The organism is Clostridium sp. YIM B02569, from assembly GCF_022320765.1.
Taxonomy (GTDB): Bacteria; Bacillota; Clostridia; order Clostridiales; family Clostridiaceae; genus Clostridium; species Clostridium beijerinckii.
In genome coordinates this window covers 115343-159665 of the sequence record NZ_JAKJJX010000015.1, presented here as the reverse complement: position 1 = coordinate 159665, position 44323 = coordinate 115343, and the positions used below count along the sequence as shown (strand labels likewise).

The window sequence follows — 44323 nt, the reverse complement described above, 5'->3', positions numbered from 1 at the left end:
CGATGCCTCTAAATATAAATATTTATTTTAAAAAACCTACTAAAAAAGTGTTGATTTTTCTTAGCAGGTTTTTACGCAAAAAAATAAAGATGAATCAGATATCTTTTTTCTAATCAATCTTTATTTTTATGTAAAACTGACTTTATGTTGTTATATTGCAAATAGGTATTTTTTGCATTACACATAAAAAATACTAAATTAAATTTCTTTAATAAGAGAATTTTACAACTTACTATTGTTTTCTAGTAATTTATAACTATACACATATTGTTTATTAAATTTAACTCAAATCATTATTGTCTCCAACGTTTAAGAGTTGGTAATAATGTTGTCATTTCTTTTCTTGCTTCTTCTTCCCCTATTACTTTTCCCAAAACCGGTACAATTACCTCCACCATTTCTTTCATAGACATATTGGAATCAATAAATTTTCCGTCTTTATAGCAATTTGTACAATAAATACTCGCACATCCGTCTTGCTCTTTTGCTATAAAATATGCATGTTCTTCATTAAACGGTAACCCACAACTCTGACACATCGGTACTTCTGTCATTCTTATCATTCCTTTCATATAATACACATCATTATTCAACCAACGACTCTCCTACATTTATTATAACATAACTAATAAATGTGTTGCTTTTTAGTAATCACAAAATGATTATTATAATGACATTATCATCGCTCATTTAAATATTTTTACTAATGTAATAATTATCTTATGTAATATTACATTAAATCTTTTTATTTTTATTGCTATCTTAAGTAACTATTTTCTCGTAATTTTATATAGTATATAATATAGAGAATATTTCTCATATTTAATTTGCAATCTGATCATGGTACCTTCACTACTTTCTGCAGTTAGTTTAAATATAATATAGCAGTAGTTTTTTATCTACTGCTTTTCTCCAATTATTAAAAACAAAAAATAGATTAAGTATTCCTACCCAATCTACCTTTAATAATTTTTAATATGTTTAATTTATCCACGATTATTATAACTGATTTACCTGAAAATCATACATGTTTTGCATAATACGTATCATTATTACTTACCCAAATATTCCTGATAAGGAAGACGGACTGAGATTCCTGTTTCATCAAATTCGTAATTTGTACCATATAATGGATTTCTATTATAAACATAGTTCATTCCAACATTGTAAAGAACTTTAGCAACCTCTGATGGGTCTTGAAATACGGAACCAGTCATCATGCCAGCATCAATTAATTCTCTGGCTTCTGGTATTGCCTCAATTCCAACTACCGGTATTGTTGGCGTATTTTCTCCTTTATTATAACCATATTCTTGTAATGCTTTAATAGCGCCTATAGCCATAGGATCATTATTTGCAAATATTGCTTCAACCCTATTTCCATATTGTAGAAATAATGCTTTAATAACTTCTTTGGCCTCATCTTCATTCCAATTACAAGCTCTTACTGCGAGCTCTTGAGTTTTTATTTTAGAATTATTAACTTTTAGAATAGGATACTCTGTTTCCTTAACTGACTCTAAATTATTTTCCTGTCCCATTAACATAATATATTGTAGTACATTATCTTTATTTTTATCTATAAATGATTTTTTCTCATTCCATAAATTAGTAACAATTTCTCCCTGTAATAACCCTGCTTCTTCTACCCTAGTTCCAACATAACAACACTTGTTATAGGATTTTATAGACTCAATAGCAGCAGGCTCTCTACTAAATAAAATTATCGGAATATTTACTCTTTTAACTTTCTCAACAACTTCTTGTGTGCTATGTGTTGTAACTAAATTCACTAAGAATAGATCAACACCTCTTTTTTTAATTAATTCATCTATGCTTGAATTTTGCACTGATTGATCATTTTTGCCATCATAAAAAGTAAATTTTATTTTTCCTTCATTCTCCTTTTGAATTTCTTCTAAGTTTTGACGTATTAATGATATATAAATATCGTCAAAGCTATATAATAATACTGCAACATTGATTGGTCTGTCTTTACTGAAAATTTGGCTCGCATTAGCTATTTCTCTAGTACAAGATAACATAATAATTGTTATCATAAATGTAATAATTATATTATGTAATATAACATTGAATCTTTTCATTTTTATCCTCCGTATAATTCTTTATCTGAATAACATATAAATTTAATATATTTATTTGAAGATTTAAATCGCATAATCAAATATATCTTATTTTATATTTCATTAAAAAGATTTATACTAGGCATTTAGTGGGAAGTTTACTTATCTTAATTAAGATTATGGTACTTATACCGCAACAATAATACATTAAATTTATAATATACACTGCCAAAATAATCCTTCATAATGATTCTAAAAATATTGCAAGAATTTCAGCCTTAATTGTGAAATGTGCATCGTGAATTGCAACGTATATATAATCTCAACTTTAAATATAGTTTAATTTTTATTAAGCATTTAATTATTAATGATAGAAATAAACTTCTCAGTTAAATTAGATATCTTTTCATTCTTACGTGTACAAATAACAATTTCATTTTTTAGATCAACATTATCTACATAAATTCTAGCCAATTTCCCCATGTCAATGAATTCTTTAGCAGCAATTGATGAACAAAAACTCACACCATATCCAGACGTAGATGCCATAAGAGTTTCATGTAGCCCATTAAATTCAAGAGCTATGTCAGGAACTTTAATGCTGCTAATATGGCAAAGTGATTCCAAAAGTACTCTAGCATAACTTCCTTTTTCCCGCATTATAAATGGTTCTAGCATAATATCATTTATACTAACCTTTTTGTTTGCATATTTGTGATTTAGTGAAGCTACAAACCATAAATCATCATCCCTTATTTTAATGGTATCAATTCTGTCTGTATATTTCATTGCTCCACCCCCTAAAACTGCAACATCTACTTTATATGAGATGAGATGATCAATGGCTTCTTCAGTATTTAATGTATTAATCTCAACATTTATATCTTTATTCTCTTTTTTTAATTTAGCCGCCCACATTGGTATTAGAAAATTTGTTGAAAGATAATTTCCGGCTATTTTTAATGTACCATTTTTACCTTTTTTATAATTATCTATTAATGCTTCCATTCTATTTTCTATTTTAAAAACTGCATCTGCTTCTTTTACCAATTGTTCACCTATTTCACTTAAACAAATGCCTCTGCCCTGTGGTAAAAATAATGTAATACCATTTTCTCTTTCAAACTTTTTAATTTGTGATGTAATTGCTGGTTGACTAATTTTTAATTTCTCTGATGCAACTGTTACACTTCCTGCTTTAGCTACTATATAAAACAATCTTAATCCATGTAAATTCATATTTTCTCCATTCATATATTTTATTTATGAATATAATAATAACATATATTATACATATAGATTTTGTTTTGATATACTCTCTTTATAAATTATTGCCGGCATTTTTTATAATAAAATATTTAGGAGCGAACTATGGGACAAACTGTTTTATATTTAATTAGACATGGACAAACAAAGTGGAATCTAGAAAAACGAATGCAAGGCCATAAAGATTCCCCTTTAACAAAGGTTGGCATATCTCAGGCTCAAAAACTGAGTGATAGACTTATGAATGAAAAAGTTGATTTGATATACTCTAGTGAAAGTAAACGCGCTTATGATACTGCTAAAATCATCCAGCATAATCGAAACATTCCTATAAACACAATGAAAGAATTGAAAGAAATCCATATGGGAAAATGGGAGGGCATGAATCAAACAGATATTATTAATAAGTATCCTGAAACTTGGGAAAATTTTTGGAATAACCCTTCTGTATATGTTCCAACTGATGAAGGAGAATCTTATGAGGAATTGAAAGCTAGGGTCATCCCATCAATTGAAGAAATCATTAATTTAAATCAAGGCAAAAGTATTATTATCGTTACACATAGAATTACCTCAAAAGTTATTATGTCACATTTCATGAATCAAAATATATGTGATATTTGTGAAAATCCAGACATAGAATCAGCTAGCCTTTCAAAAATACACGTAGAAAATGGAGTGCCAAAAATACTATTATACGGAGATATATCTCACTATAAATAGAAATTATTTATCCTAAAGTACTTTTATTTTAATTAATATAATGAAAGGCAGATTAAACACCTCTGTTTAACCTGCCTTCATCTCTTCTTTTAAATCAAGCTGACTTTTTTCTTAATTATCCCTTCATTTTTAGCTTGAACTAATAACTTATTATGTACCATTCTAGTTTTATTTATATCCACTAGAAAATCTTTATTATCCTCATATATAAGGTCTTTATATTCTGTAGCTTGATCATGTAGAACTTCTAATGCTTGTAATATTGTTAACATTTCAATCTCATTTAATTTTATTTCCATATAAACCACCCCATAAATTTTATTTCAAAATCCCTATATGGCTATATTCGAAAATTTTAATAACTTCTTTTACTTTTTCGTAACAAAAATTACGACAAAAAAATACAGCCAACTAGTGGCTGCACAATTAATTAAGGTATACTAATGAAAACTTTTTTACAATATTTATTATAATATAGTTTTCTGAACACTAGCTTAACAGCTAAAATAGTCTTACTAATTCTCTACTATAAACTTATCTTCATTTAAAATATGCTTGTCTATCCAATCTACAACAAATTCTAATATCTTCTTTACTGACTCATCTTGATTTAAATCTATTTCGTGTAAATCAATATTATCAATAGATTTTATAAAATCTTCATGTATTACTTTATGTGATAAGAATTTTTTATATCCTACACTCAACATATATTCCTCTTCAGATTTAAAATGAAATATAGTATACTCTTTTAACTCCCCAAGTATTTCAGTAATTCTATCATACTTATCAAGTATAAAATCATTTGTTAATAGTTTATAAGCACGATCTGCTATTTCAAATAATTTTTCATGCTGCTCATCAATGCGTTTTACCCCAACTTCATAATCCGCCTTCCATTTTACCATCAAATCACCTCAAGTAACAAAATTCTCTAATATTTTATCATATTGTGGCAATATATTATATATTTTTAATACTTAATGACTCTGGAAATATATAGTATAATTAAAAATCGCTTTTGTTCAAGCAGTAATAAACTTTATTATCATTCGCTTTAGCATACTTAAATCCAGACTTTTCAATTGCTCTCTTAGACTGATTATTGTTTACAAAGTGAGAACATACAATTTAATTCTTATAAATTCCCTTTAGAGTATATTGCTCCAAAATATGTCCATCCATTTCATGATATAATTCATTTAATAAAAATCCTTTTTTTAGATTTAGCAGTTTATCTAAAGCAAAAACATGAAACTCATAAACATGTGCTTTATCTGGTGGTGTCATACCACCATAATAACAAGAAAGTTCTTTTGATTGCTGATTACCTTGCAAGCTAGTCCAGCTATTTGTGCCTTGTATAAAATCATCTGCTGTCTGGCTCTCATTATCTTTCAATTCACTCCTTGTAATATTGGCTGCAAGCCAATGTATCCAAGCAAAACCTCCTGTTACTGGATAGGCATCTTTATCTTCTAATACTATTGCAAATGAAGCAGTATTTACTGGAGCATTTGCAATTTTTAATGGAAGAGAAAAAGTTGGAACTCCATTCTCATTAAAATGTTCTCCACGACTACCATATTGATCTTGAATAATCCCATTTATAATACCTATACTTGTTGCTATCATATATTACCCCCAAAGCTATTATTTATAGGCAAATTATAGCAAAGAGCTTTTATAACGTAAATTACTAACTTTTTTGTGGGTATTACTCTGGAATAACCTTTTTTTCAATCAATGTCTTTTCCATACCATGTTCCTTTAAGTAATCAATTCCAATGGATTGCATGATTTTTAGGGCATCTATAATCTTCATTCCCATATCTATTGTTAAAGAGTATTCCACCCGAAGAGGATAACCCTCAAATGATTTCTTTTCCACAAACCCATAATCAATTAATTCTTTTAATTGCTCTAATAGCATTTTTTGATTAATTCCATCAATATCTCTTTCTAACTTAGTTAATGATGTAGGACCTAATCGCAATCGCCATAATATAATAGATTTCCATTTTCCTTTAATCATATCGTGTACTAGTTCTAAAGGACACGTATATTCTTCTCTTATTTTCATTGTATCTCCTAAAAATAAATTCTTATTTATACTACCTTTGCAGGTAATTCACTTTTATATAATCAATCCATTTATCTTGAAGCTCCTCTTCTGTCATTCCAAAAATCTCTACAATACTATTTGGTTCCTTTATTAAGTTGCGTAACTTTTCATATCCAAATAGTTTAATTATTGACTCTACTATGGTATATGAGTATTGATATCCATTACGTGCAAAGAAAGTTTCAAAATCCGCTCCTGTATCTAGTTCTTTAAATGTAGGAATAATATTATTTTCTAATCCATTTTGAACAGTTTTTATTATCCAGTTTTCATTATTGTCTTTTGCTTCATAACATGCTATTCCTTCATTTAGCCATCTAGGTGTATTATCATTTATCTTATTTACTATCATGTGTACAAATTCGTGAACCGCTGTATTTAATACGTTATAAAAATCGGAACCTGGTGGTGGATTTAAAGGTGATGCTATTACAATTTTACCCACACCAATTCCGCCTCTCACCCAGTCAGGCGCATTTGGAAATCCTAAAGCCATATGAAGTTCATTATGGTCTGGGTGTATTTCTATCGTTAATTTTTCGTTAAGTTGCTTATTTAAGTTATTAGTAATCCTATTATAGTTATCTTCAAGGACATTAGACACTTTATCTATGCATTTTTTATCAAATTCAGTGTAACAAATTATGAAATTTTGAGTTTCTTTTTTTAAATTTAGTTTATAATCGTTCTCTATAGTAACATTTTTAATTTTTAGATTATCTAAAGATTCATCTACTTTTTTTACCATTTTAATTTTACTCCTTTAATTATATTTTTACATATAACCAAATATCTTTATTTAGCACTCATACTTATTCAATATTATTACAACTTTTCTATATACTAATTTTAAATTTTCAATAATATTATGGAATTGCATATTTGTTTCATAACTATTCTAATTATCTTGTTATACAAGGTTAAAATAATTAATTACAATAAGAATCATCAAAACTTTAACGATATTTGCGATAGTAGAAGTAACTATCACTCTCCATATTAGGTTGCTTGTGACCAATTGGAGTTCTTTTCTCGAACAATTTAAATTGCGCTTTTTCGGCCACTTTACATGACGCTATATTTTCACAATCGATAGTAAGAATCATATATGGAATCTCTGATACGCTTATGCACCATTCATACAATGCTCTTAGTGCTTCTGTTGCATATCCATTTCCAACATGATCTTCATCTATAAAGTATGCCATTTCCACTTCATTTAGTGTATCTTCTAAGCCCATTCCAACCATACCAATTAACTCGTCTGTTTCTTTTAATGCAACAGCATATCGTTTATTTTCATAAATATCCTTTGAATCCTTTTGTGTCTGAAGCCAATCAATATAACCTAAAAGCCTTCCTTTAACAGTGCTATTTTCAGACCAGTCTTTCATAAACCTTATTACATCTTTTTGCCATATGATTTTCATCAAATTTTCTTTATCTTTATGTTGAAAATCACGAATAATTAATCTCTCTGTTTCTATTAGCATATTTTTCACCTCATATTAAAATAATACTTTTTTCATTCTCTTTATTAATATAAAACTCTCTATAAAAATATAAATTATCATAATAATTAATGGCATAATTAAATTAGGTATATTAAAATGCATAAGATTTAAATATGCTGTTGAAACTTCATTTATAGGAGGAAAAATCCACATCACATATTTTGAATATGGAACCTCATTAATTACTGGTCCTTTAATTATACTCATTAATACAATAAAGATTGCACCTAGTATTGCCATTTTTCTATTTGATATTATTCTTGGTTGCAATAACATACCAATTAATGCTCCTATTATTGATAAAAACATGTGGATAATAAATGAAACAACTATATCGCTGAATGTAACAGGATATTTAAAAACATTACAAATTAAATTATAAATAATAGGAAGTCCAACAGATAATATAGAAAAAAATACTCCTACTACACCCATAAAAATAATTTTAGATATCCAATAGCGTGTATGACTCCTTAATTTTAATATTAAAACTTCTTCCGCAATTAATTCTATATTGCTGCAATAAGTAAAACCAATCCATGTCATTAAGGCAAAGAGAAATGCTGCTGAAGATACCATGCTGCCTACAATATCAAGTAATCTTATGGAATAAGCCATTACCATATATATTATAAATATAAAAAAAGGCATTATATATTTGTGAGATTTCATGTACATTTTAAAATTATATTTTAATACCGATATTAACATAAGCTACATTCCTTTTACCTTTCAAAATACTTTAAAATATAACCATTATTAATCATTTCTACTAAAACCCTATTGCTTTCGCTTACTTTTGTTTTGAATTCTATATAATTCTCATTTTCCCGATAATCGTAGATGCCCTTAATATTTTGAGTCACAAAAGATTTATCTACTTCCTTTCTATAAAAAGTCATTGAAGCATATTTCTCAGAACTAATATCTTCCCTCTTAATCTCAAATATTTTAGAATCTTTAACCTGTAATATTCTACTGGATAATTGATCTATTAAAAATAATTCGTGACATGACATTATTACTGTCACTCCATCTTTTATAAGCTCTCTTACCATTCTAATAAACGTTTTTTGTGAATCACTATCTTGTCCAGATAGTGGCTCATCTAATAAGAAAATATCTGGTTTTGACAAAAGGGCCTGAACTACCGAAATCTTTTGCAGGGTTCCTTTAGATAAGTTTTTCATAGAAGTGTTTATCATATTTTCTAAGTTAAATTCCTTATATAAGTAATTAGTTTTCTTCACAAAATCATCTTTTGATATTCCTTCTATTTCTCCTATTAACTTAATATATTCACCTGCTTTTATATTAAGAGGTGAAAAATTCTCTGGAATATAATTAAATTTAAGATTCTTGTCTCGAATAACCTCCCCAAAAGTTATACTTGTAAGACCGCAGAAAATCTTTATTAATGTGCTTTTCCCCATACCATTATGTCCTGTTAAAGCAATACTTTCGCCTTTCATTATATCTAAACTTATATCATCAAAAATCAATCTATCATCATATTTTTTCACTAAATTTTTTACTTTTATTATTGGTATATTCATAATATGCCCCCGTTATCATAATAAGCATGACCATCTTCGTATTATACCACTTTTTACATAATAATAAAAATAATTACAAACGCTACAGATTTAATATCCCCTTTAAAGCTTAATGTATAATAGTTATATCGAACCATTTATTAAATATGCCATGTTACATAAATTATAAAATAGTAGCTCCACTAATTGGCTCTACTATTTTATAACTTGTCTTATCTCTTGTAATCTGTATTTTAAACGTATTTTAATGCTAAATTATCCAGTTCCATTTTTAATTTTGAATTGTTAAGCTTAGCTGCAATTGGAGAAAATATTTCTTATGTAATAATCAAAGAATCATTTAACAATCATATATTAAGCAATAAAATAAACCCAACAGAAAACTTATATTCTCTGTTGGGTAGAGCCTTATATTGAAATAGTTATTTGATAATTCTAATATACAATTCATATTAACTAAAGAATGAACTGTATTATTCAGAATTTATATATAATATTAATAATTCTATTTTAAATTTTTACCAGTAAATGCTAAAGGAAGAATTTCTTCTAATGTATGTTCTAAATATTCTTCTGTACTTTTAGCAATAATTATTTTAAAAGTCTTTAAATCACAGAACTCTGCCATAACTTGCCTACATACTGCACATGGTGCACAAAAATCTCCTTCGCCAGGTTTTACCCCTTTTTTATTTCCTACCACTGCTATTGCAGTAAATTCTTTTTTCCCTTCAGAAATTGCTTTAAAGAAAGCTGTTCTTTCTGCACAGTTTGTTGGTGTAAATGCTGCATTTTCTATATTGCAGCCCTGATATATTGTTCCATCATTACAAAGTAAAGCCGCACCTACATTAAAATTAGAGTATGGAGTATAACAAAACTCTTGTGCCTCAAATGCTTTTTCTATCAATACTTTTGCATCTATCATATTTCATTACCAAACCTTTCTTTAAAATTCCAATATATTACTATATATTGAGGAATTAAATTGTACCACTATTATACAAGCATGTAAATATAATTTGATGTGATTTAATATAGATACTCAGCTTTTAATTTAGACTTATGCAATAATCCATTGGAATTAGAAACATTGTTATAGTGCATTTTCTTTGTATCTTTCTCCTACATCTTCTACTTCTCTCCTAAATCTTATAATCTGTTTTCCATCAGAAATAAAGAGCCCTAATAATGTTAAGATAATTCCTATAATTGAAATAAAGGTTATTTTCTCATGTAAAATAACAGCAGATGAAGCAGCGGTTATTACAGGCACCATATAAATATATATGCTTGTTTTCACCACTCCCAAAATCTTAACTGACCAATTCCAAGTTACAAAGCATAGTGCAGATGCTCCAAAACCTAGATATAAGATGTTCATTAGATTTGATACATCAGTAAATCTATATAATTGAAGCTTAAAATCACAAATAAATATGGCTGGTATCATAAAAATTAATCCATAAAAAAATACTTTACGAGTACAGATAATGGTATTGTATTGAAATTGACTAATTTTCTTCATAACAACAGAATAAACCGCCCATAAAATAGCAGCAAGTATTGCTAATATATCACCAAATGGATTTAATTTTAAAACAAATTTTCCGTTAAACTCTATAAGAAGTATCCCTATTATTGCTATTGTAAGTCCAATGAAAAAGTATGATGTTAACTTTTCATTATCTAAAAACAGATTGGCAAAAACAGCTGTAAAAAATGGAGCAATTGAAATAATTACACCTACATTAGTTGCAAGGGTATAGCTCAATGCGATATTTTCACAAAGGAAATACAAGGTTACTCCTGCTAATCCAGCTGCTGCAAAATAAAGTTCTTGTTTAAATTCAACCTTTTTAATATGATATGGGCATATGCAAAGCAATGTAAGATATCCAATTATAAATCTAAAGATTAAAATTTCAATTGGTGTAAAATCTTTTAATAATACTTTAGTTGAAATAAAGGTTGTCCCCCAAATTAATATTGTCATAACTGCTGATAAATGCCCTGCTTTAACTTTGTTATTACTCATTTTCTTTACTCCTACATCTATTAATAAAAATATTCATATATTGCTTTGGCGTTAATCCAATTAACTTTTTAAAAAAGTTTGTAAAATGACTTTGATCTGTAAATCCTGTTTTGAATGCTACGTCTATTGGAGCAACTCCTTGTTCCAGCATTTTTTTCGCCTTGCCAATACGAATTGTTTGAAGATAATTATATGGCGATATTCCCTTTTGCTTAGTAAAAGAATGTAACAAATAATATTTACTTAATCCAGTTAAATTGCTTAATTGATTCAATGTTATATTCTCCATATAATTATTTTCTAGATAATCGCACACTGTCTTAATTTCTGCACTAGCTTCCTGTATAGTCATTTCAGAAACTGGATTTGAATATTCCCTTATCAATTGCTCCATTATGAATAGAAACAATTCCTCTTTTTTTAAATTCTTCTCCTCCTCCATTATCATAAGATGTAACTCTTTTAAAGAAGATGTAAGTTCATTGCGGAATAAAACAAATTCCATAAAATTAGGTAAATACTCTTTTCCTGTTATTTCAAATGTGATTTTTTTCATAACATCTTTCTTAATATTAATGCACCGATAATCGAGCGTCCTGTCATCAATTTGTTCGCATGTATGAATATCACCAGGATTGAACACTATTAAATCCCCTGTTTCTATAATGTACTGCTTATTTTTGCACGACAAATATCTTTTTCCATTCTCAATAAACCCAATAACATAGTAGTCGTGAAAGTGATTTGGAAACTTCTGCATGATACCTTTAAAGTTATAAGCCTCTATGCTTAGCTCTGTATCAAAACAAACAGTCCTAACTTCGTTTAACATCTATTTTCCTCCTTTCCTTATGTCTGTTTTCTAAGAATATCATAGAAATTAAAATAGTTCTTGTATGATGTTGTTCAACTTTTTATTTACCATGATTTCAGAAATTAATATGTACAATAATAGATTTTTATATATTCTTGCCATCTCTCATATGGAAACCTTTTAAATATTATGATATAATTTCCATGTATAATTCAATGGTTTTGTGGGCTACTGGTATCACTTACCTCTTTTTTTGAAGGGAGGTGATACTTATCAGTAATGACGTTTTAACATTACTATTTCAAGGTGGATTATTCTTAATATCGCTGTTAACATTGATAGTGGTTCTTATAGAAAAAATCTCAAAAAAATAGTAGCCCCAGGTTCAATTGGAAGGCTACTATTTTTTAAATAAAAATCTTAGTGATACCAGTTGCCTAAGCAACTAGAATTATATACTATAGTGAAAAGCATATTGCAGTATGTTTTTCACTATTTTCATTTTTATACTATTTTCTTACACTATATGCAAGTTTTACTGAATAAATCATAGATTTAGAATCTTACTTATATTATATCAATTTTCACTAAAAAATAAACACATATTTTTATTGAAAATTACATCTGTAAAATATCCTTTATATTATTATATTTCCTAAAGTTATTAGTCTCACTCAGTTATTTCTATTCTATTCCCATCTGGATCCAAAATACAACTTTCATAATATCCATCTCCAGTATAACGAGGTTCACTCACTACCTCATAACCTGCATTCCTTAATGACTCAGTAAGATTATTAACTTTTTCAACACTGCCTACAGAAATGGCAATATGAATTAACCCAATATATTGATTAATTGTATCATTTAAATTTGAAGGAATTGTTGGCATCTGCATAACTTCAAGTCTTGCTCCTGAATCGAATTTAATAAAATATGATTCAAATTGTTTTTTATGATTGATATATTTATCTCCAGCAATTCCTTCAAAATAAGTAACATAAAAGTCTCTTAATTTTTCTATATCCTTAGTCCATATAGCTACATGTTCTATTTTCATATTTACACTTCCTTTATTATTAACTTAAAATTTCTACGCTGATCCATTAAATACAATTAAACATTGTAATCATCAACATCAAACTCATTGTTTTTATAATAATATTTACGATCTTCTTCCGTAATCTCACGTACAACCCTACATGGATTTCCTACCGCTATCACATTATCTGGAAGGTCTTTAGTAACTACACTTCCAGAACCAATTACAACATTATTCCCTATTTTAACACCTGGATTTATTACAACACTTCCACCTACCCACACATTATCACCAATTATAACGTCAATTCCATACTCGTAGCCTGAATTTCTTGACTCTGGATGAATTGGATGTCCTGCAGTATAAATTGATACATTAGGTGCAAACAAAACATTCTCACCTATTATTACCTTTCCTACATCTAATATCGTGCAGTTATAATTAGCAAAAAAGTTATTACCCACTTCGATATTTTTACCATAATCACAGTGAAATGGCTGTTCTATAAAAACTTTATCGCCAGTCTTCCCCAAAATATCTTTAATAAGTTCCTCCATTCTATTCATTTCATCTGGACGAAGTAAATTATATTCATGTATTTTTAGCTTATTTTCCATTCTTTCTTCACTAAGTCCATCTAACCAAGCTTTATATGGTAATCCTGCTAGCATTCTTTCCTTTTGATTCATCTTTCTATTCCCCTTTTCTTTATCTATATAATTATTTTATTAATATCTAACATCAGCAAAACTTTATGAATATTTTTTTATTCTTCACGTTGAGGTACTTTGTATTTAAATACAGCAATTAATATTAATGAAACACTATAAACAACTGTAAATGCCAATGAAAATGCTATTCCATTTCTCATTGTTGCTGAATATATCATTCCTGCAATAACTCCAGCACTGCCTTGCACAAAGCTAATAAATGATATTCCTTCTGCAATTAGTTTATCATCTAAATGCCTCTGTGCAAATGCAAATGGAACAACTTGATGTATTCCAACTCCAATACCAATAATTGCAGTAGATAATATAATCACAAAGTAACTTGATGTAAACAATGTTAATACATAAATAAGTGTTCCTATCAAAATAGCGCCCGACATCAATATAAAAATTGTCTTTGTACAACCTTTTTTTGAAATATATATGCCAGAGGCACTCGATAATATCATAACAAAAATATTGCAAGGAGCAAGAACAACAGCACTAATGGTAGTGTTTGCTCCTAATACTGTCTGTGCATAAAGTGGTATATAATTACCACTACATGAAATGCATGTAGCTATAAAAGTAATTAAAATAATTGTTAAATATCCCTTTTGTTTTAGTAATTTTACAATAAATAATTCTTTTTTATTGCTTCTATTTATATAAAGATTTTCTCCTTTATCATATTTCTTTATGCTACTTCTATTTTTTGTTTTACTTCTTGGCATAAAAAATCCCACAAATATCATTCCAATTATAAATAAAGGAAATAGTACAGCAAGGGATATTCTCCAACTCCATCTCTCTGTAAATATTCCACAAAGTACTGGGCCCAAAATGAGCGTCAAAGAATAAACTGTCTGCATAATTCCAATTCTAACTGGATACTCTTCTTCCGATACTATATCGTTTATCATAGTAAATACATTTGCAAAAAATAGTCCCCAAAAGAAACCTGAAGCTCCTCTCGCAATAAGAAATATAGTTCCACTTGATGCTGCTGCGCTCATTCCAACGCTTAAAGCAAACGCACCTACACTCCATATATACAATTGTTTGCGTCCAAAATATTCTCCTGCTCTACCAGAAATAAGTAATGATATACTTCTTGCTAGTGGTTCTATTACAAACATAGCATTAAACAAATCTATCCTGCCATATTCACGAAACGCTGTAGCCGCATAAATTCCTGTGCTGCCAACAAGGTAGGATGCACATATATTTATTATAACAAGCCCAATAAATACTATATTTACTTTATCTAAGTTTAGTCTTTTGGCTTTCATCCCTCTTTTTCCACCTTTTAAAATTAATATGACTACAGAAAAGATTTTAATTCTGATATAATATTCTCTTCATTCCTCTCACAATCAGTTCCCCCTATAGATATACTAGGTTTAGTTTTTCCATGAAAATCACTTTCTTCTTTAATTGCTTTCTTTCATTGTTCATATTATAATAATATTCCATGATGACTACTAAAAATATAAGAATAAATTATATTTTTATAACAATAGTATATTAATTAATATTCATATCGTTTGGAGGGGAAGCTATGTTAAAGATGACACTATTAAATGATAACTCAGAAGTTGTATCTTATAACTTCGCAGATTTTCCTGTTCGTGCGAAAAAGTCCTTGCTTTCAGATTATCCAGCTATGGCTGCTGCTAACCATTGGCATACCGATTGGGAATTCACATTGCTTTTAAAGGGTAAAATGTCGTATTCCGTAAATGGAAAAAGCTATGAATTGCAAGAAGGGCAGGCAATTTTTATAAATTCTGAGCAGATGCATTATGGATATTCTACTGATGGTTCTGATTGTAATTTTATATGTATTTTGTTTCCCCCATCCCTTATTTCTAGCATTACAAGAATTAAGGAAACTTATATACTGCCAGTATGTGAAGACACATCCAATCCATTTTTTATATTGCATCCCGAAATCACTTGGCAAAGAAACTTGATTGAACTTTTGAAAAATGTTTATGAGTTATGTAATGAAGAAAAGGATGGATTTGAATTACATGTCATGAGCCTTTTTAATACAATATGTTTCAGCCTTCATAACAATATAAAAGATAGCATTTCAATTCAAGAAACAGCTGATGATAAGAAACTTGAAGCTATGCATAATATGACGGGATATATACAGAAAAATTATCAAAAGAGAATCACTTTAAATGAGATTGCCGCTGCTGGAAATGTATGTCGTAGTAGCTGTTGTGATATTTTTAAGATTATTTTGAATAAGACTCCTGTTTCCTATTTAACAGAATATCGTCTAGAAAAGAGTATTGAACTCCTAAAGATTTCTTCCCTTTCAGTTACTGAAATAGCGCTTCAATGTGGATTTACAGGCTCAAGCTATTTTACGGAAATATTTCATAAAACACTAGGGTGTACTCCCTCTCAATACAGAAAAAAGAAATTTAATATTTTATGATAAAAAAGATTAGTAGGTGGTGAGAAAAATATTGTAGACAGAGAAATATTCTTAAAGTTGGTATTCTATTTCTCTCATCTGTAAATAAGAAATGTTCATACATATTTTTGTGTAGACATTCTATCCTCCTTAATCTTTAATATAGTAACTTATTAGGAAGATAGAATTTGTCCACTTTTTTTCATAAATCTTTTTGACTTTATTCTACCGTTTAATCCTCAATTAACAGATTTTAATCCTATATGATCTCTTTTATTTTTATAATTTCAGGCATCATTTATATCATTAGTGCTACATACAGTTTACCGATACTTTTACTACTACTTTTCTTATCTTTTCATTTTTTTCCAAATTACATGCAGGTCTATGGACATCATAAGGAAAAAATATAGCAAAAGTACCAGGATTCATTTTTAAATAAATTTCATCTTTTATATCATTTTCATAGAAGATATTATCATCATTCTCCAAAAGATTTTCATTAATTTTTTGCTCCCCTGTCTTTCTAGCAAACCCGACAATCTCCTTGCCATCAAGAGAATATTGTATATCTATAAATTTACCATGCGTTTCTGGCCTTCTTTCATCCAAAACCGCAGTTTCTGTTTCAAATATCTTTGCAAAAATTTCGTTTCCTTGAATTTCATATGTTCCATTTTCTAATGCATTAAAATCTGTATTTTTTAAAAATTCAAGTGCTTTAACTATTGCTGCTGGATATATTTTTTTTTCAATTTCTAAATGATTCAAATCTCCAAATATCATTTTATAATCACTCCTTCATCTATAAACTTAACAATTCATTCCAAACGCCATCATCTACAACAATTCCATTTTTCATTTGATCTTCTCTTTTATTCTTTGAATTTTCTCCAGGATAATATATTTCTCCTCCATCTTTTGTTGGTTGAGCCCCTTTAATATATTCTACAGTATTGTCAAGTAATTGTTCAACCTGATCTTTTCCTAGTATTTTATATGGATCTATCGCAATAAATACTTGATTGCAACTTCCACAACTTCCTTTTTGAACTTTATCTATCTCAGCAGTAGCTAACCCACCTGATATTACAGCTGATATTACATCTAATAATATTGAAAATCCTGAACCTTTCCAGTAACCCATAGGTAGTATTCTCATACTTTCTTCAATTGGTCCTGGTTCTGAAGTTAAATTACCTTCTTTGTCAAATCCTCCAGGGAAAGGAAGCAATTCGTTTTTTAATCGTGTAACTTGTAATTTTCCATAAGAATATTGAGACATAGCCATATCTAGAACTATATTTCCCTTTTCTCTTGGAACTGCCATAATAAAAGGATTATTTCCTACACAAGTACTTTTAGATCCCCATGCAGGCATACAAGATTCTGTGTTTGTCCACAAAATACCTATATAACCTTTATTAGCTGCATCCCATCCATATGTTCCGCCTCTCATCCAGTGAGTTGTATTTTTTAGAGTAACAAGTCCAATCCCCTGACTCGAAGCTATTTCCATGGCACGATTCATTGCAAACTTAGCATTAAGTATTCCTGGCCCCATATTTCCATCATAGTTTTCTACTGAAGAAAATTTATTCACCAAAGTAGGCTCCGCATTAACATCAACCCATCCCTTTTTTGCATAATCAACAAATCTGCTAACACGATTTAACCCATGTGAATAAACTCCATCTGCACTGCTTTCTGTGTGAATTTGTGCACAAATATCAGCTTTTTTCTCTTCCATTCCAACTGATAATAATACACGCTTAATTTCATTTTTCATTGTTTCAAAAGATACTCTTGTCATAAACAAATCCTCCATTTCATTTTTTTGTGTAAATTCTTGCATTATTTAAACATTTACATAGATAATATTTTTCTTTGACAATTTTATAGCTTGTGTAAGTTTTCTAACATTAGATAAGTTTTCTAACATTAGATAAGTTTTCTAACATTAGATAAGTTTTTTATGAACTTTTGTTTTTCCTTAATTTACAATATTATTATTCTATAAATTTTGTTTAATTATCAAAAGTCAGTACAATTTTTCTAATACTAGGATCCCTACTATCTACGAAATCAAATGCCTTTTGTGCATCTAAAAAATTAAATTTATGAGAAATGCTATTTGTTAAATCTAACTTTCCTTCTGCAACTAAGTTAAGAACCTCCTGGAATTTTTTATTTTGTAACCTAGAGCCCCTTACATCCAATTCTTTTGCAGTAATTTTGAATTGTGTAACAGCTGTTGGTTCTACAGAGAATCCCATTGTAATTACTCTACCTGCATTTCCTGTTAACTCTAAAAGTGTAGCAAGAGAATCTTTTGTGCAAGCTGCATCTATAGAAACTGTTGGACCGTATCCTCCAGTTAATTCTCTAGCTCTTGCTATAACATCTTCTTTTAAAAGATTAATTCCATATGTGGCACCATTTTTCTTCGCTTCTTCTATTTTTTCATCTACTACATCTACTGCTATAATAGTAGCTCCACTTAATCTTGCAATTTTTAATATGCTGCTGCCTAGAGCACCACATCCAAGAATAAGTAAAGTATCTTCTTTAGAAAGTTCTGCTCTTGAACAACTTTGTACTGCAATAGTAGCAGGTTCAATCATTACCGCATCTTCATATGATAAATTATCCGGTAGTACATATACATCTGATTCTGGTACTGCAATATACTCACGATATCCACCGTGAATATGTACCCCTCTTACATTTAGGTTAGCGCAAACATTTCCTCTTCCTTTTCTACATGCATAACACTCACCACAATTTACTACTTGATCAACAATTACTCTATCTCCAACTTTAATCTTAGTAACATTACTCCCAACCTCTACTACTTCTCCTACCATTTCATGACCAATAACTCTTGGATAGGTAGCCGCTGCATTTTGTCCATGATAGATATGCACATCAGAGCCACAAATTCCAGCTGCTTTCATTTTTATCAATACATTATCATGCTCAGTTATTGCAGGCTTATCCATTTCTATTATTTGCAAATCATTTGGTTTGTTAATCATAACTGTTTTCATAAGACTTTCCTCCTTTTTTAAGATAGCTTCTTCCAGTTCATCCTTTTTTTAAATCAACAAATTCAGACATTAATTTCTAATTTACATACATGTCTGATTTGTATAATTCCATTTAATATAATGAAATATTCACTAGAACTATTGCAATAATATAGAATGAACAATTATAATAGAAACAGCTATCCAGACTCTGTTATTAGGTTCTTTATCTTCAGGTATATTGTATATTAATTCGATTACATAAAACATGTACAATGTGCTTATATTTGTACTATATTACTATATTTTATAGAGAAATTATACGTGCTCAATTATTCAATGCTTCATCGAATGCCAGTCATATATATGTCAATAGTTCAGATTACTATCTACATAAATAACAAAATGAAATTTAGAAAGGAGCGATTCTTATTAACTTGTTCAATATCGAAGATTTCGAAAATATTTTTACACAAATTACATATGTAGCCAATCGTGAATGTACTCCTAATTGGCAATTCAAAGGTTCCCCTATCTACGATAAACATAACATTATTTTCGTTTATGATGGTGAAGCTGTGTTAACATGTAACAACAGTGAATTTAAAGTTACTAAAGGAAGTCTTGTATATTACAGACCAGGCGATTCTCGTAAGGGATATACTTTTCCAGATAACTTAATGAAGTGTTATACTATAGATTTCCTATATACATTGCCTTATTTCAATGGTGATAGTTGGGAACTACGTAATGCAGAATTACCTTTTTCCAGCATAAATAAGATTGAAGATAAATTCTTATTTTCTCATCTGTTAGACTTATTTTCTAAGTTCACAAGAACTTGGTTATTCGAAAAACATAATCGAGTTATTAAGGGTAGAGCTATATTTTCAGAAATTTTATCTCTACTTTTACAAAAAAACTTCGAAAATGATTTTAATTACGATAATATACGTAAAGTTGAAAAAGTGATTTCATATATGACAGATCATTTTACTGATAAGTTAACATTGAATGATCTATCATTGGCTATTAATATAAGCCCATCCTATTTAGAAAATATTTTTAAAAATGTCACAGGGAAATCTCCCATTTCATATCTAATTGATATACGAATTCGTAAATCAAAAGATTTACTAAAAGATGGTCATACAGTATCTGATGTTTCATCTTTAGTTGGTTTTAATGATATTTTTTACTTTAGCAAATGCTTCAAAAAATATGTAGGAGTATCTCCTTCTCAATACAAATCAATTAACATAAGTTCGATGGAATGATTTAAGAAGATTCATATACATGTCCGCCAAGCTCAGCAGTTCTACAATCTTTAACCAAATAAAGTGTTGTTAAATAACATAAATCACAAATTATATGACTGACTATTATCATAATAGCTTATTGGAGGTATGGTATCTAGCATAGCACCTCCATATCTATGCTATAATAAATTTAATATATCAATCGTAAATTATAAAAAAAGAAAGGAGTAATACTCTTGGATAATATAAAATGTGAGCGTAGAATATATAATTTTAAAAGTAATACTCATGCTCATGAATATGGACAACTTATCTTGCCACTTAAAGGTGCCCTTTCTATAGAAACTGATTATAAGAAATTAGATTTAAAAGATGATTCATTATTCTTTCTTCCTCCAGATTGCAAACATACTTTTAATGCTGATAATACTAATGAATTCCTAGTATTAGATATACCTGATAAAATGCTCAACAAATATGACATGGAAAAAATGTGTGGTGGACAGGATATTTTGTTTGATGAAAAATGGAAGGCAATAAGATATTTATTGTTAAATGAAGCTGATGTTCACAAAACATCTAGCTCTATAAATAACTTATTCCTCTACTTTTATAATTTTATTACTACTGGAAATTCACCTAATTCCATTAAATATATTAATGATAATTTTACCGAAGATATTGATTTAAAAAAGCTAGCAGATATAGAGCATTACAACGTCAGTTATTATAGTGAATGGTTTAAAAATAATATGAGCGTTTCTCCTACTGAATACATACAAAACTTAAGAGTAAAAAGAGCAAAAGAACTCCTTTTAAATACAAACTTAACAGTTTTGCAAATTTCTCAAATGGTTGGCTATGAACACAATTCATCATTTACCAAGGTATTTAAAAACTCAGAAAAAATATCACCTGCTGAGTTTAGAAGAAACATCAAAAAATAGACTAAAAAACAACTGTATTTTAGCAAAGATTTATCTAACAGAAGCGATATAATATAGATATCCAAAATAATAGTCGTACTTATTGTATGAACTTACCTAAAATTATAAATGTTAAAAGAAATAATTCATATAAAGAGAGGATATGCTTTAGTATGAAAGAAAAAATTACTAAATTGATAAAAAACTTTGTTAAAGAATATGAGAAGCAAGATAATATTTCAACAAAATGGGGTGATCCTTTAGTAGGTTTTGCTGATGCTAATGATCCTTACATTTTAAATTTTAAGGAGCTTATTACACCAACTCATAAATTACCAACAGATGTACTTTCCGATGCATCAATTGTCATAGCATACTTTGTCCCATTCACTAAAGAATTGGCTAGAACCAATGGAACTCCTGGTGATGTTTCCTCTCCCGAATGGGCATTAGCTTATGAAGAAACTAATGCAATGTTTGTTAAGCTTAATGAATATATGATATCAGAACTGCGGAGACTTGGATATCATGCAGATATTTCGCCAGAAGCTTCTACATTTGACCAGAAGATATTAAAAAGCAATTGGTCTCATCGTCATTTTGCAAGAGCTGCTGGTCTTGGAACCTTTGGTATCAATAATATGCTTATATCTAAGGTTGGATGCTGTGGAAGGTATAACACCATTGTAACAAATCTAGATGTAAAAGCAGATTCGCCTTTAAAAGAAGAGCTTTGCTTGTATAAAAAGAATGGAAGCTGTGGTGTATGTGTAAAACATTGTCCATCAGGTGCATTAACTTTAGATGGATATGATAGACACAAATGCTATGTGGTACTAATGAAAAATGCAGAATTATATACAGAGTTTGGAAGTTCTTACACCGATGAATCTGGTGATGAACCAAACAGTATAGGTAGTGAAGTATGTGGAAAGTGCGTAGTAAATACACCATGCACATTTTTTATCAAATAGCTTGCATCTACGACATTCCCTCTCTACTGTAAATAGACTATTTAATAAACTCAAAAGCTTATGTGTAAAATTCCTCCATCGCAATATAAAATGCTCTAAACTTAAGAACCTAAATATAAAACTTGGCTTCTCACTTTTAGAGCATAACTTTTAATGAATATTTTTATTACATCCTCACATAATAATTTTAGTTATATAGTATATACCTTAAAATTATGAAAGAAGGCTTATCAAATGAAAAAATTCATATATACTCTTTCTATCTTTTTACTCCTATTATTTACCTTTAATACAATAACAATTACCGCTCAGTTAAAAACGTATTCCCAGGGCTTTTATGCCATGAAAGATTTGAATTTAAGAGAAAATGTTAGCTATAAAGTCCAGAATCATGAGCCTTATGTTGAAGGGCTATTAATAGTTGTCGATGCTGATAGAAAAATACAACAACTTATTCGAATACCCGCTAACTCCACTGAAATTCCTATAGCCCCTCTTAAATATGATTATAAATTTATAATATATAATCATATTCTTTTGACTTTTTCTTAAAAGGCACTTCTGCAGTGCCTTTTTAATTTACTTTAATGCTAAATTTTCTATAATTATGCGTTATTTCAGCTATAAAATATACTGCGAATTCTCTTTGAACAATAAGATAAATATAAATTCTTACTATGATGTAATTCCATTAGTTACTTTCACTTTAAATTTACTTAATAATAAATTGGTTTTGTCCATCTTATTTTACCAATCACTAGATCCAGAATCTGAGCTAGATGATGAGTCATCTGAACTTGAGTCGCTATCTGAATCCCAACTAGATGATGATTCTTCTAATCTTGAACTTGAATCGTCATCTGATCCCCAACTAGATGATGAACCATCTGAATCCGAACTTGAATCACTATCTGAGTCCCAACTGCTTGTACTATTATCTGAATCCCAATTCCCAGATAAATATACTGAATCGCTACTTGAATCTGATGATGAATTAGACTCCTTAGAACTGTTGTTATCCAAGCTATTAGAAGTATATGATGAAGTTTCCCTATAATGTTCGTTATCATCCCTATATCCATGTTCTTCATGATAATGCTCATTATAATGTTCATGATGATTACGTGAAGATTCAGATACCATTTCACCTACGATCATACCTTCTAGAAAATCATTATTACTATTATTGTTATTTATTATAGTAGTACTATTTACAGGACCGCCTGAAGGATATGTATCATAATTGTTTGATCCATTATCTGATGTCCTTGTTGAGTTATTATTAAAAGCTGAATTATTGTTATTAAAATTAGAAGAAGACTCATTATTGTTTCTATAATCCGAGTCATTTCCATGACTCGAATAATTTTGCTTTGTTTCACTTTTACTTATATTACCTGAATGAAATGAGTTATCATCAGAATCTAAATATGATTCTAAGTTATTTTCCTCAGCGAATTTCCTTTTTCTTTCTTCATAATCTCTATTCATTTTATTTTTTATAACTTTAAATAATATTATTGCAATTACTATGATAGCTATTATAATAATAAATATCCCAAAATAATTTGTTTTATGCGATACAGTTTTTGAATAACCATCCTTTACCACTTCAGCTTTGCCAGTATTAACTGCCTTAGTTGTAACTTTTTCATCGAGTGCCTTTCCAACTTTCATAATTCCACTATCAAAATTGTTAGCTTTAAAGTCTGAATTTGGTAATGCTACAATATTAGATATATCTGATTGAGACAAAATGTCATTTGCCTTATCTCCAACTAAAATTTTATTTTTCTTATCACCTATTGATGTTACAAATAAAATGTACTGCTCTCCACTTATATTGCTCTTTGCATATTCTTTAGAGTAATCATCAATACTTTTTCCATTCAATGTTTTGACTATATCAAATTTAACTATTACATCTGTATTCTTTTCTATCTTGGCTAAGTTTTCTTCAACAGTATTAATAGTATCTTGTTTTAAAACTTTGGCATCATCTACTATATGCTTACCTGCTGCATACACCCCAATTGTCATTAGTAATAATAATATTAAACTTGATAAAATAATTTTCTTTAACTTCATCTCTTTTCCTCTCTTTTTTATAATTTATTTTTGATATAGTTAGTTTATATACTATAAATTAACTATAATTTGCCTTAATTTTAAAAAGTCTATTGAGTATTAAATTCACTTAAATTCAGATATCTTTCCACCATAATACTTTTAAATTTAAAAATTATTACTCTTGATTATATTAATTATTAAATTTAAAAATTACTATAAATTGTTATAAATTATATATTTACAATCTTCATAGATGCTAAAATCAACAGATTGTACTACTTAACCAGTCAATCTGAATCTAACTTATATATGCAATTTTATTGATTACTCTTAGATTTTAATACAGATCATTATAATTTATTGTCATTAAATACAACAAGTACTGTAGTTCTGTTAGTCAATAGAATTCATAGTAAGTATATGAAAAAGTTTTATAGGTAATTGTTTTCATTCTATATCGTAACGCCTAGACTTACTATATTCATAAAAAAGCTCTCATCTTGCATTCTCCTGTAAATTTAAACTCATTTTCTATTATAAATAAATTATAGCATAATTTGTAACAATTTTATTATTATATTTTCAAATTATATCATCTTTTGCCATTATTTATTTAATTATAATATCTACTCTTCTAATATTTATTAGTATTTTAGGCACAAAAATACTCCCTTTAATGTCAACAGATTTCTATTTTTTATCTGTTGACATTAAAAGGAGCACATCACTTCTGAAATAATTCTATGCTTATATATTGCATAAAACTACGCTTTAATTATTTCACTATATTGGATATTATCCTTATAGTTATCAAGAACTACTTTTCTAATATCCATAATATCATCTGGAAGATTATTTATGTTAAACCATTTTAATTCAGAACATTTATCTTGTTCCATTATCTTAGGAATGCCATCATACTTATTAACTTCAAAATAAATGTCATAATATGTTCTTCCTCCAGTATCGTTAACACGATGGGATAAATGAGCAAAAGATAATCCTTCTATTTTTACTTCAATTCCCAATTCCTCTGCACATTCCCTTATAACAGCCATTTTAGCTGTTTCATTTTCATCAACATGTCCACTACCTGCTAAATCCCATTCTCCATCTTTATAACCGGTATTTTTCCTTCTATGCAGTAAAATTTGCACATTGCCGTCTTCCTTTTGTAAGATAATTGGAATCACTGCTGATAATGATTTAAAATGTTCTCCCATTTCTTCACCTCTAGAAATTACTATTTATTTCATAATGATTATAACATATATAATATTATTTAATTTATTTGAATATCAATTTGATTTTATATGATAAATATTTACCATTATCTCGTTAAAATTTAGAACTTCATAATAACAAAAATTATAAAACTCATTTACTTTTTAATAATTGTATATTTAAAATAGATGTTCTCTGTTCAAAAGTCTATGGATTAAACTTCAGCTTTTTTACTCATAATTGCTTTAATATTTAATATAATACATATCAAGCTTATAATAAGGCTAATCATAGATATGTAATAAAAGAAAGAGCCACTTCCATATATCTTTATTAATCCAAAAAAGCAATACGCGGGTCCAATATCACCACCATCAAAAAGAAATACATTAAAAAGAATATATGTTAATAAACCAAGATAAAATGCTTTCCTTTGTTTAACTGCTCCTTCTTTGCGACTCGTTAAAACATAAATTATACCTGAAATCAATATTATAGTGTTATATGCTAAAAATGGAATAATAAAAATTACTCTTATCCAACCTAAGTTTAAAATATACGAAATAATGCCAACTATAACTGTTAATACTACTAGCACTAAATCAGCTGCTTGTTGTTTAGTTTTTATCAATTCTAATTGCCTCCTAATATCACAAGTTAATATATATATTTAAAAGTTAATACTTTTTACAATGTGATCTAATATGCTATAAAAATATATACTGTTTTGCTCTCTTATTAATAAGCTAATGTTCTGAATGAAATATAATATAAATTGTAGATATATTGTTATTTAATCTTTTTATTATTAAATGGCAATATAAAAACAATAAAGTAGAAAGTTGCTCCAGCCAAAAAAGATTTAAGCAAAAAGTGATATTCTCTTGAAGAAAAGTTCTCAATAATTAATGTGCCAATAATATTAAATACTGCAGCAATTAGAAATAAGCTAATTCTCATATGTCTTTTACTATTTATTAATCTTTCTATCCCTAATTTTTGGCAAAAAAAGTCCGTTATAAAATATGCTACAAAGCAAGCCACAAACCCTAAAAACAAGCTATTCATAAAGATCATTCCCCTTATAATATAAATAATGAAATCAAGTTATTCTTTCTCCATATTCCTATTATAACATATACTGTAAATTTATTTTTGTTTGTCCAAAATTCAAGAAATGTATCATTTATTTCTTCTACTAAATATTTTTACACATAGCTGTAGTAAACAGCCACTTATAATTGTTAGTATAATATAGCTAATTATATTGTGTTTCAATTTGATAATTTCAAATCCTATATAAAAAGTTAAAAAAAATAACACGAATATAGTTAGAGAATATATTATTCGAAACATTTTATCACTTTTCATGTATTATCACTCTCCAATAAAATACTATTATTAATTATGCGGTTAGCTTGTCTTAGTTGCTTACCATTGTCAGGACACTATTCATTTTAAACTAGAATTATGCTTTTAATATTCCCTGCTATTATTTTAACATTACTGGTCCAAAGCCAAGCATTCCTGTAATAAATAACAGAAAAATGTTTTCATTATTTTGAATTGTCTTTTCTATCTAAAATATAATGAAAAGAAATAATAAATGGAATTATACAAATAAATCCTACCAGCATTTGTATTGGAAAGTTAAAGTAGATTCTTTTATGGTAATAGGCATTTGTAGATAGAATCGATAATAAATATCCCAAAATTGTACACGTACAAATCTTTTTCATGTGATTGCGTTTTGTGATAAAACCTAATATAGTTCCAATTAAACTAATAATCGCTAGTGTACGCATCCATAAAATAGTACTATGCCATAGTGAAACCCTTGCAGATAATTGACTTAAATCATGCAAAAAAGACATATAGAAAAAAAACAATTATACTCATTAATAAGTTTCCTATAAATAGACTTAATTTACTTATACAATCTAGCATTAGCTTAAAAAAGTTATCTATAGTAATCACACCTTTCTTTATTCATATTATAAGTGAAAATTCACTCTTGACTAAAAATCTTGCTCAAATCCACAATCATTCACTAATTGTAATATATTTTGTAAAGGTAGTATTACTTAATTTTCAAAAAATATCACTGTAATTTACTACGTAAAATTTTAGTATGATGCATAAAAAAAATCGCAAATTCAATTTTCTTGAATAATGCGATTTTACAATTGTTGTCTAATTCCATTTATTCATGATATGAGAAGATCATGAAGGAATTATGCAGTGATGAATTAGCTATATTTTAACTCAATATACTCTTTATTGCATAAATTGTATGGTCGATATCATTAACGTTAATACCATAATGAGTTACTAACCTACAGGTGGTTGAGTCAACAACTTTAACTTTTACACCATATTCTTGTAAAGCATTATCCAAATAGAAAGCATCTTTACCAACACAATTAAGATTAATTTGAACAATATTAGTTAAAGTCTTTTCAACATCAACTAAACTCTCATTGAATTTGGTAAGCTCAACTGCTAATCGCTTGGCGTTTAAATGATCGTCTTGAATCCTATCAACCATAGTTTCAAGTGCAACAATTCCTGCAGCGGCCATATGGCCTGCTTGTGCCATAGCGCCTCCTATTCTATGCCTTATAACTTTGGCACGTTCAATAAACTTCTTGCTCCCCAAAAGCATACATCCAACCGGAGCGGATAACCCCTTACAAAGTGAGAACTGCATAACATCAACACCTTTACACAATACCGAAGGTTTCTCATTAAGTGCGGCAGCAGCATTAAATATACGCGCACCATCCAGATAGACCATCATATCATATTTATGTGCAGTATCGCTAACACTGGATATATACATTTCTGTAAGAGGTATTCCTCTGTTCAAATCATATGTATTCTCAAGACACAACACTTTTACAGAAGATGATTGAATTCCGCGAAATTCTACAGCACGCTTTATATCATTTAAGTCAAACATACCGTCATAACTTTTAAGCGGCCTTGCCTGCACACCCGACAGTGCAGCAAGCCCTCCATTCTCCAGGTTATATATATGTGATTCCTCACCTACTAAAACTTCATCTCCTAAATGAACGGTAGCCATAATTGCTATCTGGTTTGCCATTGTTCCTGAAATTACGAACATAGCAGCTTCCTTATTAAATAAACTGGCACTCATTTTTTCCAGTCGATTTACTGTTGGGTCTTCACCAGCAAAATCATCGCCCACTTCAGCATTTGCCATTGCCTGCCGCATCTCAAATGTAGCTAATGTTACTGCATCACTTCTATAATCTATTATTGAATTCATTTTAAACCTCCATAATTTAATACATTAAATTTTAATGATTTTTTCATTCGTCAACCATATAAGTATAATATATGTTGCACAATTATTTACTGTTATCAATTAATTACAACATAAATTGTAAATATCATATTATTCAATTTTCAAAGAATATTTCTATAATTTACTATGTCAATTCTACATATTGTGCATAAAGAAGTATGTAAATTTAACCTCCTTAATAAGGCGATTTTAGCATACTATCTAATATATATTTCTTCACTAACGCTACTATTTCTTATAGAAGCACATTTGCCACTTAATGTATCTTGATTACCAATCTTTAAAATAACTATTTCATACTCAAAATTTATTCCACCATATGCTAAAAACATATGTCTATCATGTTTCATACCAATTCCATGTAATTGAACTTCATTGTTTACAGACCAACTTAAGTCATATAAATCATCACTTTTCTCTTTCTTTATAATTTTCAGATCAAAAACAGGAGATTCATATTCTTTTATAAAGTACCTAACCTTATAATTACCTTCAAAACTTTCGCTTGTTTCATTCCTTAATGCAATCCCAGAACCCAATGTATCAAAGTTCTGTGTTGAAGCCCAAAGAGCTGAATTTGAGCGTAAATCTCCTATTTGTTTATACATACCGATTCCAGCCATTGGAACTTGCTTTAAATACCTTGATACAAGTAGCTTGTCATCGACCAAAATTCCAATTCCGGAATACTCATAGCTAGAATTTTCTTCATCTCTCCGCCAAGTGCATTTATATGTTTCACCTGTCTTTTCAATATTAAGGTTTCCTTTCCCATCATTAAATTTCCATTCACCTAAAACACTTTTCTCTTTATAACAGTTCATTATTTTCCCCTCACCATAATCATATTTACCATATTAATAGCAATTTAATACCATTATAGTAAATTATAGCATAATACATAGTGACTTATGGCACAACTTATAAAATTCATAGTTTATTAACTATTGTTAAATAGTTACTCTATGAAATATAAAAATCGTATTATTTAATTTTCAAAGTCTATTCTAGTTAATTAGAAAAGATAAGATTTATGGCCGCCTTATAAATTGAGATTTAGTGAATTTTTGTTGTATATCTGCTATTGTATGGGGAAATAAATTTCAATCTGTGATTCTTCATCTTCAGCTCCTAAAAATTTCTCTGTATAGCATTCTAAATCATCTCTGTCATCTAGTTGAAAACTACTATTAGGAAACCAGACACCCCAAATATAATAATATGTAGAAATCAAGTTTTTCACTGTGCCTTTGTGTATGAATTTAGCATACTTTCCACCACTAATTTCTTTTAATTCCATTCCTTCTGGAATATTATTGTCACCCGATGTTTCAATCCCTATAAATAAAGTGGTTTCACTATTTTTATTAAATGTATTTTGCAGGCATGTACCACTTGTTTCATAAATACTATATCTATTATTATTCATTGAAATATAATTTTGCTTCTCCAATTGAGCGTTCAACTTTTCCCACATTTCAATACGGTTATTTTTCTCAATACTCATGTAATATCTAAATCCAACAACACATTTAGGTTGAAATGTTACTATTTCTGGTTGAAGATTTGCATAATTGGATTCAGTGATTTTATCAATTTGCATTGGATTATGATTTCCAATCAACACATCAATACCATTTTTTCTATATTCCATCGGCGTAATTCCATATCTCTTCTTAAAGGCTCTTGTAAAACTTTCAGCAGACTCAAAATACAGTGAAATTGCTATATCTAAAATCCTTTTCTTGCTATGTACAAGATTATATGCCGCTTGAGTCAATCTTCGGCTTCTAATATAGCTGCCAATAGTTTCACCCATCACTACTTGAAAATAACGGTGGAAATGATAATAAGAATAGGAAACTGCACTCGCAACTGATTCTACAGTCAATGGCTCATACAAGTTCGTTTCAATAAATATAATTGCTCTACCAATAATTTGCTTGTCTTTCAATACAGTTTCCTCCTTAATTTAAGGCATAATATTATAAAAATCTTTTCCCGCTTTTTCACAAGGAAGATTCACAATAATTTCTTGCTCTTGTAGCTTTTCTACCATAAAAGTTTTCCATTCATTTGCTTGTGGCGAACCAAATGTAATTTCTATTTTTTTCTCGGTTGTATTAAATACCATAGAGCGTAAAGTTCCAAAAAATTCAGGATAATAGTGACAACACAATCCTTTTGGATAAGACGTAGATAAGATATCTTTTAAATCTTTCTCTGATATTTTTTCTTTTTCACAAAACATTTTTTCTATTGCTTTATAACGAATCACCGAGTTTTCAATCAGCATCTTTTCATATGGCTTTATTTCTGTTAAAACTGTATGATTTGTGGAAATAAGAAATTTCTGTTTAGATTTATTATCCAAAATACGATATGATTTATGACCATCTATACACTGTAACAAGGCAATTTTATTACTATTATCAGCGAGCATCAAATTTATATTATACCCAACAGGTGCATCCATTGCCCATGCAATAGCTTCCTCAACATTTTTGCAATTTTCCAAAATACTTCGAATAACAACCCAAAAAGAAAAACCAGTTACTCCTGCTTTCTGTCCTCCCTGAAAGTTACCAACAGGCAATCCATTACTAGCTTTACAAGCTGCCAATCCATATTCATTCATCCCATCGCATCGTCCGAATAAATTAAGTGTAGAACCAATGTAACGATATTTCCCTCTAATAGCTGTGTACGCAAAACACATCTCTTCCATCTCATCATTAAAATCGTAGTTACGTGCCATCAAAGTGTGTCCATTTTCAATCTTGTTTGGTACTGCAGACATTAAACTACATCCACGTTCTAAATATGTCATTGCATAAAAAATTGCTTGTTCTTTGGAAATTCCAACTGTATCTACGAATCCTTCGATTTCCTCATTTACACCACTGCAATATCGATCAAGTAGAGTTAATATTTCTTTTAATTTGCTTTTTGGATAGGCATTAGGTGGTAAAATTATCTTTTTCAATAAGTCAGGTTCCGATAAAATCCAATTGCCAATCTGTGTTCCAACCTCATAACTTGTTCCCACAAAATTCTTTAAGTATGTCTTTGTCTTTTTCATAATAAACACCTCATCTTTCAAAAGAATTATAAGCTAAGATAAGGTAACATACTTGATATTTTCTGCGGATTTTTTATATAATCTTTTATCCAAATCACCATTTACTACCACTTGATTGTAACATATTTTGTAAATACCATGCTGTTCAATTATAAAAAACAGTTATTAATACACTATAATAACTGTTTAGTAAAATTATATACATAGCTATAACTATACCTTATTTATTGCATTTCCATAATATCAGTGACAAGTAATAGTATTTTAAATCCACGACTTATTATTTTCGGAATAATATTTCAAAGCCTTTCCAATAAATTTAGAAGCTCCTTTCCCATATTTCTCATCAACACCTTTTATACAAGTATCATTTAATAAATAAAGATCTGCAACATACCCTAAATAATTTTCTCCTACATCTACTTTAAATACTTCATTCTGTTTTTTTATTTCATTTGCTATATCATTAGTAATTTCTTGAGCTTTTTTTGAATGTGGATCCCTACTTAGATCTGATGCAAGCTTTTTGTATAGTTCTTCTAATTTGGGCAGCTTAGTACTCGAACACTTTTTTAGAGTTTCTCCGATAAATTTAGATGCTCCATTTCCATATTTCTTGTCAACTAATTCTGCCCATTCAGGTAATACTAAATATATTTGTACCATATAGAACCAGCAATCGTCTCCCCTCTCACCATTAAAAACTTCATAATCTTTTTTAGCTGTACTTACTATTTCTTCAGCAATTTCTTGAATCTCCTTTGAAGAAGTATCTTTACTTAAATCACATGTAAGCTTTTTAAATAATTCTTTCAATTTTGGATGCCTATCTTCTATACAATCTTTTTTAAATTCATCATATTGCTCTGCTAAAGATGATGTGGCACTATTATTAAGATTATTTTTTACAGCTTTAGCATACCTTTTAACACTTCCATATTGCTTTATAGCAGCCTTAGCAATCTCATCTTCCTTCAACTTACATTTTTCAATAAATTCATTATATTTATCTATGCTTCCATATGTTTTAATCACTTTATCTTCATGCTCTGTTTTAAATTCTTCCAACACATTGTAGTATTCACTCATATCAAATTCTCTAAAATCCATAGTTCCTTCTCCTTTTAATGTTTTATTTATAAGTTCTATTAAACCATTCAATCTTTTTCGCTTTAAAATAAGCAGCTTTTTTTGGTTTTCTAGTGCCTGCATTTTATTAAAGTATGGACTTAACATTATATCTTTAATTTTCTTCAAAGGTATATCAAGCTCTTTAAAAAACAAAATCTGCTGTAAAGTTTTAAGAGCTTCATCATCATAAAGTCTGTAACCTGTTTCTGTTATTTCACTAGGCTTCAATAAGCCTAGTTCATCATAATAATGCAGTGCGCGTACACTTATTCCTGTCAAATCTGAAACTTGTTTTACTGTTCTCATTGCTACACCTCAGAATTTAATTTTAGAGCCTTAAATATTATTTAGTAATCTGCCGGCAAAAAGTTTAAGTAATATATCTAATCTCTATTTTTATATTACACTATGACGCAGTGTTAGGGTCAATACTTTAAAAAAATATCGCCTATTCATTCTTAATTTGAGTAGTGCGATATCCTAATTTACTATTTAATTTTCATATATAATAACATCTATAATCAAATCTTCTAAATTAAACTTCATCAATCAAAATAAAATAATTCTTCAAATTTTTTATCTAACGCGACGCAAAGAACAAGCGCTAATTTTGCAGTAGGATTAAATTGCCCTGTCTCAATAGAGCTAATTGTATTTCTTGATACACCGACCATTTCTGCCAATTGAGATTGAGATAATTTTTGTTCTGTTCTGACTTTCTTTAAATTATTATGCAATACCAGTTCTTCCATCTGTTCCTTTTTAAATGCTGACAACTAAAACCACCCCATGCCACTTCCAACAATTGAAGCTATACCAGTAATTGCCCCAATAATTTCTAAAATAGTACATACTAAATACACTTTCTTATCTTTATTATAATAATAAACTGTTCCGCTTTGCCCAATCATTGCGATCAACAAAGCTAACGAAAACACTCTGTAATCTGCAAAAGCTCCACCTGTTATAAGTTTTTGTACAAAAAGAATTATTGAGAAAATAGCAAATATAATAATCACTGCAAAATAAGAATTCTGATTTGCTGTTTTTTGAATGTATCGCTCACGTTCATCATTTAATACGTTTTCTTTTTTGCTTCTTGCTAAAATTTCATCTCTATTCATATATATTCCACCTTTCATTTTTTGACAAGTATACTTGGTACTTTTATTATATCATGCCAAGTTTTATTGTCAATATTTTTGCCAAGTTTTCTTTGCATTATATATCCCCTCTACATTACTCTCTATTTACAAATTTCCCATCAAAAACGCAAATTCAAATTCTTGAATAATACGATTTTAAAATTGTTTATTTACTTTTTTATTAATTCGTTATGTAGAACAGTTGTGCATCTCGAACTACAATATCTATGCCCTTATCATATATATAAATAAGCAATAAGTATTCTCACAGTAATTCTCAATTTTTTGTTTGAACTGTTATATTTATATAATTTATTGCGTAAAAAAAGACATATCAACCGTTGATACGTCTTTTAAGAAAATTTAGCCACAACATGTTACATTAATTTATCAATATCCCCTGACTGAATGTACCTAATATTTGCTTTGATCTTTTCGCATGGCCAATCCCACCACTTAATTTTCAGCAACTTTAAAATTATGTCATCTCTAAATCTTTTCTTTATAACTTTTGCAGGTATGCCTCCAACAATAGTATAAGGCGGAACATCATTAGTAACTATTGCTCTAGTACCAATAATTGCACCATCACCTATTTTCACACCTGACATAATTATAGCGTCATAACCTATCCATACATCATTTCCAATTACAATATCGCCTTTATTATCCCAAGCATTTGTTATAAGGCTGACATCTAAACCCCATTCCTCATAAAATATTGGAAATGTGTAAGTAGACAGTGATTTCATTGTGTGATTTCCACTAGTCATAAGAAACTTTGCTTTACATGCAATTGAACAAAACTTTCCAATTATTAATTTATCATTGTTTATAGGATACTGATATAGTACATTATTCTTTTCAAACTCTGTTGGATCATTATAAAAATCATTATATATTGTATAATCTCCAACTTTTATATTAGACCTTGTAATTACATTTTTAAGATATATGGTTTGGTAATCATTACTTCTTGGATATATTTTATTTGCATTTGGAATAGTCATTTTTAGTTCTCTCCTTTATATTAAGTTGCTTTTGACTATTCCATTACTACAATGCATTTCTTCATAAAATCACTCCCCGTACGATAATCTTCATTCTTATTGTTCTATATCTTATATTATTTTTTTCATATTACTAAATTTGTAAAAGGTCTTAGAAAAATGCACTTGTCCAATATTAAGATAATTTTTAAAATGCTTATAGATGTATTTTCTATTTTATTAAATTTAATCACTTGTATATTACACTCATCCTTTATATATTAAGCATGAGATAGCTCTGGAAACATAAACTGATTGTCTTTAAGTAATATTGTGTCTTTTCCAAGGGCAAATAAGGTATCTTCTCCTTCTAATGGCGTTTTTATATACGAATCTGTTTCTTTGGGCGTAAAATAAAGTTTTACTCTTTTTATATTTTCATTAGCTAAATAATTAAGTATTTCATCTATGGAAACATTTTCTTCACAAAAAACATCTAATAATTCTATTGTATCATCAATAAAATTTGCAATTACAACAGCGTCATGATCTTCTATGTAATAAACACTATCACTCATAAACAAATTACAATAAAACATAATTAATTCTGCATTACTACGCATAGAAATTTTAGAAAATGAAGATATAACATTTGCTTTATCATAGACTAAGGATCTATCACGTTCATCAGACATATTCAATTTTTCCGCCAATTTTCCTTTACCCTTTTTACTTATTAATTTTGTGTACTGGTATTGATTTAATTTAGCAAAACCAAATTTAGGATAGAAATCAAGAACAGAGTTATTGGCAAATAAATAAAGTAAATCTCCTTTATCCTTCCAGTCCATAATGACTTTTTCCATGATCGCCCGAAGCAGTCCCTGGTTTCTATAACCAACATCAGTCATAACCGTTCCTAACTGAATATATCGTCTAACCTTTCCAAAAACCTCAAAATTCATTATATTAACTGATACATTGGAAATAACCACATCTCCATCCATGAGCGAATATGGTATGTATTGGTTCTTCCAGTATCCGTCTTGATACCATTTTTCAAAATTAAATCCAAATGTTTTCTCGGTTAAAGCATTAAAACTCGTTCTATATGCACCATCATCACCAGCTCCAATAATGAATCTATAATCTTTGCCATTAACATTTATATATTCCATAATCTTATTTCCTCTCATTTTATAAACTATACTTGCCTTGCAAAATTTAATAGTGTTACTCAACACTAAACAATACACTTACTTGGTTTTATATTATAGTGTTCTAATTACTGACTTAAATCAAAATTCTGAAGTTTACTTGATGTTTTTCGAGTCATATTAAAGATAATACATAGTAAAACTATTAATTGTATTGCCCAGTAAATAACTGAATACATATTAAAGTAATTTAAAAATTCAGGAAAACATATAGATGGAATAAAATCATCAATGCAATGGTATAAAACTGGAATTAGCAAACTTCCCTTTACATGATTATAAATCCAAGTGTATATAATGCTTAAAGAAATAGTTTGTAGAAGATATACTATAAAATTATCATATCCTTCAATATGAAATAAAAACATTGGTATATGCCAGCAAGTCCAAATAACTCCAACTATTACACCTGATAGCAGTTGACTATACTTTTCTTGAAGTATTGGCAATACAAAACCTCTCCATCCAAGCTCCTCACCAAGCGGTCCTCCCAAAATTAAGATAACTAATAAACATGCTACTAATGATAATGGATTATCGAGATTAAAACTAAATATTTGATTTTTGATATGTATTTTATAGTCTGCCCCTGCTATAAGACAAATAAAGGATGGTACATAAAATGATGATATTGAATAAAAAAGTATAAAAACATAAAAAAGCGGATTGACCTTCCAGATAGTTAACTTTTTTAAGAATTTTCTTAACGCTATTCTTCCATAAAAATAATTAGTAAAAATTACAGCCATAAGACTTGGCATTAATGAACCAACTGTACGAAAAATTGCATTTAAACTCAAACTGTTCGATGTAAATGAAAGAATCCAAAATATCCACGTAAGGAAAAAAGTACTCATTAAATATACGACTTTTTTGTGTTCATTAACCCTTTCTATAATACTCATTTTCAAGTTCCCCTTCTATAATTTATGTCCATTCGTAATTTTAAAATCAATGCAAGTTGATTATAATGTTACTCCTGCCAAAAACTAATATAAATATAATATTCATTTTACATTATGCTGTTTAGGTATTCTAGATTCACAAGGTACATCTATCTGACACTTTCCACAGCCATATCTAGGCTTATGTTTTTCCATTGTTTTGTCCAAAAATTCAGAGCATATAATATGATTCTTCCCATTTTCTATGGATATTGCATTAGCTGGACAATTTTTTACGCATTTACCACAAATTGAACAGTACCCATATATATTTTCGTATTCTCTCTTATCAGGTGATAAGTATAATTCTGTGATGATGCTGCCAATTCTTCCAGATATGCCCTTCTTTGTTATAAATCCTTTAGAAAGCCCGAATGTTCCAAGTCCACATATAAATGCAGCATGTCTTTCAGACCAGTTGCTTGTAAATTTTTCTTCATGATTTGGATGATTAGCATTTGACCAGAATCTTTCATCTAAAGTAGGTACGACACTGTTATATCCTGCATTAATCAATTCAGACTTTAAATGCATACACAACTTATTTAACAAACTCTGACCTTCAATACGTCCATGAAGCCATTCTTCAGAAGGCCATGACATATTCCTTCTATTTCCTTTTTTAACTGCTTCGCTAAATGGTAAGAAAAATGATATAACAGTCTTTGATTGTGGTAACCATTCTTTTGGAAGCATGAAGTGTTTTCCAATTGCTGACGTTTGTTTCAATAATGTAAAGTACTCGTCATCCACAGAACCAAATGCCAAAATTGGAGCATCAAAAATTTTCATTCCTACAACATTTTCTGAAATAGCTAATTCTTTTGTTATATAGTTATCTTGTGAATTCTCAACAAAATTCTCTGCAGTTTTTATAAAATATTGTTTATCCATCTCTTTCCTATCCCCCTAATTTATATTACTAATACGCCATTTAGTTTTACTATAATAATCTATTCAAATAAATAACCCATCATCTTTTCAGGATTTTCTAAGAACTTTCTTGTTATCATATAGTTATCAGTCTTTTTATAAGGAGTTTTCGTAATTCCATCATCATCAATAACAAATATATCTGCACCTGGGTATGCCATTAATATTGGTGAATGAGTTGCAATAATAAACTGTGATTTTTTCTTTACTAGTTCATTAATAATAGTAAGCATAGCCATTTGTTTTATAGGTGATAATGCAGCTTCTGGTTCATCCAAAATATATACTCCATTTCCACTAAAACGATTGGTCATTAGTGTAATGAAACTTTCACCATGTGACATCTTATGTAATGATGTACCTCCATAACTCTTTATAACAGGAACTCCCCCAAAGCTTTCCAAATCGAGTTTTTCTATTTCTGTAGCTACATTATAAAAACTTTCTGCCCTTAGAAAGAAACCATCGCGAGGCCTCTGCACACCTTTAACTACAGTAATATATTTATATAAATCTGAATGTGTTTCTCTTGATGAAAAACAAAAGTTTTTAGTTCCTCCTTCTGCATTAAATCCACTATTAACAGCAATAGCTTCTAATAATGTTGATTTTCCGCTACCATTTTCACCAACAAAAAATGTTACATTTCTTGATATGTCTAAGCTGGTTAAGTTATTAACTACAGGTAACTCTTTAATATAGCTGTCATCTTTATGAATTTCTTTCTTGAGACGTATTTCCTTTATATACATGTTATCATATAGCACTCATATATCACCTCATTGTTCCTTTTTCCATTGAAACGTATTTCTTATCCCATTAATTCATAAGTTTTTTTAGAGTAATATAGTGAAGAAATTCTTCCTTTTTATTTGAATAAGGATCACTTTCATTAAACTCAAATTCAATTGAAGTCTTTTGCTCCTTATCAATATATGTGACATCATATCCATCACCGCTCCCCATAAAATCTGAATAAGTTTTTTTTGCATAATTATCACCATAAGCCTTTAATACATCTGAAAATTTAGACTCTGAGCCTATGCCTCTACTTGTTACAAATTTTGTATCATCTGACTTATTAGGATATCCAACTGATATCCAAGCAACTTCATTATCTTTATCTATTTGGAAATATGCATAATACGGATAATTATCAAATTCTAAACCTCTTAATCCATTTTTATTAATATTATCATTTGTCAATTTTCCAAATTTCTCTTCTAAAGCCTGTATATCAACTTGTTCCATTAAGCAAACTCCAGCCAAACTATCATCTTTCAAATTTGTACTTTTTACAAAAAGATATTTCTCTGGAAATAATATATATGCTATACCAGTTAGAACAGCTATTATACTTGCTATAATTAAATATTTCCTCTTAATTACATTTCCCCCTTTCGGGTTATTTCCCCCAATTAAATTTAGTTCTTTATATAATCTGATGCATTCTTATGCTCAGAATGGTTTGAATGTTTAGAGTTATATATACAACCTGTTTAATCCCATCAGCAGACATATGTGGTATGTATTTTTCAATATATCCCCAATTACCTGTTTTTTGAATTGTATCTATAGCTTTTGCATCTGCTTCATTTGCTGAAATGCCACTAATATTTCTCTTTATATTCTTTTCTAAATTGCTTTACAAAATATAAAATCATCATTGCACCTAAAATACATCCAAGTACACCCTCTCCATTTATTTTTATTATATCTCCACTTATCACCCCAGATGTGTTTGTATAAATATCACCAAGCATCAAAGGATTAACCACATTCCACACCGAGTGCAGAAATAGTACTGGTAATAAACTCCTTGAAGAATAGTAACAATAAGATGAAGGAAAACTATATGTAAAGGCAGCAAATGCTTGGATAACACATAGGAATAATGGATTACCTATTCCAGTTGCTTTTGCCAAAAGAAAAACAGCAGGAATGTGATACAATCCCCATACTATACCTACAATTATAGTTGCTTTCGTTTTACCATAATCTTTTGTTAATCTAGGGAGTAGATATCCCCTCCATCCATATTCTTCTCCCAAAGCTAAGAATAAACCAATAACTACAGACAGTATTAGAATTATAATACTTTTGAATGTGAATTCCTTGTTTATACTGATATTTCCGACACCAGTAAGTTGAACTATAAATGAGCAGACACCTATAAAAACAATAGGGTAGAAAATTCCAAACAATACTGATTTTAAAGTTGTGTCTTTAAATAAATTTGCTTGATGGTCATTTGTAATCTTATTAAAGATAATAGCTAATATTGCAGGAATGAACATGATTAAAGCAAAATCATTTTTACCTATATTAGGATTAATAAACAACATAATTGTAATAATCCATGTAATTAAAAGAACAGTAATAATATATACTTTTTCAGGATCTTTTCTTATAAAATTCTTAACAGTCATAGTTACCTCTTTTATACAAATGATAATCTTAATATTATTGCTATCAAGTTACACATAATTAGAACAAATTACTATATTACTTTCACATTTTACTTTTAAATTCAAAATATAAAATATTATATAAACATATATCATTCAACTCTTTAGAAAACATCTGCATAATTTACTACATCAAATTGGTTAAATAATGATTTAGCTCTATTTATATATTGTGTCTTACGCTGATCTTTTACGGAAAATATAAGTGACAAAAAATCCTCTATCATCTTCATTTTCTATATTTTCAATTAGCTCAAAGGATCTCTTTAAATTTTCAAAATCAGCTGGCTTAATAAGATCCTCTTTTCTAATTTTAGAATCAATCTTATACTTATGCCCAAAACCACAAACAAATAAAATCCCATTATCAGTTATATGATTTTCTAAGTCTCCAATCTGCTCTTTACTTAACCTGTAATGATTGATTAAGATATTATCAAATATTCCAATATCCTTTAAAGAATTAGATACACTTAAGTCAACTTGCTTTGTATTAACTAAATAATTATTTCTTTTAGCAAATGTCTTAAGCCTGTCAAGAGCTTTACTACTAAAATCAACGCCTGTTACTTCGAATCCATTTTCAAGTAAAAACAAAGTATTTCTACCATCTCCACATGCTATATCAAGAACAGATCCTTTTTTGAAATATGTAATTTTTTCAGTTACCGATTTTTCTGGATTTAATGGATTACCACTTCTATTAGCAAATTTATTATCCCAGTATTCTCTATTTCCCATATACTCCATCTTGTTTCCTCCAATAATACATTACGCAATTATTTGCCATCCTTTATTAATTATAGTATATTTTGTAAGTATTTAGTATTTAATTTTCAAAGAAATATTTCTACTTTCCATAAAAACTCCATTCTTTTTATATAGAACCTTCTAGCAAAATTTTCATAGTCATATGGAACAAATACGTATTCATTTCGGTGAGGTATACGCATAAGTTTAGATTGTAGTTGAGTTATCTATAGTATTTATTAAACAAAAAATATCACAAATTCATTATTAATAACGAATTTGTGATATTGTGATCTGTAGTTTATTTAATTTAACAAATATTATCTTTTCAACTGTTCAGCAAATGACTTTCCTACTGGATCAGCATCAGCTAAACATTCAGGATCTCCTGCAATCAGTCCTGCCTTCTCATGCCAGAACTCGCTAAACATTATATATAGTGATTTAAGCCTATCTATATCGCCACCATCTGCTAATGTTTTTGCAAGGAAATCAATGGCAAAATACATGGTCTTACTTTCATAATATAGATGTGGATGCGGACCTGGGGCATCTATTACCCATATAATTAAGTTTCCTATCTTTTGCAGACCATAACGAGGAGTTATACCAAGTCCTTTACAGAATGGAATGAGCTGATCATTAAAGTCTATCTTTGAGCGGCAATTTATAATAACTAAGTATTTAGAAAGGCTATTTGTAGATAAAACATGAGCAAAATCCACACGCCCTGCATCTCCATATTCCTTTTCATAGGTAAGATCAATACCGGTACATTCTTTAAAATTAGCAAGTGCACTTGGAAGAAAACGTGTAAGATCAAGTTGTGGATTAGATGCTATTGCAACGCTGCCAGAGATTTTTTCAGCCGTAAATAAACCAGATGCTCCTCCTGATGAAACTGAATAAAAAATAATATGCTCATTAGGGATGCCTAAGAATCTTGCCACTCTCATAACAAGCTTTGCCGTAGCGTCACGATAATCTCGTTCTTTTGTCCCATAAAACCATCCAACAGAAATATCGGATTCAAAGTACATCGGATCTTCAATACTTAATAAATGTCCTTTCAGAAACGTAGACCATGACCACTTATGAAAACGTGGAAGTGGACCTTTTGCAATTGTCTTGTCATCGCGCATGGTATCGAGCACAACGTAAAGATAGTCGTATTCGCTTGCTTGATAAAAGCATTCAAAATAAGCACCGTCAATCTCTGTATTGAACCTGCCTTCTGGAACTCTATCTAATCTTTCAGAATCAATACCCACACTTTCTCCTGTAAGGGCTGATGTATCAGCAGATCTGTATTTCTCACGTCTGCATGCTTCCAGCTTTTCAGCAAAATTCCTCTCGGTGCCATCACTATTGTACTCGCAGGCTATATTTTCGAGAAATTCTATTGATGGTAGGATGTCGCTATCATCCATTTTCTTATTACGCTTAGCAAAGTATTCTGGATTTTCTTCATCTTTTTTCATAACAATCAGTCCTTTATTTTCTAATCTTAGAGTTTATTAACTTTCTTAATTATAAAGTGAACTATAAACATATTTTATCAGAACATTTGTTCTAAAACAATCAATTTATAAAAAATAAAGTAGCTACATCACGTTCATTCTTAATCATGTTTTTACAAGCGAGCATCCTCGTAATCATTGATATAAATGACTTTAAAAATAGAAAGTTTTTATACTTTCCCAAATAAAAAATGAAGGTTTATTCTGAAAAATGACTTTCATACAGCTCCATATACCTTATTGAAAAGAAATAAAATTCCCGACTGATTATTCTAAACGAACTTGCATTTATATTTTTTCTTGTGATATGTGAAGTATATCATAAGTTGTTCCTTCTAATAATCTTATCTTGCTTAAATCATCTATGAAGAAAAACACATGATATTTCCATTTATCAGGATTATAAATAACTATGAATTCACTTTCTTTAATGCTTGGAATATTCTTTTCTATTTCATCTTTAAAATTATTAAGGCTTCCCTGAGGTTTTATTTCTCTTTCTATCTCAAATACATATTTACTATCTTTGATTTTATATGTTGTTGTATCAATTAATAGTATTCCTACATTTACTTTCTGCCATCCAAAAGAAGTTATTATATTGTCATAAAAGCCCTTAAACAAAAATTTATTTAATCCATTACTATCTTTCCAAACATATAAAGGACAGTAGCTATTTTGCAAATTCTCATTTTTTCCTTTTTCTGTTGTTAGATATAATTTAAACTTTAAATCTTCAAATCCATCTGTTTTATATCCGTTGTTTTTTACTCTATCCTTTATTATGCTCATATTATAATCGCTAGGTAATATAATCTTATATTGAGTTGCTATCATTTCTTTTTATCCTCCCTTTTAATTTTAGTTCTAATTTTATTTTTAATTCTTAAGCAAAATTATTGCTCAACTCACACCTTTCCTTTTACACTTACAGTTTAACTCCCACTATAAAAATTGTATAATACTTATAAATAATCTTTAATATCACTAATAGTGATGGCACATGTAAATTAATTTTAACG

Annotated in this window: 48 protein-coding genes; 7 read left to right on the top strand and 41 right to left on the bottom strand. The window is 28.9% G+C overall.

All coding sequences use genetic code 11. The annotated features are described in order from the left end of the window. Positions 1–293: 293 nt before the first annotated feature. The 3 genes from L3B96_RS15220 to L3B96_RS15210 form a co-directional block, all read right to left on the bottom strand. Complete coding sequence (locus L3B96_RS15220; RefSeq protein WP_238947985.1) at positions 294–593, bottom strand: zinc ribbon domain-containing protein; 300 nt, start codon at positions 591–593, stop codon at positions 294–296. 459 nt (positions 594–1052) lie between these two features. Further along, on the bottom strand, positions 1053–2105 hold the full coding sequence (locus tag L3B96_RS15215) for a galactose ABC transporter substrate-binding protein (protein ID WP_238947984.1): 1053 nt from the start codon (positions 2103–2105) through the stop codon (positions 1053–1055). Positions 2106–2441: 336 nt separating this feature from the next. After that, on the bottom strand, positions 2442–3323 hold the full coding sequence (locus L3B96_RS15210) for a LysR family transcriptional regulator (protein ID WP_238900498.1): 882 nt from the start codon (positions 3321–3323) through the stop codon (positions 2442–2444). Positions 3324–3455: 132 nt separating this feature from the next. On the opposite strand from L3B96_RS15210, the gene L3B96_RS15205 reads away from it, so the two are divergent. Next, complete coding sequence (locus L3B96_RS15205) at positions 3456–4073, top strand: histidine phosphatase family protein (RefSeq protein WP_238900499.1); 618 nt, start codon at positions 3456–3458, stop codon at positions 4071–4073. 89 nt (positions 4074–4162) lie between these two features. Here L3B96_RS15205 and L3B96_RS15200 read toward each other — a convergent pair whose 3' ends face one another. The 11 genes from L3B96_RS15200 to L3B96_RS15150 form a co-directional block, all read right to left on the bottom strand. Then, positions 4163–4372 carry a hypothetical protein gene (locus tag L3B96_RS15200; RefSeq protein ID WP_017210934.1) on the bottom strand — a complete coding sequence of 70 codons (210 nt, stop codon included), beginning with the start codon at positions 4370–4372 and terminating at the stop codon, positions 4163–4165. 216 nt (positions 4373–4588) lie between these two features. Further along, positions 4589–4981: a hemerythrin family protein gene (locus L3B96_RS15195; protein ID WP_238900500.1), complete on the bottom strand. Its 393-nt coding sequence runs from the start codon at positions 4979–4981 to the stop codon at positions 4589–4591. A 223-nt stretch (positions 4982–5204) separates the two neighbouring features. Then, complete coding sequence (locus tag L3B96_RS15190) at positions 5205–5708, bottom strand: YbhB/YbcL family Raf kinase inhibitor-like protein (RefSeq protein ID WP_238947983.1); 504 nt, start codon at positions 5706–5708, stop codon at positions 5205–5207. Positions 5709–5790: 82 nt separating this feature from the next. Next, complete coding sequence (locus L3B96_RS15185; RefSeq protein WP_238947982.1) at positions 5791–6156, bottom strand: helix-turn-helix domain-containing protein; 366 nt, start codon at positions 6154–6156, stop codon at positions 5791–5793. 31 nt (positions 6157–6187) lie between these two features. After that, positions 6188–6946 carry a peptidase MA family metallohydrolase gene (locus tag L3B96_RS15180; RefSeq protein ID WP_238947981.1) on the bottom strand — a complete coding sequence of 253 codons (759 nt, stop codon included), beginning with the start codon at positions 6944–6946 and terminating at the stop codon, positions 6188–6190. Positions 6947–7154: 208 nt separating this feature from the next. Next, positions 7155–7691 carry a GNAT family N-acetyltransferase gene (locus L3B96_RS15175; RefSeq protein WP_238947980.1) on the bottom strand — a complete coding sequence of 179 codons (537 nt, stop codon included), beginning with the start codon at positions 7689–7691 and terminating at the stop codon, positions 7155–7157. Positions 7692–7706: 15 nt separating this feature from the next. Beyond that, a complete protein-coding gene (locus L3B96_RS15170; protein ID WP_238947979.1) occupies positions 7707–8336 on the bottom strand; it encodes a hypothetical protein in 630 nt (209 codons plus the stop codon). Between the two features lie 101 nt (positions 8337–8437). Beyond that, positions 8438–9268 carry an ABC transporter ATP-binding protein gene (locus L3B96_RS15165; RefSeq protein ID WP_238947978.1) on the bottom strand — a complete coding sequence of 277 codons (831 nt, stop codon included), beginning with the start codon at positions 9266–9268 and terminating at the stop codon, positions 8438–8440. Between the two features lie 505 nt (positions 9269–9773). After that, positions 9774–10196: a cytidine deaminase gene (locus tag L3B96_RS15160; RefSeq protein WP_077831324.1), complete on the bottom strand. Its 423-nt coding sequence runs from the start codon at positions 10194–10196 to the stop codon at positions 9774–9776. A gap of 168 nt (positions 10197–10364) precedes the next feature. Then, complete coding sequence (locus L3B96_RS15155) at positions 10365–11306, bottom strand: DMT family transporter (RefSeq protein WP_077831323.1); 942 nt, start codon at positions 11304–11306, stop codon at positions 10365–10367. Then, complete coding sequence (locus L3B96_RS15150; protein ID WP_077831322.1) at positions 11299–12138, bottom strand: AraC family transcriptional regulator; 840 nt, start codon at positions 12136–12138, stop codon at positions 11299–11301. Before L3B96_RS15150 ends, L3B96_RS15155 begins: the two co-directional genes overlap by 8 nt. A gap of 245 nt (positions 12139–12383) precedes the next feature. Between L3B96_RS15150 and L3B96_RS27480 the strand changes: the two genes are divergently transcribed. Further along, entirely contained in the window at positions 12384–12494 is a 111-nt protein-coding gene (locus tag L3B96_RS27480; protein ID WP_236886675.1) for a putative holin-like toxin, read from the top strand. A 296-nt stretch (positions 12495–12790) separates the two neighbouring features. Here L3B96_RS27480 and L3B96_RS15140 read toward each other — a convergent pair whose 3' ends face one another. The 3 genes from L3B96_RS15140 to L3B96_RS15130 all read right to left on the bottom strand — a co-directional run bounded on the left by L3B96_RS15140 (position 12791) and on the right by L3B96_RS15130 (position 15164). Beyond that, positions 12791–13180 carry a VOC family protein gene (locus tag L3B96_RS15140; protein ID WP_077831321.1) on the bottom strand — a complete coding sequence of 130 codons (390 nt, stop codon included), beginning with the start codon at positions 13178–13180 and terminating at the stop codon, positions 12791–12793. Between the two features lie 56 nt (positions 13181–13236). Beyond that, on the bottom strand, positions 13237–13851 hold the full coding sequence (locus L3B96_RS15135; protein WP_238947977.1) for a sugar O-acetyltransferase: 615 nt from the start codon (positions 13849–13851) through the stop codon (positions 13237–13239). 77 nt (positions 13852–13928) lie between these two features. Beyond that, positions 13929–15164 carry an MFS transporter gene (locus tag L3B96_RS15130; RefSeq protein WP_238947976.1) on the bottom strand — a complete coding sequence of 412 codons (1236 nt, stop codon included), beginning with the start codon at positions 15162–15164 and terminating at the stop codon, positions 13929–13931. 269 nt (positions 15165–15433) lie between these two features. Here L3B96_RS15130 and L3B96_RS15125 point away from each other — a divergent pair, with 269 nt between their 5' ends. Then, entirely contained in the window at positions 15434–16327 is an 894-nt protein-coding gene (locus L3B96_RS15125; protein ID WP_238947975.1) for a helix-turn-helix domain-containing protein, read from the top strand. A gap of 291 nt (positions 16328–16618) precedes the next feature. Here the strand turns inward: L3B96_RS15125 and L3B96_RS15120 are convergent, their stop codons facing one another. From L3B96_RS15120 to L3B96_RS15110, 3 genes are all read right to left on the bottom strand, one after another. Beyond that, positions 16619–17092 carry a YhcH/YjgK/YiaL family protein gene (locus L3B96_RS15120; RefSeq protein WP_238947974.1) on the bottom strand — a complete coding sequence of 158 codons (474 nt, stop codon included), beginning with the start codon at positions 17090–17092 and terminating at the stop codon, positions 16619–16621. 19 nt (positions 17093–17111) lie between these two features. After that, complete coding sequence (gene yiaK, locus L3B96_RS15115; RefSeq protein ID WP_343073097.1) at positions 17112–18119, bottom strand: 3-dehydro-L-gulonate 2-dehydrogenase; 1008 nt, start codon at positions 18117–18119, stop codon at positions 17112–17114. A 214-nt stretch (positions 18120–18333) separates the two neighbouring features. Further along, a complete protein-coding gene (locus L3B96_RS15110; RefSeq protein WP_238947973.1) occupies positions 18334–19356 on the bottom strand; it encodes a zinc-binding alcohol dehydrogenase family protein in 1023 nt (340 codons plus the stop codon). Positions 19357–19772: 416 nt separating this feature from the next. Between L3B96_RS15110 and L3B96_RS15105 the strand changes: the two genes are divergently transcribed. The 4 genes from L3B96_RS15105 to L3B96_RS15090 all read left to right on the top strand — a co-directional run bounded on the left by L3B96_RS15105 (position 19773) and on the right by L3B96_RS15090 (position 23046). Further along, complete coding sequence (locus L3B96_RS15105) at positions 19773–20612, top strand: AraC family transcriptional regulator (RefSeq protein ID WP_238900514.1); 840 nt, start codon at positions 19773–19775, stop codon at positions 20610–20612. A 218-nt stretch (positions 20613–20830) separates the two neighbouring features. After that, positions 20831–21541 carry an AraC family transcriptional regulator gene (locus tag L3B96_RS15100; RefSeq protein ID WP_171786214.1) on the top strand — a complete coding sequence of 237 codons (711 nt, stop codon included), beginning with the start codon at positions 20831–20833 and terminating at the stop codon, positions 21539–21541. A 152-nt stretch (positions 21542–21693) separates the two neighbouring features. After that, positions 21694–22494, top strand: a complete 801-nt coding sequence (locus L3B96_RS15095) for an epoxyqueuosine reductase (protein WP_238947972.1) — start codon at positions 21694–21696, stop codon at positions 22492–22494. A 234-nt stretch (positions 22495–22728) separates the two neighbouring features. Beyond that, the gene (locus tag L3B96_RS15090) at positions 22729–23046 is read left to right on the top strand and encodes a hypothetical protein (protein ID WP_238947971.1); all 318 of its coding nucleotides are present in this window, start codon (positions 22729–22731) and stop codon (positions 23044–23046) included. Between the two features lie 195 nt (positions 23047–23241). Here L3B96_RS15090 and L3B96_RS15085 read toward each other — a convergent pair whose 3' ends face one another. The 21 genes from L3B96_RS15085 to L3B96_RS14985 all read right to left on the bottom strand — a co-directional run bounded on the left by L3B96_RS15085 (position 23242) and on the right by L3B96_RS14985 (position 44138). Next, a complete protein-coding gene (locus L3B96_RS15085) occupies positions 23242–24582 on the bottom strand; it encodes a TPM domain-containing protein (RefSeq protein ID WP_238947970.1) in 1341 nt (446 codons plus the stop codon). Positions 24583–25328: 746 nt separating this feature from the next. Beyond that, complete coding sequence (locus tag L3B96_RS15080; RefSeq protein ID WP_238900521.1) at positions 25329–25787, bottom strand: NUDIX domain-containing protein; 459 nt, start codon at positions 25785–25787, stop codon at positions 25329–25331. A gap of 215 nt (positions 25788–26002) precedes the next feature. Continuing rightward, a complete protein-coding gene (locus tag L3B96_RS15075) occupies positions 26003–26419 on the bottom strand; it encodes a hypothetical protein (protein WP_238947969.1) in 417 nt (138 codons plus the stop codon). A 158-nt stretch (positions 26420–26577) separates the two neighbouring features. Beyond that, positions 26578–26856 carry a hypothetical protein gene (locus L3B96_RS15070; RefSeq protein ID WP_065416036.1) on the bottom strand — a complete coding sequence of 93 codons (279 nt, stop codon included), beginning with the start codon at positions 26854–26856 and terminating at the stop codon, positions 26578–26580. 1192 nt (positions 26857–28048) lie between these two features. Next, a complete protein-coding gene (locus tag L3B96_RS15065) occupies positions 28049–29083 on the bottom strand; it encodes a GntG family PLP-dependent aldolase (RefSeq protein ID WP_238947968.1) in 1035 nt (344 codons plus the stop codon). A gap of 236 nt (positions 29084–29319) precedes the next feature. Next, the gene (locus tag L3B96_RS15060) at positions 29320–29946 is read right to left on the bottom strand and encodes a hypothetical protein (RefSeq protein ID WP_238947967.1); all 627 of its coding nucleotides are present in this window, start codon (positions 29944–29946) and stop codon (positions 29320–29322) included. A 257-nt stretch (positions 29947–30203) separates the two neighbouring features. Beyond that, positions 30204–31076: an AraC family transcriptional regulator gene (locus tag L3B96_RS15055; protein WP_238947966.1), complete on the bottom strand. Its 873-nt coding sequence runs from the start codon at positions 31074–31076 to the stop codon at positions 30204–30206. Positions 31077–31094: 18 nt separating this feature from the next. Further along, positions 31095–32204, bottom strand: coding sequence for a C45 family peptidase (locus L3B96_RS15050; RefSeq protein WP_238947965.1), 1110 nt, complete (start codon positions 32202–32204; stop codon positions 31095–31097). A gap of 264 nt (positions 32205–32468) precedes the next feature. Then, positions 32469–33641: a MerR family transcriptional regulator gene (locus L3B96_RS15045; protein ID WP_238947964.1), complete on the bottom strand. Its 1173-nt coding sequence runs from the start codon at positions 33639–33641 to the stop codon at positions 32469–32471. A gap of 239 nt (positions 33642–33880) precedes the next feature. Beyond that, complete coding sequence (locus L3B96_RS15040; RefSeq protein ID WP_026884957.1) at positions 33881–34087, bottom strand: helix-turn-helix transcriptional regulator; 207 nt, start codon at positions 34085–34087, stop codon at positions 33881–33883. A gap of 24 nt (positions 34088–34111) precedes the next feature. Then, positions 34112–34459, bottom strand: coding sequence for a DUF6442 family protein (locus L3B96_RS15035; RefSeq protein WP_238947963.1), 348 nt, complete (start codon positions 34457–34459; stop codon positions 34112–34114). Positions 34460–34857: 398 nt separating this feature from the next. Then, a complete protein-coding gene (locus L3B96_RS15030) occupies positions 34858–35490 on the bottom strand; it encodes a CatB-related O-acetyltransferase (RefSeq protein ID WP_238947962.1) in 633 nt (210 codons plus the stop codon). Positions 35491–35750: 260 nt separating this feature from the next. Next, positions 35751–36665, bottom strand: a complete 915-nt coding sequence (locus tag L3B96_RS15025) for a GNAT family N-acetyltransferase (RefSeq protein WP_238947961.1) — start codon at positions 36663–36665, stop codon at positions 35751–35753. 89 nt (positions 36666–36754) lie between these two features. Next, complete coding sequence (locus L3B96_RS15020; protein WP_238947960.1) at positions 36755–37591, bottom strand: type II CAAX endopeptidase family protein; 837 nt, start codon at positions 37589–37591, stop codon at positions 36755–36757. A 102-nt stretch (positions 37592–37693) separates the two neighbouring features. Further along, complete coding sequence (locus L3B96_RS15015) at positions 37694–38524, bottom strand: epoxyqueuosine reductase (RefSeq protein WP_238947959.1); 831 nt, start codon at positions 38522–38524, stop codon at positions 37694–37696. A gap of 59 nt (positions 38525–38583) precedes the next feature. Continuing rightward, positions 38584–39330, bottom strand: a complete 747-nt coding sequence (locus L3B96_RS15010) for an AAA family ATPase (protein ID WP_238947958.1) — start codon at positions 39328–39330, stop codon at positions 38584–38586. Positions 39331–39382: 52 nt separating this feature from the next. Beyond that, positions 39383–39814, bottom strand: a complete 432-nt coding sequence (locus L3B96_RS15005; protein ID WP_238947957.1) for a hypothetical protein — start codon at positions 39812–39814, stop codon at positions 39383–39385. A 359-nt stretch (positions 39815–40173) separates the two neighbouring features. Further along, entirely contained in the window at positions 40174–40992 is an 819-nt protein-coding gene (locus L3B96_RS15000) for a type II CAAX endopeptidase family protein (RefSeq protein ID WP_238900532.1), read from the bottom strand. 216 nt (positions 40993–41208) lie between these two features. After that, positions 41209–41781 carry a class I SAM-dependent methyltransferase gene (locus tag L3B96_RS14995; RefSeq protein WP_238900533.1) on the bottom strand — a complete coding sequence of 191 codons (573 nt, stop codon included), beginning with the start codon at positions 41779–41781 and terminating at the stop codon, positions 41209–41211. A 320-nt stretch (positions 41782–42101) separates the two neighbouring features. Next, on the bottom strand, positions 42102–42923 hold the full coding sequence (locus L3B96_RS14990) for a hypothetical protein (RefSeq protein WP_238947956.1): 822 nt from the start codon (positions 42921–42923) through the stop codon (positions 42102–42104). A gap of 666 nt (positions 42924–43589) precedes the next feature. Further along, the gene (locus L3B96_RS14985) at positions 43590–44138 is read right to left on the bottom strand and encodes a DUF4865 family protein (RefSeq protein ID WP_238947955.1); all 549 of its coding nucleotides are present in this window, start codon (positions 44136–44138) and stop codon (positions 43590–43592) included. Positions 44139–44323 lie beyond the last annotated feature (185 nt).

Coding starts and splice junctions, on each gene's coding strand:
- L3B96_RS15215 (WP_238947984.1), bottom strand. CDS start 2,105: ATGAAAAGATTCAATGTTATATTACATAATATAATTATTACATTTATG.
- L3B96_RS15210 (WP_238900498.1), bottom strand. CDS start 3,323: ATGAATTTACATGGATTAAGATTGTTTTATATAGTAGCTAAAGCAGGA.
- L3B96_RS15205 (WP_238900499.1), top strand. CDS start 3,456: ATGGGACAAACTGTTTTATATTTAATTAGACATGGACAAACAAAGTGG.
- L3B96_RS15200 (WP_017210934.1), bottom strand. CDS start 4,372: ATGGAAATAAAATTAAATGAGATTGAAATGTTAACAATATTACAAGCA.
- L3B96_RS15195 (WP_238900500.1), bottom strand. CDS start 4,981: ATGGTAAAATGGAAGGCGGATTATGAAGTTGGGGTAAAACGCATTGAT.
- L3B96_RS15190 (WP_238947983.1), bottom strand. CDS start 5,708: ATGATAGCAACAAGTATAGGTATTATAAATGGGATTATTCAAGATCAA.
- L3B96_RS15185 (WP_238947982.1), bottom strand. CDS start 6,156: ATGAAAATAAGAGAAGAATATACGTGTCCTTTAGAACTAGTACACGAT.
- L3B96_RS15180 (WP_238947981.1), bottom strand. CDS start 6,946: ATGGTAAAAAAAGTAGATGAATCTTTAGATAATCTAAAAATTAAAAAT.
- L3B96_RS15175 (WP_238947980.1), bottom strand. CDS start 7,691: ATGCTAATAGAAACAGAGAGATTAATTATTCGTGATTTTCAACATAAA.
- L3B96_RS15170 (WP_238947979.1), bottom strand. CDS start 8,336: ATGGTAATGGCTTATTCCATAAGATTACTTGATATTGTAGGCAGCATG.
- L3B96_RS15165 (WP_238947978.1), bottom strand. CDS start 9,268: ATGAATATACCAATAATAAAAGTAAAAAATTTAGTGAAAAAATATGAT.
- L3B96_RS15160 (WP_077831324.1), bottom strand. CDS start 10,196: ATGATAGATGCAAAAGTATTGATAGAAAAAGCATTTGAGGCACAAGAG.
- L3B96_RS15155 (WP_077831323.1), bottom strand. CDS start 11,306: ATGAGTAATAACAAAGTTAAAGCAGGGCATTTATCAGCAGTTATGACA.
- L3B96_RS15150 (WP_077831322.1), bottom strand. CDS start 12,138: ATGTTAAACGAAGTTAGGACTGTTTGTTTTGATACAGAGCTAAGCATA.
- L3B96_RS15140 (WP_077831321.1), bottom strand. CDS start 13,180: ATGAAAATAGAACATGTAGCTATATGGACTAAGGATATAGAAAAATTA.
- L3B96_RS15135 (WP_238947977.1), bottom strand. CDS start 13,851: ATGAATCAAAAGGAAAGAATGCTAGCAGGATTACCATATAAAGCTTGG.
- L3B96_RS15130 (WP_238947976.1), bottom strand. CDS start 15,164: ATGAAAGCCAAAAGACTAAACTTAGATAAAGTAAATATAGTATTTATT.
- L3B96_RS15125 (WP_238947975.1), top strand. CDS start 15,434: ATGTTAAAGATGACACTATTAAATGATAACTCAGAAGTTGTATCTTAT.
- L3B96_RS15120 (WP_238947974.1), bottom strand. CDS start 17,092: ATGATATTTGGAGATTTGAATCATTTAGAAATTGAAAAAAAAATATAT.
- yiaK (WP_343073097.1), bottom strand. CDS start 18,119: ATGACAAGAGTATCTTTTGAAACAATGAAAAATGAAATTAAGCGTGTA.
- L3B96_RS15110 (WP_238947973.1), bottom strand. CDS start 19,356: ATGAAAACAGTTATGATTAACAAACCAAATGATTTGCAAATAATAGAA.
- L3B96_RS15095 (WP_238947972.1), top strand. CDS start 21,694: ATGAAAGAAAAAATTACTAAATTGATAAAAAACTTTGTTAAAGAATAT.
- L3B96_RS15090 (WP_238947971.1), top strand. CDS start 22,729: ATGAAAAAATTCATATATACTCTTTCTATCTTTTTACTCCTATTATTT.
- L3B96_RS15085 (WP_238947970.1), bottom strand. CDS start 24,582: ATGAAGTTAAAGAAAATTATTTTATCAAGTTTAATATTATTATTACTA.
- L3B96_RS15080 (WP_238900521.1), bottom strand. CDS start 25,787: ATGGGAGAACATTTTAAATCATTATCAGCAGTGATTCCAATTATCTTA.
- L3B96_RS15070 (WP_065416036.1), bottom strand. CDS start 26,856: ATGAATAGCTTGTTTTTAGGGTTTGTGGCTTGCTTTGTAGCATATTTT.
- L3B96_RS15065 (WP_238947968.1), bottom strand. CDS start 29,083: ATGAATTCAATAATAGATTATAGAAGTGATGCAGTAACATTAGCTACA.
- L3B96_RS15060 (WP_238947967.1), bottom strand. CDS start 29,946: ATGAACTGTTATAAAGAGAAAAGTGTTTTAGGTGAATGGAAATTTAAT.
- L3B96_RS15050 (WP_238947965.1), bottom strand. CDS start 32,204: ATGAAAAAGACAAAGACATACTTAAAGAATTTTGTGGGAACAAGTTAT.
- L3B96_RS15045 (WP_238947964.1), bottom strand. CDS start 33,641: ATGAGAACAGTAAAACAAGTTTCAGATTTGACAGGAATAAGTGTACGC.
- L3B96_RS15040 (WP_026884957.1), bottom strand. CDS start 34,087: ATGGAAGAACTGGTATTGCATAATAATTTAAAGAAAGTCAGAACAGAA.
- L3B96_RS15035 (WP_238947963.1), bottom strand. CDS start 34,459: ATGAATAGAGATGAAATTTTAGCAAGAAGCAAAAAAGAAAACGTATTA.
- L3B96_RS15030 (WP_238947962.1), bottom strand. CDS start 35,490: ATGACTATTCCAAATGCAAATAAAATATATCCAAGAAGTAATGATTAC.
- L3B96_RS15025 (WP_238947961.1), bottom strand. CDS start 36,665: ATGAGAGGAAATAAGATTATGGAATATATAAATGTTAATGGCAAAGAT.
- L3B96_RS15020 (WP_238947960.1), bottom strand. CDS start 37,591: ATGAGTATTATAGAAAGGGTTAATGAACACAAAAAAGTCGTATATTTA.
- L3B96_RS15015 (WP_238947959.1), bottom strand. CDS start 38,524: ATGGATAAACAATATTTTATAAAAACTGCAGAGAATTTTGTTGAGAAT.
- L3B96_RS15005 (WP_238947957.1), bottom strand. CDS start 39,814: ATGGAACAAGTTGATATACAGGCTTTAGAAGAGAAATTTGGAAAATTG.
- L3B96_RS15000 (WP_238900532.1), bottom strand. CDS start 40,992: ATGACTGTTAAGAATTTTATAAGAAAAGATCCTGAAAAAGTATATATT.
- L3B96_RS14995 (WP_238900533.1), bottom strand. CDS start 41,781: ATGGAGTATATGGGAAATAGAGAATACTGGGATAATAAATTTGCTAAT.
- L3B96_RS14990 (WP_238947956.1), bottom strand. CDS start 42,923: ATGCGCGATGACAAGACAATTGCAAAAGGTCCACTTCCACGTTTTCAT.
- L3B96_RS14985 (WP_238947955.1), bottom strand. CDS start 44,138: ATGATAGCAACTCAATATAAGATTATATTACCTAGCGATTATAATATG.